Origin of the sequence: Leptothrix sp. (in: b-proteobacteria) (assembly GCF_965250675.1) — a bacterium.
In the GTDB taxonomy this organism is placed as follows: Bacteria; Pseudomonadota; Gammaproteobacteria; order Burkholderiales; family Burkholderiaceae_C; genus Sphaerotilus.
The window spans coordinates 171,350-226,785 of sequence record NZ_CBDFPH010000001.1; the positions used below are offsets into that span (position 1 = coordinate 171,350).

49 protein-coding genes (2 of these 49 running past the window's edge) are annotated in these 55,436 nt (G+C 68.1%); 23 read left to right on the plus strand and 26 right to left on the minus strand.

Features of this window, described 5'->3' with window-relative positions; genetic code table 11:
- Positions 1–4,886: the start of a VCBS domain-containing protein gene (locus tag AC5IG3_RS00565; protein WP_491896871.1), read on the minus strand. 8,428 nt of this gene lie to the left of the window's left edge; only the first 4,886 of its 13,314 coding nucleotides appear in the window; the start codon lies at positions 4,884–4,886; its stop codon lies beyond the left edge, outside the window.
- A 386-nt stretch (positions 4,887–5,272) separates the two neighbouring features.
- Between AC5IG3_RS00565 and AC5IG3_RS00570 the strand changes: the two genes are divergently transcribed.
- Positions 5,273–6,460: an acetyl-CoA C-acyltransferase family protein gene (locus tag AC5IG3_RS00570; RefSeq protein ID WP_491896872.1), complete on the plus strand. Its 1,188-nt coding sequence runs from the start codon at positions 5,273–5,275 to the stop codon at positions 6,458–6,460.
- Positions 6,461–6,536: 76 nt separating this feature from the next.
- Here the strand turns inward: AC5IG3_RS00570 and gap are convergent, their stop codons facing one another.
- Positions 6,537–7,535 (minus strand): type I glyceraldehyde-3-phosphate dehydrogenase, encoded by a 999-nt coding sequence (gene gap / locus AC5IG3_RS00575; RefSeq protein WP_491896873.1) that lies wholly within the window; start codon positions 7,533–7,535, stop codon positions 6,537–6,539.
- Between the two features lie 85 nt (positions 7,536–7,620).
- Positions 7,621–9,666 carry a transketolase gene (gene tkt / locus AC5IG3_RS00580; protein WP_491896874.1) on the minus strand — a complete coding sequence of 682 codons (2,046 nt, stop codon included), beginning with the start codon at positions 9,664–9,666 and terminating at the stop codon, positions 7,621–7,623.
- A 183-nt stretch (positions 9,667–9,849) separates the two neighbouring features.
- Here tkt and AC5IG3_RS00585 point away from each other — a divergent pair, with 183 nt between their 5' ends.
- The 8 genes from AC5IG3_RS00585 to AC5IG3_RS00620 all read left to right on the plus strand — a co-directional run bounded on the left by AC5IG3_RS00585 (position 9,850) and on the right by AC5IG3_RS00620 (position 17,646).
- Positions 9,850–10,425 carry a hemerythrin domain-containing protein gene (locus tag AC5IG3_RS00585; protein WP_491896875.1) on the plus strand — a complete coding sequence of 192 codons (576 nt, stop codon included), beginning with the start codon at positions 9,850–9,852 and terminating at the stop codon, positions 10,423–10,425.
- A gap of 39 nt (positions 10,426–10,464) precedes the next feature.
- Entirely contained in the window at positions 10,465–11,253 is a 789-nt protein-coding gene (locus AC5IG3_RS00590; RefSeq protein WP_491896876.1) for a sugar phosphate nucleotidyltransferase, read from the plus strand.
- Between the two features lie 53 nt (positions 11,254–11,306).
- Positions 11,307–12,188, plus strand: a complete 882-nt coding sequence (locus AC5IG3_RS00595; RefSeq protein ID WP_491896877.1) for a hypothetical protein — start codon at positions 11,307–11,309, stop codon at positions 12,186–12,188.
- A complete protein-coding gene (glyQ, locus tag AC5IG3_RS00600; protein ID WP_491905017.1) occupies positions 12,182–13,174 on the plus strand; it encodes a glycine--tRNA ligase subunit alpha in 993 nt (330 codons plus the stop codon). Before AC5IG3_RS00595 ends, glyQ begins: the two co-directional genes overlap by 7 nt.
- A 2-nt stretch (positions 13,175–13,176) precedes the next feature.
- A complete protein-coding gene (gene glyS, locus AC5IG3_RS00605; protein WP_491896878.1) occupies positions 13,177–15,345 on the plus strand; it encodes a glycine--tRNA ligase subunit beta in 2,169 nt (722 codons plus the stop codon).
- 20 nt (positions 15,346–15,365) lie between these two features.
- On the plus strand, positions 15,366–16,013 hold the full coding sequence (gmhB, locus tag AC5IG3_RS00610; protein ID WP_491896879.1) for a D-glycero-beta-D-manno-heptose 1,7-bisphosphate 7-phosphatase: 648 nt from the start codon (positions 15,366–15,368) through the stop codon (positions 16,011–16,013).
- Between the two features lie 95 nt (positions 16,014–16,108).
- Entirely contained in the window at positions 16,109–16,849 is a 741-nt protein-coding gene (locus tag AC5IG3_RS00615; RefSeq protein ID WP_491905018.1) for a lysophospholipid acyltransferase family protein, read from the plus strand.
- Between the two features lie 26 nt (positions 16,850–16,875).
- Positions 16,876–17,646 (plus strand): M48 family metallopeptidase, encoded by a 771-nt coding sequence (locus AC5IG3_RS00620; protein ID WP_491896880.1) that lies wholly within the window; start codon positions 16,876–16,878, stop codon positions 17,644–17,646.
- A 10-nt stretch (positions 17,647–17,656) separates the two neighbouring features.
- Here the strand turns inward: AC5IG3_RS00620 and AC5IG3_RS00625 are convergent, their stop codons facing one another.
- Positions 17,657–18,400 (minus strand): aspartate/glutamate racemase family protein, encoded by a 744-nt coding sequence (locus AC5IG3_RS00625; protein WP_491896881.1) that lies wholly within the window; start codon positions 18,398–18,400, stop codon positions 17,657–17,659.
- Positions 18,401–18,531: 131 nt separating this feature from the next.
- On the opposite strand from AC5IG3_RS00625, the gene AC5IG3_RS00630 reads away from it, so the two are divergent.
- The 5 genes from AC5IG3_RS00630 to AC5IG3_RS00650 all read left to right on the plus strand — a co-directional run bounded on the left by AC5IG3_RS00630 (position 18,532) and on the right by AC5IG3_RS00650 (position 23,577).
- On the plus strand, positions 18,532–19,554 hold the full coding sequence (locus AC5IG3_RS00630; protein WP_491896882.1) for an ABC transporter ATP-binding protein: 1,023 nt from the start codon (positions 18,532–18,534) through the stop codon (positions 19,552–19,554).
- A 73-nt stretch (positions 19,555–19,627) separates the two neighbouring features.
- Positions 19,628–20,950, plus strand: coding sequence for an ABC transporter substrate-binding protein (locus tag AC5IG3_RS00635; protein WP_491896883.1), 1,323 nt, complete (start codon positions 19,628–19,630; stop codon positions 20,948–20,950).
- A gap of 35 nt (positions 20,951–20,985) precedes the next feature.
- The gene (locus AC5IG3_RS00640) at positions 20,986–21,873 is read left to right on the plus strand and encodes an ABC transporter permease (RefSeq protein ID WP_491896884.1); all 888 of its coding nucleotides are present in this window, start codon (positions 20,986–20,988) and stop codon (positions 21,871–21,873) included.
- Positions 21,874–21,875: 2 nt separating this feature from the next.
- Positions 21,876–22,760 carry an ABC transporter permease gene (locus AC5IG3_RS00645; RefSeq protein WP_491896885.1) on the plus strand — a complete coding sequence of 295 codons (885 nt, stop codon included), beginning with the start codon at positions 21,876–21,878 and terminating at the stop codon, positions 22,758–22,760.
- Positions 22,761–22,806: 46 nt separating this feature from the next.
- The gene (locus AC5IG3_RS00650; RefSeq protein WP_491896886.1) at positions 22,807–23,577 is read left to right on the plus strand and encodes a GntR family transcriptional regulator; all 771 of its coding nucleotides are present in this window, start codon (positions 22,807–22,809) and stop codon (positions 23,575–23,577) included.
- On the opposite strand, the gene AC5IG3_RS00655 is transcribed toward AC5IG3_RS00650, so the two are convergent.
- Together AC5IG3_RS00655 and AC5IG3_RS00660 are read right to left on the minus strand one after the other, a co-directional pair.
- Positions 23,549–24,103 carry an outer membrane beta-barrel protein gene (locus tag AC5IG3_RS00655; RefSeq protein WP_491896887.1) on the minus strand — a complete coding sequence of 185 codons (555 nt, stop codon included), beginning with the start codon at positions 24,101–24,103 and terminating at the stop codon, positions 23,549–23,551. The genes AC5IG3_RS00650 and AC5IG3_RS00655 overlap by 29 nt on opposite strands.
- 46 nt (positions 24,104–24,149) lie before the next feature.
- Positions 24,150–24,344: a YgaP family membrane protein gene (locus AC5IG3_RS00660; RefSeq protein ID WP_491896888.1), complete on the minus strand. Its 195-nt coding sequence runs from the start codon at positions 24,342–24,344 to the stop codon at positions 24,150–24,152.
- Between the two features lie 148 nt (positions 24,345–24,492).
- Here AC5IG3_RS00660 and AC5IG3_RS00665 point away from each other — a divergent pair, with 148 nt between their 5' ends.
- Positions 24,493–25,914 carry an FAD-binding oxidoreductase gene (locus AC5IG3_RS00665; protein ID WP_491896889.1) on the plus strand — a complete coding sequence of 474 codons (1,422 nt, stop codon included), beginning with the start codon at positions 24,493–24,495 and terminating at the stop codon, positions 25,912–25,914.
- A gap of 28 nt (positions 25,915–25,942) precedes the next feature.
- On the opposite strand, the gene AC5IG3_RS00670 is transcribed toward AC5IG3_RS00665, so the two are convergent.
- The 5 genes from AC5IG3_RS00670 to AC5IG3_RS00690 all read right to left on the minus strand — a co-directional run bounded on the left by AC5IG3_RS00670 (position 25,943) and on the right by AC5IG3_RS00690 (position 32,627).
- Entirely contained in the window at positions 25,943–27,484 is a 1,542-nt protein-coding gene (locus AC5IG3_RS00670) for a SpoVR family protein (protein WP_491896890.1), read from the minus strand.
- A complete protein-coding gene (locus AC5IG3_RS00675; RefSeq protein ID WP_491896891.1) occupies positions 27,477–28,766 on the minus strand; it encodes a YeaH/YhbH family protein in 1,290 nt (429 codons plus the stop codon). Before AC5IG3_RS00675 ends, AC5IG3_RS00670 begins: the two co-directional genes overlap by 8 nt.
- Positions 28,767–28,871: 105 nt before the next feature.
- A complete protein-coding gene (locus tag AC5IG3_RS00680; protein WP_491896892.1) occupies positions 28,872–30,794 on the minus strand; it encodes a PrkA family serine protein kinase in 1,923 nt (640 codons plus the stop codon).
- 326 nt (positions 30,795–31,120) lie between these two features.
- Positions 31,121–32,029, minus strand: coding sequence for a ParB/RepB/Spo0J family partition protein (locus AC5IG3_RS00685; RefSeq protein ID WP_491896893.1), 909 nt, complete (start codon positions 32,027–32,029; stop codon positions 31,121–31,123).
- Between the two features lie 43 nt (positions 32,030–32,072).
- A complete protein-coding gene (locus AC5IG3_RS00690) occupies positions 32,073–32,627 on the minus strand; it encodes an RBBP9/YdeN family alpha/beta hydrolase (protein WP_491896894.1) in 555 nt (184 codons plus the stop codon).
- Between the two features lie 41 nt (positions 32,628–32,668).
- Here AC5IG3_RS00690 and argC point away from each other — a divergent pair, with 41 nt between their 5' ends.
- The gene (gene argC / locus AC5IG3_RS00695) at positions 32,669–33,610 is read left to right on the plus strand and encodes an N-acetyl-gamma-glutamyl-phosphate reductase (RefSeq protein ID WP_491896895.1); all 942 of its coding nucleotides are present in this window, start codon (positions 32,669–32,671) and stop codon (positions 33,608–33,610) included.
- 92 nt (positions 33,611–33,702) lie between these two features.
- Here the strand turns inward: argC and AC5IG3_RS00700 are convergent, their stop codons facing one another.
- Positions 33,703–34,059 carry an SWIB/MDM2 domain-containing protein gene (locus tag AC5IG3_RS00700; protein WP_491905019.1) on the minus strand — a complete coding sequence of 119 codons (357 nt, stop codon included), beginning with the start codon at positions 34,057–34,059 and terminating at the stop codon, positions 33,703–33,705.
- A 253-nt stretch (positions 34,060–34,312) separates the two neighbouring features.
- On the opposite strand from AC5IG3_RS00700, the gene AC5IG3_RS00705 reads away from it, so the two are divergent.
- From AC5IG3_RS00705 to AC5IG3_RS00725, 5 genes are read left to right on the plus strand one after another with little or no spacing between them, the layout of a single operon-like run.
- Entirely contained in the window at positions 34,313–35,023 is a 711-nt protein-coding gene (locus AC5IG3_RS00705; RefSeq protein WP_491896896.1) for a TerC family protein, read from the plus strand.
- A gap of 17 nt (positions 35,024–35,040) precedes the next feature.
- A complete protein-coding gene (locus AC5IG3_RS00710; protein WP_491896897.1) occupies positions 35,041–37,572 on the plus strand; it encodes a protein kinase domain-containing protein in 2,532 nt (843 codons plus the stop codon).
- A gap of 26 nt (positions 37,573–37,598) precedes the next feature.
- Positions 37,599–38,381, plus strand: a complete 783-nt coding sequence (locus AC5IG3_RS00715; RefSeq protein WP_491905020.1) for a Stp1/IreP family PP2C-type Ser/Thr phosphatase — start codon at positions 37,599–37,601, stop codon at positions 38,379–38,381.
- A gap of 45 nt (positions 38,382–38,426) precedes the next feature.
- The gene (locus tag AC5IG3_RS00720) at positions 38,427–39,116 is read left to right on the plus strand and encodes an FHA domain-containing protein (RefSeq protein WP_491896898.1); all 690 of its coding nucleotides are present in this window, start codon (positions 38,427–38,429) and stop codon (positions 39,114–39,116) included.
- A gap of 16 nt (positions 39,117–39,132) precedes the next feature.
- Positions 39,133–39,909 carry an MBL fold metallo-hydrolase gene (locus AC5IG3_RS00725; protein ID WP_491896899.1) on the plus strand — a complete coding sequence of 259 codons (777 nt, stop codon included), beginning with the start codon at positions 39,133–39,135 and terminating at the stop codon, positions 39,907–39,909.
- A 24-nt stretch (positions 39,910–39,933) separates the two neighbouring features.
- Here the strand turns inward: AC5IG3_RS00725 and AC5IG3_RS00730 are convergent, their stop codons facing one another.
- The 3 genes from AC5IG3_RS00730 to AC5IG3_RS00740 all read right to left on the minus strand — a co-directional run bounded on the left by AC5IG3_RS00730 (position 39,934) and on the right by AC5IG3_RS00740 (position 43,344).
- The gene (locus AC5IG3_RS00730) at positions 39,934–40,695 is read right to left on the minus strand and encodes a TSUP family transporter (RefSeq protein ID WP_491896900.1); all 762 of its coding nucleotides are present in this window, start codon (positions 40,693–40,695) and stop codon (positions 39,934–39,936) included.
- A gap of 303 nt (positions 40,696–40,998) precedes the next feature.
- A complete protein-coding gene (locus AC5IG3_RS00735) occupies positions 40,999–42,669 on the minus strand; it encodes a GMC family oxidoreductase (RefSeq protein WP_491896901.1) in 1,671 nt (556 codons plus the stop codon).
- Positions 42,670–42,705: 36 nt separating this feature from the next.
- The gene (locus tag AC5IG3_RS00740; RefSeq protein WP_491896902.1) at positions 42,706–43,344 is read right to left on the minus strand and encodes a MarC family protein; all 639 of its coding nucleotides are present in this window, start codon (positions 43,342–43,344) and stop codon (positions 42,706–42,708) included.
- Positions 43,345–43,654: 310 nt separating this feature from the next.
- On the opposite strand from AC5IG3_RS00740, the gene rbp reads away from it, so the two are divergent.
- The gene (gene rbp / locus AC5IG3_RS00745) at positions 43,655–44,149 is read left to right on the plus strand and encodes an RNA-binding regulator (RefSeq protein ID WP_491896903.1); all 495 of its coding nucleotides are present in this window, start codon (positions 43,655–43,657) and stop codon (positions 44,147–44,149) included.
- Between the two features lie 117 nt (positions 44,150–44,266).
- Here rbp and AC5IG3_RS00750 read toward each other — a convergent pair whose 3' ends face one another.
- The 4 genes from AC5IG3_RS00750 to AC5IG3_RS00765 are packed head-to-tail and all read right to left on the minus strand — an operon-like array spanning position 44,267 to position 47,335.
- Entirely contained in the window at positions 44,267–45,052 is a 786-nt protein-coding gene (locus tag AC5IG3_RS00750) for an SDR family oxidoreductase (RefSeq protein ID WP_491896904.1), read from the minus strand.
- Positions 45,052–45,741, minus strand: a complete 690-nt coding sequence (gene lptC / locus AC5IG3_RS00755; RefSeq protein ID WP_491896905.1) for an LPS export ABC transporter periplasmic protein LptC — start codon at positions 45,739–45,741, stop codon at positions 45,052–45,054. The genes AC5IG3_RS00750 and lptC overlap by 1 nt, the downstream gene beginning before the upstream one ends.
- A 14-nt stretch (positions 45,742–45,755) precedes the next feature.
- Positions 45,756–46,349: a KdsC family phosphatase gene (locus AC5IG3_RS00760; RefSeq protein ID WP_491896906.1), complete on the minus strand. Its 594-nt coding sequence runs from the start codon at positions 46,347–46,349 to the stop codon at positions 45,756–45,758.
- Between the two features lie 2 nt (positions 46,350–46,351).
- Positions 46,352–47,335, minus strand: coding sequence for a KpsF/GutQ family sugar-phosphate isomerase (locus tag AC5IG3_RS00765; RefSeq protein ID WP_491896907.1), 984 nt, complete (start codon positions 47,333–47,335; stop codon positions 46,352–46,354).
- A 52-nt stretch (positions 47,336–47,387) separates the two neighbouring features.
- Here AC5IG3_RS00765 and AC5IG3_RS00770 point away from each other — a divergent pair, with 52 nt between their 5' ends.
- Complete coding sequence (locus AC5IG3_RS00770; RefSeq protein WP_491896908.1) at positions 47,388–49,388, plus strand: monovalent cation:proton antiporter family protein; 2,001 nt, start codon at positions 47,388–47,390, stop codon at positions 49,386–49,388.
- 24 nt (positions 49,389–49,412) lie between these two features.
- Here the strand turns inward: AC5IG3_RS00770 and AC5IG3_RS00775 are convergent, their stop codons facing one another.
- The 7 genes from AC5IG3_RS00775 to AC5IG3_RS00805 form a co-directional block, all read right to left on the minus strand.
- Positions 49,413–49,793 carry a 4a-hydroxytetrahydrobiopterin dehydratase gene (locus AC5IG3_RS00775; RefSeq protein WP_491896909.1) on the minus strand — a complete coding sequence of 127 codons (381 nt, stop codon included), beginning with the start codon at positions 49,791–49,793 and terminating at the stop codon, positions 49,413–49,415.
- Positions 49,794–49,828: 35 nt separating this feature from the next.
- Entirely contained in the window at positions 49,829–50,296 is a 468-nt protein-coding gene (locus AC5IG3_RS00780; protein WP_491896910.1) for a cyclic nucleotide-binding domain-containing protein, read from the minus strand.
- Positions 50,297–50,414: 118 nt separating this feature from the next.
- Positions 50,415–51,908, minus strand: a complete 1,494-nt coding sequence (gene xylB, locus AC5IG3_RS00785) for a xylulokinase (protein WP_491896911.1) — start codon at positions 51,906–51,908, stop codon at positions 50,415–50,417.
- 13 nt (positions 51,909–51,921) lie between these two features.
- On the minus strand, positions 51,922–52,863 hold the full coding sequence (locus tag AC5IG3_RS00790; RefSeq protein ID WP_491896912.1) for an AraC family transcriptional regulator: 942 nt from the start codon (positions 52,861–52,863) through the stop codon (positions 51,922–51,924).
- 57 nt (positions 52,864–52,920) lie between these two features.
- Positions 52,921–54,333, minus strand: coding sequence for a D-arabinitol 4-dehydrogenase (dalD, locus tag AC5IG3_RS00795; protein ID WP_491896913.1), 1,413 nt, complete (start codon positions 54,331–54,333; stop codon positions 52,921–52,923).
- A 23-nt stretch (positions 54,334–54,356) separates the two neighbouring features.
- Complete coding sequence (locus AC5IG3_RS00800; protein WP_491896914.1) at positions 54,357–55,097, minus strand: SDR family oxidoreductase; 741 nt, start codon at positions 55,095–55,097, stop codon at positions 54,357–54,359.
- A gap of 17 nt (positions 55,098–55,114) precedes the next feature.
- Positions 55,115–55,436, minus strand: the final stretch of a protein-coding gene (locus AC5IG3_RS00805) for an ABC transporter ATP-binding protein (RefSeq protein ID WP_491896915.1). Its footprint extends 740 nt past the window's final position; 322 of the gene's 1,062 nt are visible here — the last part of the coding sequence; its start codon lies off the right edge, out of view; it ends in the stop codon at positions 55,115–55,117.

Here is a 55,436-nt window from a genome sequence, read left to right on the forward strand (position 1 = left end):
ACCGTGCCGCCCTGGCCATCGTCCACCGTGACGGTGTACGACTGCGTCACTTCCTGGCCCTGGGCCAGATAGTCCACCGCGCTGTCAGCCACCTCGAAGTTCCAGCTGACCGTCTTGGTGTCCGGGTCCAGCTTGACGCTGAAGGTGCCCAGCTCGGTCTCGTTGGCATCAGCAGCCACGAAGGCCACTTTGTGCAGGTCGCTCAGGTCCATGTCGGCGAACACGATTTCGCCGCTGTCGCTCAGCAGGCCACCTTCGGTGGGCTCGGCCTTCTCGGTCATCTCGCCCGTGTCAACGGCGGAGGTGATGGTTGGCGCATCGTTGGTGCCTTTGACCGTGACGGTCACTTCCTGGGTCGCCTTGGCGCCCTGGTCGTCGGTCACCGTGACGGTGAACTTCTCGGTGAACACGTCGTTGGTCGACAGCGTCTGGTCGTTGACCAGCGTGTAGCTCCATGCGCCCGTCTCAGCGTCGATGGCGAAGCGGCCGTAGGTGCCCGTGGCGCTGCCGCCGTAGGACAGCACGGCGTCGTGGTCGACGTCGCTGGCGGCGATCTGGCCGGTGACTTCGAGCGCGCCGTCTTCCTGGACGTCGCCCGTGGCGCTGGTCTTCACACCGATCACCGGCGCATCGTTGGTGCCCTTGACCGTGACGACCACGGTCTGCTCGGCCTTGGCGCCCTGGTCGTCGGTCACCGTGACGGTGAACTTCTCGGTGAACACGTCGTGGGCCGACAGCGTCTGGTCGTTGACCAGCGTGTAGCTCCACGCGCCCGTCGCGGCGTCGATGGCGAAGCTGCCGTAGGCACCCGTGGCGCTGCCGCCGTAGGACAGCACGGCGTCGTGGTCGACGTCGCTGGCGGTGATCTGGCCGGTGACTTCGAGCGCGCCGTCTTCCTGGACGTCGCCCGTGGCGCTGGTCTTCACACCGATCACCGGCGTGTCGTTGGTGCCCTTGACCGTGACGACCACTTCCTGGGTCGCCTTGGCGCCCTGGTCGTCGGTCACCGTGACGGTGAACTTCTCGGTGAACACGTCGCGGGCCGACAGCGTCTGGTCGTTGACCAGCGTGTAGCTCCACGCGCCCGTCGCGGCGTCGATGGCGAAGCGGCCGTAGGCACCCGTGGCGCTGCCGCCGTAGGACAGCACGGCGTCGTGGTCGACGTCGCTGGCGGCGATCTGGCCGCTGGCCGTCAGCGCGCCGTCTTCCTGGACGTCGCCCGTGGCGCTGGTCTTCACACCGATCACCGGCGCATCGTTGGTGCCCTTGACCGTGACGGTCACGGTCTGCTCGGCCTTGGCGCCCTGGTCGTCGGTCACCGTGACGGTGAACTTCTCGGTCAGGCTGTCGTTGGCCGACAGCGTCTGGTCGTTGACCAGCGTGTAGCTCCACGCGCCCGTCGCGGCGTCGATGGCGAAGCGGCCGTAGGCACCCGTGGCGCTGCCGCCGTAGGACAGCACGGCGTCGTGGTCGACGTCGCTGGCGGCGATCTGGCCGGTGACTTCGAGCGCGCCGTCTTCCTGGACGTCGCCCGTGGCGGTGGTCTTCACACCGATCACCGGCGTGTCGTTGGTGCCCGTGACCGTGACGGTCACGGTCTGCTCGGCCTTGGCGCCCTGGTCGTCGGTCACCGTGACGGTGAACTTCTCGGTGAACACGTCGTGGGCCGACAGCGTCTGGTCGTTGACCAGCGTGTAGCTCCACGCGCCCGTCGCGGCGTCGATGGCGAAGCGGCCGTAGGCACCCGTGGCGCTGCCGCCGTAGGACAGCACGGCATCGTGGTCGACGTCGCTGGCGGCGATCTGGCCGCTGGTCGTCAGCGCGCCGTCTTCCTGGACGTCGCCCGTGGCGGTGGTGGTGGCCGAGATCACTGGCGCATCGTTGGTGCCCTTGACCGTGACGGTCACGGTCTGCTCGGCCTTGGTGCCCTGGTCGTCGGTCACCGTGACGGTGAACTTCTCGGTGAACACGTCGTGGGCCGACAGCGTCTGGTCGTTGACCAGCGTGTAGCTCCACGCGCCCGTCGCGGCGTCGATGGCGAAGCGGCCGTAGGCACCCTGGGCGCTGCCGCCGTAGGACAGCACGGCGTCGTGGTCGACGTCGCTGGCGGCGATCTGGCCGGTGACTTCGAGCGCGCCGTCTTCCTGGACGTCGCCCGTGGCGGTGGTCTTCACACCGATCACCGGCGCATCGTTGGTGCCCTTGACCGTGACGGTCACTTCCTGGGTCGCCTTGGTGCCCTGGTCGTCGGTCACCGTGACGGTGAACTTCTCGGTGAACACGTCGTGGGCCGACAGCGTCTGGTCGTTGACCAGCGTGTAGCTCCATGCGCCCGTCGCGGCGTCGATGGCGAAGCGGCCGTAGGTGCCCTGGGCGCTGCCGCCGTAGGACAGCACGGCGTCGTGGTCGACGTCGCTGGCGGCGATCTGGCCGCTGGCCGTCAGCGCGCCGTCTTCCTGGACGTCGCCCGTGGCGGTGGTGGTGGCCGAGATCACCGGCGCATCGTTGGTGCCCTTGACCGTGACGACCACTTCCTGGGTCGCCTTGGCGCCCTGGTCGTCGGTCACCGTGACGGTGAACTTCTCGGTCAGGCTGTCGTGGGCCGACAGCGTCTGGTCGTTGACCAGCGTGTAGCTCCATGCGCCCGTCGCGGCGTCGATGGCGAAGCGGCCGTAGGTGCCCGTGGCGCTGCCGCCGTAGGACAGCACGGCGTCGTGGTCGACGTCGCTGGCGGCGATCTGGCCGGTGACTTCGAGCGCGCCGTCTTCCTGGACGTCGCCCGTGGCGGTGGTCTTCACACCGATCACCGGCGCATCGTTGGTGCCCTTGACCGTGACGGTCACGGTCTGCTCGGCCTTGGCGCCCTGGTCGTCGGTCACCGTGACGGTGAACTTCTCGGTGAACACGTCGTGGGCCGACAGCGTCTGGTCGTTGACCAGCGTGTAGCTCCACGCGCCCGTCTCAGCGTCGATGGCGAAGCGGCCGTAGGCACCCGTGGCGCTGCCGCCGTAGGACAGCACGGCGTCGTGGTCGACGTCGCTGGCGGCGATCTGGCCGGTGACTTCGAGCGCGCCGTCTTCCTGGACGTCGCCCGTGGCGGTGGTGGTAGCCGAGATCACTGGCGCATCGTTGGTGCCCTTGACCGTGACGGTCACGGTCTGCTCGGCCTTGGCGCCCTGGTCGTCGGTCACCGTGACGGTGAACTTCTCGGTGAACACGTCGTGGGCCGACAGCGTCTGGTCGTTGACCAGCGTGTAGCTCCACGCGCCCGTCTCAGCGTCGATGGCGAAGCGGCCGTAGGCACCCGTGGCGCTGCCGCCGTAGGACAGCACGGCGTCGTGGTCGACGTCGCTGGCGGCGATCTGGCCGGTGACTTCGAGCGCGCCGTCTTCCTGGACGTCGCCCGTGGCGGTGGTGGTGGCCGAGATCACCGGCGCGTCGTTGGTGCCGGTGACTGTGACGGTCAAGCGGGCATTGGCCGCGACGCCTTGCTCGTCCTTGACGATGTAATTGAACACGACGTCTTGCACTTGGCCAGCGGCCAGGCTTTGGTAGGCCGTGTTCGACGGGTCGAAGCTGTAGGTGCCGTCGGGATTGAAGGTGAGGCCGGCGACCGTGTCCTGGCCGGTGGCCGGGGCGTAGACCAGGAGGGCTTTGCTGTCGACGTCGATATCGTTGGCGGCGACCGAGCCGGTCACGAGGGCAGCGTCTTCAACGGCGGTGTTGGTGTCGGCCGTCGCAACCGGGGCGTCATTGGTCCCGGTGATGGTGAGGGTCACCATTTTTTCCGTGCCATCGACGGTGCGGACCGTAAAGGTGTCGGTCATCGTCGCGCCGGCCTTCAGGGCCTGAACCGCAGCGTTGTTGTTGTCAAGGACGTAGCTCCACGCGCCGCCGGTGGTCATGACGTAGGTGCCATAGCCCTGGGTGCTGGCGCTTGCCGGAGTCGACTGGAACTGGTTCGAGTTGTCGACGTCCATGGCCGACAGCACGCCTTGGGCGATCGGGGTGCCTGAGATCGCGTTCGCGAGGCCGCCCGCTTCAGTCACGGAACCGGTCGCATTGCCCGTGATCACGGCAGCCTCGTTGGTGCCGGTGATGGTGAAGGTGAGGTTGCGGTTGCTGGAGTTGGCGGTGCCGTCGTTGAGGCGGACCGTGTAGGTGACGGTCAGCGTCTGCCCCGCCAGGAGGAAGTCGAGGTTGGCCGCAGCGGGGTTCCAGGTGTAGTCGATGGACTGTTCGCCGCCGTTGGAGCGCACGCCAGCCTCGAAGGTGAGCTTGTTCGTGGCGAGCACGGGCCTCAGCGCGTCGACCTGAGCGGCTGTGAGCGTGCCGCCGCTCAGGCTCAGGCCCGGGGTGCCGCGGATGGAGATGTCCAGTTCATCGCCGACGTCGCGATCATTGACGACCAATGAGCCTGTCACGGGCGCAATGTCTTGAGCCGAGGCGTTCGCGGCCTCGTTCACTGCGGTGGGCTGTGAGGTGATGGCGTTCAGCGTCGGGGCATCGTTGCTGCCATTGACCGTGATGTTCAGCCGCTGGCTGGATGTGGTGGTGCTGCCGTCGGAGGCGGTGAAGTTGAACGATGGCTGGAAGGTCTCGCCGGCCTTCAGGCCCTCGATGGCGCTGCCGTTGGGCTCGAAGCGATACGCACCGCTGGTGGTGTTGAGGTACAGCGTGCCGTAGTCGTTGCTTGCCGACCGGTTGTAGTCGATGCCGCCCGCAGAGTAGGCGATGGTTTTCTGACCTGAGACCGAGTAGGAAATCGTCGCACCGCTCGTGTGTGACTGGGCATCGAGCGTGCCGGTGAAGGTGTCGAATTCGTTGTCTGCCGACGTGTCATTGAAAGTGCGAGCGCGGATGGTGCTGAACGATTTGATAGCCATGTTTACCCTGCCTGGTCATGAAAAAAGCGCTGCACTTCTTTTGCAGCGACGCTGTAACTTGAGGGGCAAGAGAAGACGCGGCGCACACAGGCGTCCACACGTCTTTTCTTGCCGTGAATCAGTTTCGGAGCGGGGGCTTTTTTCTGAAGGGTCGAACTGGAGGGGATTCAGGTTCATTTTTGCGTTTTTGGGACGGCTGCGAAAAGCGTCACGCTCGCCGTGCTCAAGTGCCGGGGCTTGATCGGCGACAAAGTACCAAACCAAGGGTCAGCCCTTGGTTTCTTTTCGCGTTGCCAATGCGGCGATCTGTCTTGTGTCAGACCACCGTATGAGCAGGCAGCTAAGCTTGTGGTCCCCACTTTCTCGAATACCTGCAGGAGACAAGCATGAGCACACGTGACGTCGTCGTTCTGGGCGCAGCCCGGTCGGCCATTGGTACTTTCGGCGGCTCGCTGGCCGACATCGAACCGGCGGAATTGGCCGGCAGCGTGATGAAGGAGGCGGTGCTGCGCTCGGGCGTCGACCCGAAGCAGATCAACTACGTGACGGTGGGCAACTGCATTCCCACCGACAGCCGCTTCGCCTACGTCGCCCGCGTGGCCGCCATCCAGGCGGGTCTGCCGATGGATTCGGTGGCGATGGCCGTGAACCGGCTGTGCTCGTCGGGGCTACAGGGCATCGTCACCACTTCGCAGAACATCCTGCTGGGGGACTGCGAGTACGGCATCGGTGGCGGCGTCGAGGTGATGAGCCGCGGCGCCTATCTGTCGACCGCGATGCGCAGCGGCGCGCGCATGGGCGACACCAAGATGATCGACGCCATGGTCGCCACGCTGACCGACCCGTTCGGTGTCGGCCACATGGGCATCACGGCCGAGAACCTGGTGACCAAGTGGGGCATCACGCGCGAGGAGCAGGACGCGCTCGCCGTCGAATCACACCGCCGCGCCTCGGTGGCGATTGCCGAAGGCCGCTTCAAGAGCCAGATCGTGCCGATCGTCAAGCAGACCCGCAAGGGCGAAGTCACCTTCGACACCGACGAGCACGTCAAGGCCAGCACCACGATGGAAACGCTGGCCAAGATGAAGCCGGCGTTCAAGAAGGAAGGCGGCTCGGTGACGGCGGGTAACGCCTCGGGCATCAACGACGGCGCGGCGTTCTTCGTGCTGGCCGACGCGGCGCGTGCCGCTGCCGACGGCCACAAGCCGATGGCGCGCCTGGTGTCCTACGCCGTGGCTGGCGTGCCCAACGAGATCATGGGCGAAGGCCCGATCCCCGCCACCAAGCTCGCGCTCAAGAAGGCCGGCCTGACGCTCGACCAGATCGACGTGATCGAGTCCAACGAGGCCTTTGCCGCCCAGGCGATTGCCGTGGCGCGCGGGCTGGAGTTCGACATGTCCAAGGTCAACGTCAATGGCGGTGCGATCGCACTCGGCCATCCGGTTGGCTGCTCGGGCGCCTTCCTGGCGACCAAGGCCATCTACGAACTGCACCGCAGCGGCGGCCGCTACGCGCTGGTGACGATGTGCATCGGCGGCGGGCAGGGCATCGCGACGGTGTTCGAGCGGCTCTGAGCCCTCGGTTTCAGACCCGGCATGAAAAAGCCCCCGGCAGGTGACTGCCGGGGGCTTTTTTGATGGCGCGAAGCGCTTACTTGGCGATCACGCGCACCATTTCGAGCACCTTGTTCGAGTAGCCCCACTCGTTGTCGTACCAGGCCACGACCTTGACGAAGGTCTTGTCGAGCGCGATGCCGGCTTCGGCGTCGAACACGCTGGTGCAGACTTCGCCGCGGAAGTCGGTGGCGACGACCTTGTCGTCGGTGTAGCCCAGCACGCCCTTCATGGCGCCTTCAGACGCGGCCTTCATGGCCGCGCAGATGTCGGCGTAGCTGGCTTCCTTGTCCAGCTCGACCGTCAGGTCGACCACCGACACGTCGGAGGTCGGCACGCGGAAGGCCATGCCCGTGATCTTCTTGTTCAGCTCGGGAATCACCACGCCCACGGCCTTGGCCGCGCCCGTCGACGACGGGATGATGTTCTCGAGGATGCCGCGGCCGCCGCGCCAGTCCTTGTTGCTCGGGCCGTCCACGGTCTTCTGCGTGGCGGTAGCGGCGTGCACCGTGGTCATCAGGCCGCGCTTGATGCCGAAGGTGTCGTTCAGCACCTTGGCCACCGGGGCCAGGCAGTTGGTCGTGCAGCTGGCGTTGCTGATGATGGTCTGGCCGGCGTAGGTCTTGTCGTTGACGCCGTAGACGAACATCGGCGTGTCGTCCTTGGACGGCGCGGACATGACGACCTTCTTGGCGCCGGCCTTGATGTGCATCTCGGCGGTTTCCTTGGTCAGGAACAGGCCGGTCGACTCGACCACGATGTCGGCGCCGACATCGCCCCAGGCCAGCTGGGTCGGGTCCTTGAGCGCGGTCAGGCGGATCGGCTTGCCGTTGACGACCAGGGTGTTGCCCTCGACCGACACGTCGCCCTTGAAGCGGCCGTGCACCGAGTCGTACTTGAGCATGTAGGCCAGGTAGTCAGGCTCCAGCAGGTCGTTGATGCCAACGACTTCGATGTCCTGATGGTTGGCGATGGCGGCACGGAACACCATGCGGCCGATGCGGCCGAAGCCGTTGATGCCAATCTTGATCGTCATGGAAACACTCCTTGGGGAACAAACAAAAATCTGTACCGGGCCCGGCCCGACCGCGCGTGGCGGCCTGAGTTTGGCCCGTGGCGGATTACTTCGCGAGAACTTTCCGCACCGTGGCGACCAGGTTCTCGGCGGTGAAGCCGAAGTGCTTGAACAGCACCGGCGCCGGGGCCGACTCGCCGTAGGTGTCGATGCCGATGACGGCGTCGCAGCCGTACTTCCACCAGAAGTCGGTCACGCCGGCTTCGATGGCGATGCGCGGCATGTCCTTGGGCAGGACGTCCTTCTTGTACTTGACGTCCTGGCGGTCGAACACGGTCGTGCTGGGCATCGAGACCACGCGCACCGGGATCTTCATCTCGGCCAGCGCCTTCTGCGCGGCCAGCGCCAGCTGCACCTCGGAGCCGGTGGCGATGATCACGGCCTTGGCCTTCTTGTTCAGGCCGACGGCGGCCGGCTCGGACAGGATGTAGGCGCCCTTGGTGATGACGTCGGCGTCGGTCTTGGGCGCGTAGGCCAGGTTCTGGCGGCTCAACAGCAGCGCGCTCGGGCGGTGCTTGTTGGCCAGTGCGAGGGTCCAGGCCACGGCCGTTTCGGTCGTGTCGGCCGGACGCCAGACGTCCAGGCCCGGGATCAGGCGCAGGCTGGCGGCGTGCTCGACCGACTGGTGGGTCGGGCCGTCTTCGCCCAGGCCGATCGAGTCGTGCGTGAACACGTGCACCACGCGCGTCTTCATCAGCGCGGCCATGCGGATGGCGTTGCGGCTGTAGTCGCTGAAGGTCAGGAAGGTGCCGCCGTAGGGGATGTAGCCGCCGTGCAGCGCCACGCCGTTCATGATGGCGGCCATGCCGAACTCGCGCACGCCGTAGTTGATGTGGCGACCGATCTGGCCGGCCTCGGTCTTGACCACGGCGCCGTTGGCATCGACGCGGAAGGCCGGCGTGCTGGAGGTGTTGGTCAGGTTGGAGCCGGTCAGGTCGGCGCTGCCGCCGAGCATTTCGGGCAGGCGGGCGGTGAAGTGCTCCAGCGCGATCTGGCTGGCCTTGCGGCTGGCGACGGTCTCGGCCTTGTCGTGCGCGGCGGCCACGGCTTCCACGGCCAGCTCGGCGAAGTTGGCAGGCAGCTCGCCGGCCATGCGGCGCACGAACTCGGCGGCCAGTTCGGGGAAGGCGGCGGCGTAGGCTTCGAAGGCCTGGTCCCAGGCGGCCTCAGCCGCAGCGCCGCGGGCCTTGGCGTCCCAGCCGGCGTAGACCTCGGCGGGGATCTCGAACGGTGCGTGCGTCCAGCCCAGCGCTTCGCGGGTCAGGGCGATCTCGGCGGCGCCGAGCGGCTCGCCGTGGGCCTTGGAGGTGTTGGCGCGGTTGGGCGAGCCCTTGCCGATGTGGGTCTTGCAGACGATCAGCGTCGGCTGGGTCGCGCTCTGCTTGGCCTGGCTGATGGCGGCGTCGACGGCGTTGGCGTCATGGCCGTCGATCGGGCCGATCACGCTCCAGCCGTAGGCCTTGAAGCGCGCCGGGGTGTCGTCGATGAACCAGGGCGTGACCTGGCCGTCGATGCTGATGCCGTTGTCGTCGTACAGGGCCACGAGCTTGTTGAGCTTCCAGGCGCCGGCCAGCGCGCAGGCTTCGTGGCTGATGCCCTCCATCAGGCAGCCGTCGCCCATGAAGGTGTAGGTGTGGTGGTCGACGATGTTGTGGCCGTCGCGGTTGAACTCGGCCGCGAGCAGCTTCTCGGCCAGCGCCAGGCCGACCGCGTTGGTGATGCCTTGGCCGAGTGGGCCGGTGGTGGTCTCGATGCCGGGGGTCACGCCCACTTCCGGGTGGCCCGGCGTCTTGCTGTGCATCTGGCGGAAGTTGCGCAGCTCGTCGATCGACAGCTCGTAGCCGGTCAGGTGCAGCAGCGCGTACAACAGCATCGAGCCGTGGCCGTTGGACAGCACGAAGCGGTCGCGGTCGGCCCACAGCGGGTTGGCCGGGTTGTGCTGCAGGTGGCGGTTCCACAGCGCCTCAGCCATGTCGGCCATGCCCATGGGCGCACCGGGGTGGCCGGAGTTGGCCTGTTGCACGGCGTCCATGGCGAGCGCGCGGATCGCGTTGGCCAGCAAGGTGGGGGAGGTGGGGGTAATGGCAGCCATGGGCGAGATCCGTGCAACAAGTTGCAGCAAAAATGGGCGAAGCCGCGATTTTAGGGTGCCCTCAAGGCCATTGCGGCCCGGTGCGCCCAAAGCTGTGCAAGCGTTGCTTGAGGGCGATCAACCGAGGCCGGCCACAAAGCTGCGACGCTGGGCGCATCTGCAACCGATGACGGAGACCTCCCCATGACCCACAGCGCCCTGCGCATCATCCGTGACGAACACCAGGCGCTGGCCGCGATGCTCAGTTCCATCTCGCTGCTGCTGGCCCAGCACCGCCGCGACGGCACGCTGCCGGAGTTCGACGTGCTGCGCGCCATGCTGTTCTACATCGACGAATTCCCCGAGCGCCTGCACCACCGCAAGGAAAGCGAACTGCTGTTTCCGCTGGTGCGCGCCCGCTCGCCCGAGACCGCCACCGTGCTGGACCGGCTCGACCGCGACCACGTCGCGGGCGAACGCGCCATCCGCGACCTGGAGCACGCGCTGCTGGCCTTCGAGATGATGGGCGACTCGCGCCGCCACGCCTTCGAGCAGGCGGTCGAGCACTACCTCGACTTCTACCGCGCCCACATGCGGCTCGAAGAAGAAGCGGTGCTGCCGGTGGCCCAGCGCGTGCTGACCGAGGCCGACTGGGAGACGCTCGACCGCGCCTTCGAGCAGAACCGCGACCCGCTCACCGGCTACGCGCCCAAGTCCGAATATGAAAAACTGTTCAGCCACATCGTCAACATCGCCCCGGCGCCGATCGGGCTAGGCTGATTCCCGCTGACTTCACGGCCGCTGGCACACTGCGCGGCCATGAAAACCGACTCCTCTGCGGCGCTGCCGCTGCGCGCCATCGTGCTGGCCGCCGGGCGCGGCGAGCGCATGCGCCCGCTCACCGACACCACCCCCAAGCCGCTGCTGCCGGTGTTCGGCCGGCCGCTGATCGAGTGGCATCTGCTCGCGCTGGCGCGCGATGGCGTGCGCGAGGCGGTCATCAACACCGCCTGGCTGGAAGACCAGTTTCCCGCCGCGCTGGGCGACGGCAGCCGCTACGGCCTGCGCCTGCGCTACTCGGCCGAAGGCGCCGATTTCGGCGCTGCGCTGGAGACCGCCGGCGGCATCGCCCGTGTGCTGCCGTGGCTGACCGAGGGTGGGCGCGAGGCCTTCTGGGTCATCTCCGCCGACATCTGGGCGCCCGATTTCCGCTTTGACGCCGCCGCTGCGCAGCGCTTCATCGCCAGCGGCCTGGCTGCGCAGCTGTGGATGGTGCCCAACCCGGCCTTCCACACCACCGGCGATTTCGCCTTCGGCACGCCGCTGCCGGCGCTGGGCACGGACGCCGCGCTGGCCTGCCGCGCCGATGCAGCGCATCCGGCCGCCACCTACGCCAACCTGGCGCTGATGCGCGCCGAGCTGTGTGCCGGCGTGGCGCCCGGCACCCGCGCGGCGCTCGGACCCCACCTGTTCAGGGGGGTGGATGGTGCTCGCGTGGCGCTTTCGCGTTATCAAGGCCGGTGGGAAAACGTCGGCACGCCGGCGCAGTGGTCGGCGCTGCAAGGCACGCCCGCATCCCTCACCCCGGAGAACCCACCCCCGCACTGAGTCGCGCCGGCCGCCGCCGCTCCCCAGTGCGCCAGCATGAGGAGCGAAAGCCCATGAACCTGTTGATCAACACCCTGACCTGGCTGGGCGCACTGGCCGGTGTCGTGCTCGTGGAGCAGACCCTGGCCGGCCTGCTGCGGCGCTGGCAACTGCAGCGCGAGCCGCTGGTGTCCGACCCGGACAGCGCCAGCTTCTACCAACGCTCGCTGTTCACGCCGGCCTCGGCCGAGGTGCGGCGCACCTGGCTGGGCCTCATCGCGTGTACTGCGCTGATCGGCTACAGCACGACGCTCGCGGCGCTGGGCGGCTGGGCCTGGGTGCTGACGTTGGCGCTGGCGGTGCTGACCCTGGGCCTGACGCTGGCCTGGGATCTGTCGGTGTGGGAATGCGTGGCCGTCAGTCCCTGGCAGGTGGCGTGGCGGCGCGGCTGGCGGCGCAGCGTGCGGCGGCTGCCGCTGGAGCAGGTGGCGCAGATCCATCTGGTGCAGCGCGGCCTGTGGCGCGGCCCGGGCCGGCTGGCCTTCCACGGCAACCAGTGGCTGGGCAGCGCCTACATCGCGCTGCAGTTGCACGACGGCCGCGCCGTCAAGCTGCCGCGCACCGGGCGCCTGCTGGGCCATGCGGCGGTGGACCGGGTTGCCCGCGAACTGCGCAAGCGCAAGCAGCGTCGTGACCGTGAACGCGCCCGGGCGATGCGCGCGGCGCACTACGCCCGCCTGAGCCGCCAGCAACCCGTCGCGCAGGAACTGGCCCTGCGGCACGAACTGGTGGCCCTGCGGCTGGCCACGCGCCGCAACCAGCAACAGGCCCAAACCCGTGCGCCGACAGAAACGATGCAGTTTGAGCCCACCGCCCCTGGCAGCCGCCTAGAATTCGCCGCTTCCTTGTGCCAACCCGCGAGCGGCCCATCGAGTGCCGCATGCCTGCCATGCTGACCTTCCAGCAAATCATCCTGCGACTGCAAGACTACTGGGCACAACAGGGCTGCGCCCTGATCCAGCCCTACGACATGGAAGTGGGGGCCGGCACCAGCCATACCGCCACTTTCCTGCGCGCCCTGGGGCCCGAGCCGTGGAAGGCCGCCTACGTGCAGCCCAGCCGCCGCCCCAAGGACGGCCGCTACGGCAACAACCCCAACCGCCTGCAGCACTACTACCAGTACCAGGTGGTGCTCAAGCCCGCGCCGGCCAACATCCTGGAGCTCTACCTCGGCTCGCTGGAAGCGCTCGGCTTCGACCTCAAGAAGAACGACATCCGCTTTGTCGAGGACGACTGGGAGAACCCGACGCTCGGCGCCTGGGGCCTGGGCTGGGAGGTCTGGCTGAACGGCATGGAGGTGACGCAGTTCACCTACTTCCAGCAGGTCGGCGGCATCGACTGCAAGCCCATCACCGGCGAGATCACCTACGGCCTGGAGCGGCTGGCGATGTACCTGCAAGGTGTGGACAACGTCTACAACCTGACCTGGACCGAGTCGCCCGACGGCACCAAGCTCAGCTACGGCGACGTCTACCACCAGAACGAGGTCGAGCAGAGCACCTACAACTTCGAGCACAGTGATGTCGACTTCCTGCTCGGGGCGTTTGGCGCCTACGAGCGCAAGGCCAGCGAGCTGATCGCCGCCGCCTTGCCGCTGCCCGGCTACGAGCAGGTGCTCAAGGCCGCGCACACCTTCAACCTGCTGGATGCGCGCGGCGCCATCAGCGTGACCGAGCGCGCCGCCTACATCGGCCGCATCCGCAACCTGGCGCGCAGCGTGGCCGCCGGCTACCTCGACAGCCGCGCCCGCCTGGGCTTCCCGATGGCGCCCAAGGCCTGGGCCGACGAGGTGCTGGCCAAGCTGACCGCCGAAGCTGAAAAAGCCGCGACCAAGAACGACGCTAAAAACGACGCCAAGAACGAATCGAAGAAGGCCGCCTGACCATGACTGCACAGAACCTTCTCGTCGAACTGTTTGTCGAAGAACTGCCGCCCAAGGCGCTCAAGAAGCTGGGCGACGCGTTCGCCGGCACGCTGGCTGCCAGCCTCAAGGCCCAGGGCCTGGCGGCGGCCGATGCAGTGGTGACGCCGTACGCGTCGCCGCGCCGCTTGGCCGTGCACGTGACCGGCGTTGCGCCTAAGGCACCCGATCAAGAGGTGCAGACCAAGCTGATGCCCGTGTCGATCGCGCTGGGCAAAGACGGCCTGCCGACCGACGCGCTGCGCAAGCGCCTGGCCAAGGACGGCCGCGAGGCGCTGGCCTTCAAGTGGCCCGACACGCCAGCCGGCCCGGACCAGCTATTCGTCGCGGCCGACGGCAAGGCGGAAGCGGTCTTCCTGCGCACGCTGGCCACCGGCAGCTCGCTGCAGGTCGGTCTGCAGAAGGCGCTCGACGAGGCGCTCGCCAAGCTGCCCATCCCCAAGGTCATGACCTACCAGCTGGCCGACGGCTGGAGCAGCGTCAACTTCGTGCGCCCGGCGCATGGCCTGGTTGCGCTGCACGGCGCCGATGTCGTGGCGCTGCACACGCTCGGCCTGCACGCCGGCCGCACCACCACCGGCCACCGCTTCGAGGCCGCCCAGCCGACCGTGACGCTGCGTGATGCCGACAGTTACGCCGAGCAGCTCGCCACCGAAGGTGCCGTGATCGCCAGCTTCGACGCCCGCCGCGCCGAGATCGTGCGCCAGCTCGACGCCGCAGCGGCCAAGGAAGGCCTGAAGCCGATCGAGGACGACGCACTGCTCGACGAGGTCACCGCGCTGGTCGAGCGCCCGAACGTGCTGACCTGCCAGTTCGAGACCGAGTTCCTGGCCGTGCCGCAGGAATGCCTGATCCTGACGATGAAGGCCAACCAGAAGTACTTCCCGCTGCTGAACGCGGCAGGCAAGCTGACCCACAAGTTCCTGCTCGTCAGCAACATCCGCCCGGCGGATGCCAGCGCGGTGATCGGCGGCAACGAGCGCGTGGTGCGCCCGCGCCTGGCCGACGCCAAGTTCTTCTTCGACCAGGACCGCAAGAAGACGCTGGAGTCGCGCGTCGGCGGGCTGGCCAAGGTCGTGTACCACGGCAAGCTGGGTACGCAGGGCGACCGCGCCGAGCGCGTGCGCGCCATTGGCCACGCCATCGTCAACCAGCTGCGCATGGCGACGCTGCCGTACACGGTCGAGGCGCAGGACGAGTTCGCCGTGCTCGACAGCAAGGTGCAACAGGCCTCGCTGCTGGCCAAGACCGACCTGCTGACCGACATGGTGGGCGAGTTCCCCGAGCTGCAAGGGATCATGGGCGGCTACTACGCCCGCCATGAAGGCCTGCGCGATGGCGTGGCGATCGCCATCGAGGACCACTACAAACCGCGCTTTGCCGGCGACAGCCTGCCGCGCAACCACACCGGCACGGTGGTGGCGCTGGCCGACAAGCTCGAAACCCTGGTCGGCCTGTTCGGCATCGGCCAGCTGCCTACCGGCGACAAGGACCCGTTCGCGCTGCGCCGCCACGCGCTGGGCGTGATCCGCATCCTGGTCGAGAAGAACCTGCCGCTGGAGCTGTCCGCGTTGGTGGCCGGCGCGCTGCCGGCCTTCGGCGAGCTGATCAGCGACCCGAGCGCCGCGCTGCTGTCCTTCTTCAGCGACCGCCTGGCGGTGAGCCTGCGCGATCAAGGTTACAGCGCGCAGGAAGTCGACGCCGTGCTGGCGCTGCAACCGCAGCGGCTGGGCGATGTGCCCAAGCGGCTGGCTGCGGTGCGCGCCTTTGCCGCGCTGCCGGAAGCCGCTGCGCTGGCTGCGGCCAACAAGCGCATCGGCAACATCCTGAAGAAAGCCGAGGGCGCGGTGCTGGCGCAGATCGACCCGGCCCTGCTGCAGGAGCCGGCCGAGCAGCAACTCGCCGCCGCGCTGACCGCCGTGCAGCCCGAGGCCGAGCGCAGCTTCGACCAGGGCGAATACGCCGCCAGCCTGCAGGCGCTCGCAGCGCTGCGCGGGCCGGTGGATGCGTTCTTCGACCACGTCATGGTCAATGCCGAGGACGCCGCGCTGCGCGCCAACCGCCTCGGCCTGCTGGCCACGCTGCATGCGGCGATGAACCGCGTCGCCGACCTGTCCAAGCTGGCCTCCTGAGCCGCTGAGAAAGAGCCTTCATGCCCGCCGAGCGCAGCGCCTCGATCAAGCTCGTCATCGTCGGCCGGGACGGCACGCTTAATGAGCGCCGCAACGGCTACGTCAAGTCCGCCGCCGAATGGGAGCCCATTCCCGGCGCGCTGGAGGCGCTGGCGCGGCTGCACCAGGCCGGCTGGCACGTGGTGGTGGCCACCAACCAGTCGGGCCTGGGGCGCGGGCAGTTCGACATGTCGGCGCTCAACGAGATGCACCTCAAGATGAACGAGCTGCTGGCGCGCTGCGGCGGCCGGGTCGACGCTGTGTTCTTCTGCCCGCACGGCGCCGAGGAAGGCTGCACCTGCCGCAAGCCGCTGCCCGGGCTGCTGCTGCAGATCGGCGCGCGCTACGGCGTCGACCTGGCGGGCGTGCCCATGATCGGCAGTGGCCTGAGCGACATGCGCGCCGCCAGCGCCGCCGGTGGCCTGCCCCACCTGGTGCGCACCGGCCACGCGGCGGCGCTCGATGACGCCGGCCTGGCCCGCATGGCCGAGCAGGTGCCGGGCCTGACCGTGCACGCCAGCCTGACCGACTGCGTCGAGGCGCTGCTGGGTGCCGAGCGCCGCAAGGCGCAGGAAGCCCGGCTGGAGGCGCGGCGCGGGAGTGACACACAGCAGGCGCCGCTGCGCTAGGTCCTGTGGTGCGCCGTGCCGGTCCTGTGCGTGACGCCCGGCCGCGTTCCTTTCGTTTTATCTCCTGATGCGCTGACCCGCCCGACACCGTGATCCTGATCTCCCTGCGCTCCGCCCTCTTCATCCTGTGGCTGGTCCTGACCGTCATGCCCTGGGCCATCATCTCGCTGGTGGCCAGCATCTTCCTGCGCGGCGCCCGGCTCTACTGGGTCACCACGGCCTGGCTGCGCGCGGCCATCTGGGGGGCGCGCTGGATCTGTGGCGTGCAGTACCGCGTCACCGGCATGGAGAACGTGCCCTCCGCGGCAGATGAGAAAGCCGCCGTGCTGCTGGCGCCCAAGCACCAGTCGACCTGGGAGACCTTCGCCTTCCCGGTGCTGATGCCGCACCCGCTGGCCTATGTCTTCAAGCGCGAGCTGCTGATGATTCCGTTCTTCGGCTGGGCCATCGGCCGGCTCGACATGGTCCACATTGACCGCAGCCGCAAGTCCGAGGCCTGGCGCAAGGTCGCCGAGCAGGGTCAGAAGTTCATGGCGCAGGGCTGCTGGGTCATCATGTTTCCCGAAGGCACCCGCACGCCGCGTGGCAGCCAGGGGCCCTACAAGACCGGCGCCTCGCGGCTGGCCCTGGCCACCGACACGCCCATCGTGCCGATTGCCGTGACCTCGGCCAAGTGCTGGCCGCGCAAGAGCTGGCTGCTGCGCCCGGGCGTGATCGACGTCTCCATCGGCCGCCCGATTCCGCCCGCGGGCCGCCGCGCCGACGAGCTGATGGCCGAGGTCGAGGCCTGGATCGAAGCCGAAATGCGCCGCCTCGACCCCGAGGCCTACCGCTAAGTCCACCGCCTTCACGCCCGCCCGCGATGTCGTCCTCCGGTCAAAGCCTGTTCCGGCACCTGCGCAGCAACCGCGAGGCGCAGCTGGGCGGCCATGTGATCGGCTATGAGCTGAAGCTGGCGCGCCGCCGCACCATCGGCTTTGCGGTCGGCGTCGAGGGGCTGGCCGTCAGCGCGCCACGCTGGGTGGCGCAGACCGAGATCGACCGCGCCCTGCAGGTCAAGGCCGCGTGGATCCTGCGCAAACTGGCCGAACAGGGCGAGCGCCTGCAGCGCCAGGACGCCGCCCGTGTGGTCTGGGGCGACGGCGCCCGCCTGCCGTTTCTGGGCGCGCCGCTGCAGTTGCGCCTCGATCCGGCGGTCAAAGGCTGCGTGCTGCAGGAGCCGGCGCCGGACGCTGCCACCATCCGCACCCTGCAACTCGGCCTGCCGACACATGCCGGGCCCGAGCAGATCCGTGAGGCCGTCAAGCGCTGGCTGCAGCACCAGGCCCGGCAGATCTTCGAGGCGCGCTGTCGCCATTACGCCGAGCGCATCGGCGTGAGCGTGGCCCGCCTGCGCCTGAGCGCTGCCCGCACCCGCTGGGGCAGCGCCAGCGCCGATGGCACCGTGCGCCTCAACTGGCGGCTGGTGCACTTCGGTCTGGAGGCGATCGACTACGTCGTCGCCCACGAACTGGCCCACCTGCGCGAGATGAACCACAGCCCCGCCTTCTGGGCCGTGGTGCGCGCCGTGATGCCGGATTACGAAGTGCGGCGCGGCTCGCTCAAGGATGGCCAGGTGCCGGTGTTCGATTGACCGGCCGGCCTCACCACCCCAGCGGCTTCGCCCAGCCCACGTAGTCCTTGGGCAGCGGCCGCGCGTAGTCGCCGCGTGAACTGGTCTGCAGGCCGAGGCCGACCAGCGCTTCGGCCAGCTTGACAGCGGCGCTCACGCCGTCGATCACCGGCACGCCCAGGCGCTGCGTCAACTCGGTGCACAGCGCGGCCATGCCGGCGCAGCCCAGCACGATGGCGCCGCTGCGGTCGCGTGACAGCGCCTCGCGCGCCACCGCCTCGATCTGGTCGACGCTGCCCGCGCCGCCGTCTTCCAGCGCCAGCACCGGGATGTCGGTGCCGTGCACGCCCCGGCAGCGGCGCTCGAAACCGTATTTGTGCAGCAGGTGCTCGGCGATCACGCAGGTGCGCGTCATGGTCGTCACGACCGAGAAGCCGGTGGCGACGAAGCTCGCGGCGTGAAACGCGGCCTCGGCCACGCCCAGTACGGGGGCGCCGCTGACCTCGCGTGCGGCATCCAGGCCGGGATCGCCAAAGCAGGCGATGACGATGGCGGCGGGCGCATCCAGGGCCTGCGGTCCGGCGTGCCGCATCACCTGTTCGGCCACGCCGGCGGTGGCGTAGGCCTCGTCGTAGAAGCCTTCGATCGACAGCGGCCCGAAGCTGGGCTGGCAGGCCGCGATCCGGGTGCCGGGCGCGGCCACGGCCTGGGCAGCGGCGGCGATGTTGCGCGTCATCGCGGCCGAGGTGTTGGGGTTGACGATGAGCAGCTTCATGATCGATCTCGGTGCGTTTTGCATACAAAAAGTGCAGAGGCCGGGTGCGCAGCAAGAGCTGAGCCTGCGTTGTTTCACAGCACACCGGGTGTTGGATGGGCTTGGCACACCCATTGCATACAAAGCTGTTCATGAACAAGCGCACCGACCTGGAACTGATCCACCTCGTCAAGGACTACGGCAACTCGCTTGCCGTGGCCGGCATCGACCTCAAGATCGCCGACGGCAGCTACTGCTGCCTGCTCGGGCCGTCGGGCTGCGGCAAGACCTCGACGCTGCGCATGATCGCGGGGCACGAGGAGCCAACCGAAGGCAGCATCGTGCTGGGCGGGCGCGAGGTCACGCACCTGAGTCCGGCCGAACGCGGCACCGCGATGATGTTCCAGAGCTACGCGCTGTTTCCGCACCTGAGCGTGCTGGAGAACGTCGCCTTCAGCGCTCGCATGAAAGGCGTGGCGCGCCCCGAACGCGAGGCCCGCGCGCACGAGTTGCTCAAGCTGGTGGCGATGGAGCCCTATGCCACCCGCCTGCCCGCCGCCCTGTCCGGCGGCCAGCAACAGCGCGTGGCGCTGGCGCGCGCGCTGATGACGCAGCCGAGCGTGCTGCTGCTGGACGAGCCGCTGTCGGCGCTCGACCCCTTTCTGCGCGTCAAGATGCGCGCCGAGTTGAAGCGCTGGCATCGCGAGCTGGGCATGAGCTTCGTGCACGTCACGCACAGCCAGGAAGAGGCCATGGCGCTGGCCGATCTGGTGGTGGTCATGAACCAGGGCCGCATCGAGCAGGCCGGCAGCGCGCGCGAGGTGTTCGAGCGCCCGCGCACCGAATTCGTCGCCCGCTTCATCGGCGCGCACAACATCATCGAGACGCCGGCCGGCAAGGTTGCGGTGCGCTGTGACCGTCTCAGCCTGGCGCTGCCCGACGCGGGCGAGCCGGTGGTGACGGTGGCGGCGGTCGAGTACCAGGGCGCGCAGGTGCTGGTGCATCTGGTGGCCGAAGGCGAGCCCGACGCCATCGACGCCGCTGATGACACCACGCCACCGGCCCGCTGGGTCGTCACGTTGAGCGACGCCAGCTATCACGCCGCGCCGGTCGACCCCGGCGCCCGCGTCGCCATGCGCTGGTGGGCGGCCGACGCCCATGCGCTGGCGGCCTGAGCCCGTCCCGCTGTTCACGCTTTTAAGTTCTTCCCTCCCTCGTTCCTCAACCTGTGCTCAAGGAGCCTTCGCCATGTCTGACGACGCATCCAGCCCCCAGTCTTCGCTCACTGCCACGGGCACCCCGGTCACGGAAACCAGCCGCCGCAGCTTCCTGAAATCCGCCGCGGGCGCGGGTGTTGCTGCCACCGGCGTGACCGCGATCACCGGCTTCCCCTACGTGCACGCGCAGGAAAAGATCGTGCTGCGCTACCTGGGCACGGCGGTGAACCAGGACAAGGCGATCGCCGACAAGTTCGAGGCCGACACCGGCATCAAGATCCAGTACATCCCGGTCACGACCGACGACGTGACCAAGCGCGCCGTCACCGCGCCCAACAGCTTCGACCTGATCGACACCGAGTACTTCTCGCTCAAGAAGATCGTGCCCACCGGCAACCTGCTGGGCATCGACGTCAAGCGCATCAAGAACGCCGACAAGATCACCAGCCTGTTCACCAAGGGTGAAGTGGCCGGCAAGAAGGTCGGCGACCAGGGCACGGCACCGAAGAAGGTGATGTACCTCGAAGGGGCGACGAGCAAGAAGTTCTCGGCCTCGCCCACGGGCTTCATGACGCTGATTCCCACGGTCTACAACGCCGACACGCTGGGCATCCGCCCCGACCTGATCAAGCGCCCGATCAACTCCTGGGCCGAACTGCTGAACCCGGAGTTCAAGGGCAAGGCCGCGATCCTGAACATCCCGTCGATCGGCATCATGGACGCGGCGATGGTGGTCGAGGCGATGGGCCTTTACAAGTACCCCGACAAGGGCAACATGACCAAGAAGGAAATCGACCTGACGATCAAGACGCTGATCGAGGCGAAGAAGGCCGGCCAGTTCCGCTCGCTGTGGAAGGACTTCAACGAGAGCGTCAACCTGATGGCGTCGGGCGAGGTGGTGATCCAGTCGATGTGGTCGCCGGCCGTCACCGCGGTGCGCACCAAGGGCATCGCCTGCACCTTCCAGCCGCTCAAGGAGGGATACCGTGCCTGGGCCGCCGGCTTCGGCGTGCCCAAGACGGTGACGGGCCGCAAGGCCGACGGCGTGTACGAGTTCATCAACTGGTTCCTCGACGGCTGGGCCGGTGCCTACCTGAACCGCCAGGGCTACTACAGCGCCGTGCTGGAGACCGCCAAGGCCAAGATGGAGGCCTACGAGTGGGCCTACTGGATGGAAGGCAAGCCGGCCACCCAGGACATCAAGTCGCCCAACGGCGACGTGCTGGCCAAGGCCGGCTCGGTGCGCGACGGCGGCAGCTACGAGGCCCGCATGGGCAGCATCGCCTGCTGGAACGCGGTGATGGACGAGAACGCCTACATGGTCCAGAAGTGGAACGAGTTCGTCGCGGCCTGAGGTCGCGCTGACTGCTGCAAGGAAAGTCTGACGCCATGACGAAGAACAGCCGCATCGCCCTTTACGCCTGGCTGCAAGCCGCGCCGCTGACGGCGGTGTTTGCGCTGTTCTTTGTCGTGCCGCTGCTGCTGATCGGCATGGTCAGCTTCTGGCAGGCGACCGAGTACGAGTTGATTCCGGCCTTCACGCTGCAGGCCTACGCCGACGTCTTCAACGGCTGCCCGGTCACGCCGGACGGCGACCTGTGCGTCACGTTCAAGACCTATCTGTCGACGCTGAAGTTCAGCGCGTTGACTTGGGCTGTGACGGCGCTGCTGGGCTTCTCGATCGCCTACTTTCTGGCCTTCCACGTCAAGAGCACGCTGTGGCAGACGGTGCTGTTCATCGTCTGCACCGTGCCGTTCTGGACCAGCAACGTCATCCGCATGATCTCGTGGGTGCCGCTGCTGGGGCGCAACGGGCTGGTGAACCAGGGCCTGCTCGGGCTCGGGCTGATCGACACGCCGGTCGAGTGGCTGCTGTTCTCGCAGTTCTCGGTCGTGCTGGCCTTCGTGCACCTGTACACCATGTTCATGATCGTGCCGATCTTCAACACCATGATGCGCATCGACCGCAGCCTGCTGGAGGCCGCGCGCGACAACGGCGCCACGCCCTGGCAGACGGTCTGGCACGTGGTGCTGCCGCTGAGCCGCACCGGGCTGATCATCGGCTCGATCTTCGTGGTCGCCCTCGTCATGGGTGACTTCGTCACGGTCGGCGTGATGGGTGGCCAGCAGATCGCCTCGGTCGGCAAGGTGATTCAGGTGCAGGCGAGCTACCTGCAGTTCCCGCTGGCGGCGGCCAACGCCGTGATCCTGCTGGCGGTGGTGCTGATGATGATTGCCGCGCTGATGCGGCTGGTGAACCTGCGCAAGGAACTCTGACCATGGCCAAACCGCTGCGCAAGTCGCGCCCCCTGAGCTTCTGGCTGCTGGGCGCGGTGTTCTCGGCCTTCGTGCTGTTTCTGTACGGGCCGATGCTGGCGATCTTCGTGCTCAGCTTCCAGGGCCCTGAGGGCGGGCTGACGTTTCCGATGCGCGGCGTGTCGACGCACTGGTTCCAGGTGCTGTGGCAGGGCATCGGCGTGATCGACATCGGCGCGGCGTTCCGGCGCTCGCTGGCGCTGGGCGCGGTGGTGATGGCGCTGACGGTGGGCTTTGCGCTGCTGGCCGGCCTGGCCTATCGCAAGAAGCTGCCGGGCGGCACGCCGCTGTTCTATGTGGTGGTGGCGAGCCTGATCATGCCGTCGATCATCGTGTCGCTGGGCATCGGGCTGATGTTCCGGCTGCTCGACGCTGGCCTGAAGATTTGGCTCGACGCCCACTGGCCCGCGCTGGGCGAGGCCTTCACGACCACGCTCGGCCTGTTCAGCTCGGGCCTGGGCGCGCAGCTGACGTGGACGCTGCCGTTCGGCCTGCTGATCATGTTCGCGGTCTTCAACCGTTTCAACCCGGCCTACGAAGAAGCCGCGCGCGACCTGGGCGCCTCGCCGTGGCAGAGCTTCTGGCACGTGGTGCTGCCGCTGATCGGCCCGAGCCTGGTCGGCGTGGGCATGTTCGGCTTCACGCTGAGCTGGGACGAGATCGCGCGCAGCTCGCAGGCGATGGGCGACCTCAACACCCTGCCGCTGGAACTGCAGGGGCTGACCACCACCGTGACCACGCCGGTGATCTACGCGCTGGGCACCGTCACGACCGTGATCTCGTTCGCGGTGATGGGCCTGACGTTGGGCGTGATGGTGCTGCTGCAGAGGCGCCGGCAAAGTCGCTAGCCGGGTTGAGATCGACAATCGGCCGCCTCGCCCGACCGGTCCCTGCATGCGCCTGCCTTCCTCCCTGTCCCAGCCTGCCCTTGGCGCGCCGCCCGCCACCTCGACCCAGCGCGTCTACGACGGCATCTACGCCGCCATCGTCGAGCACCGCCTGAGCCCCGGCACGCGCCTGCGCGAAGAAGAGCTCGCCGCCAGCTTTGCCGTGTCGCGCACCGTGGTGCGCCAGGCGCTGCAGCGCCTGGCGCAGGACCAGGTGATTGAGCTCAACCACAACCGTGGCGCCCAGGTGCCGCAGCCCAGCCGCGACGACGCCGCGCATGTGTTCGACGCCCGCCGCGTGGTCGAGTGCGAGATCGCCCGCCGCCTGGGCGGCCGGCTCGATGCCGAGCAATGCGCCGAGCTGCGCCGGCTGGTCGAGGCCGAGGGCGCTGCGGCGGCGCGCGGCGACCGGCCGACCGAAGTGCGCATGTCCGGCCTGTTCCACCGCGCGCTGGCGCAGATGTGTGGCAACCCGGTGTTCGTGCGCCTGCTGGATGAGTTGCTGCCCAGCACGTCGATGCTGATGGCGCTGTATCAGCCGGTGGGCCGGCCGGTGTGCGTGGCGCATCGGCACGTGGAGCTGATCACCGCGCTGCAGGCCGGCCCGGGCGCCAGCGCGGCAGCCGAGATGCGCAAGCACCTGCAGGAGCTGGAACGCTCGCTGGCCATCACGCCCGCGCCCACCGCGCCGCTGCGCGATGTGTTTGCCGCCTACCGCGATGCGCCAGCGCCGGCCGCGCCCGCCCCGGTCAAAACCAGAGCGTCAGGCCGGCGCTGACCATCTGCACGTTGAAGGTCTGGCCGTTGAAGTGGTGGCCGCCGAAGTCCACGCCCACATCGGCCGAGAAGTTGCGGTTGAGAAAGCGGCTCACGCTCAGGCCGGCCAGCACGCGGGTGTTGGTCTCGTTTTCGCTGCTGCTCAGGCCCGCGAACGAAGCGCTCACGCGCGTCTTGATGCTGCCGAGCGCAATGCGGCCCTGCAGACGCCAGTCGGGCGCCAGGTGCGCAAAGGCCATCACGCCCAGGCTGGGGCCGGCCGAGCGCATCTCGCCCGCCACGCCGCTGATGCCCAGCTTGATGCGGCCGAGGTTGTTGTAGCCCACCTCCACGCCCAGGCCGGGCGCGACGAGGTAGCCCAGCAGCAGCTTGCCGGCCGCGCCGGTCTTGTCGCATGACGAGGCGCCGCTGCAGTCGCCCTCGCTGCTGGCCCAGCCGACCGAGCCGACCCCATAGGGCTGTGCCATGGCGGCACCGGAGGCCAGCAGCGCAGTGGCGGCCAGCAGACGAAGGGTGGAGGTGCGCATGGTGTTGTCTCCTTGTTGGGCGCTGGTGTTGTGCTCAGTGGCTGGTTTAGTGGCTCTGGGTCGGGCAACTGGAGAAGCCGAAGAGCGAATAGATCGGGCAGAACCGGAGCAGGCCAGTGACCAGCAGCACCACGCCGATCCATGCCCAGGCACCCAGCGTGCCGGTGGCCGCCAGAATGACCAGCAGCAGGCCGATCACGATGCGGGCGATGCGGTCGACGCTGCCAATGTTGATGTTCATGAGAAGTCCTTTCGGGGTGGTGCCGCGGTGCGGAAATGCACCGGAAGCGGCTTTCAGTCTGGCGCAGCTCCTGCCACTCAAACGTGATGTGCGTCACAGCTTCGCTTCATAGAATCACGCTCCCGCCTGGACTTGCCGGAGACGCGCCATGAATGCCACCGATCTGCCCGTATCGCTGCCCACCCTGGCGCCACGCCCCGTGCCGCCGGAATTGCTGGCGGCGCTGCAGGCGCGTTTTGGCGCGGCGTGCTCGGTGGCGCGTGCGGTGCGCGAACAGCATGGCCGCGATGAATCGCCCTTCGACGTGCCACCGCCCGACGTGGTGGTCTACGCCGAAAGCGACCAGGACGTGGCCGACGCGGTGGCGCTGGCCGCGCAGCACGCCGTGCCGGTGATCGCGTTCGGCACGGGCTCGTCGCTGGAAGGCCAGTTGCTGGCGGTGCAGGGCGGCATCAGCCTGGACACCTCGCGCATGAACCGGGTGCTGCAACTGCACGCCGAAGATCTGACCGTGACCGTGCAGGCCGGCGTGACGCGCAGCCAACTCAACAACGAGATTCGCCACAGCGGCCTGTTCTTCCCGATCGACCCGGGCGCCGATGCCTCGCTGGGCGGCATGACCGCCACGCGCGCCAGCGGCACCAACGCCGTGCGCTACGGCACCATGCGCGAGAACGTGCTGGCGCTGACGGTGGTGACCGCACGCGGCGAGGTCATCCGCACCGGTACCCGCGCACGCAAGTCCAGCGCCGGCTACGACCTGACCCGGCTGTTCGTGGGCAGCGAGGGCACGCTGGGTGTCATCACCGAAGTCACGCTGCGCCTCTATCCGCAGCCCGAGGCCGTGTCGGCGGCGATCTGCCATTTCCCGAGCGTGGATGCGGCGGTGCAGGCCACCATCGCCATCATCCAGATGGGCGTGCCGATCGCGCGCTGCGAGTTGCTGGATGCGCACGCCGTGCGCATGGTCAACCGCCACGACAGGCTGAACCTGCGCGAGCAGCCGATGCTGCTGATGGAGTTCCACGGCAGCCCCGCCGGCGTGGCCGAACAGGCGCAGACGGTGCAGGCGCTGGCGGCCGATCACGGCGGCGAGGCTTTCGAGTGGGCCACCACGCCCGAAGCGCGCACGCGGCTGTGGACCGCCCGCCACCACGCCTACTTTGCCGCGCTGCAGAGCCGGCCCGGCTGCCGCTGCGTCACCACCGACACCTGCGTGCCGATCTCGCGCCTGGCGGAATGCGTGGCCGCCACGGTGGCCGAGGCCGACGCGGCGGGCTTGCCCTACTTCGTGGTTGGCCATGTGGGCGATGGCAACTTCCACATCGGCTACCTGATCGATCCAGACCAGCCGGCCGAGCGCGTGCTGGCCGAGCAGCTCAACAGCCAGCTGGTGGCGCGGGCGTTGAGCCTGCAAGGCACCTGCAGCGGCGAGCACGGCATCGGCCTGCACAAGATGGCTTTCCTGGTCGACGAGGCCGGCCCGGCGGCGGTGGCCATGATGCGCAGCGTCAAGCAGGCGCTCGACCCGGACAACATCATGAACCCGGGCAAGATCTTCGCGTGGTGACCGCCTGATCCGAGCGGGTTGGCTCGGGTCAGTGAATCGGCGCCGGCACCGACCAGCGTTTGGTGATGTCGTTGCGGGCATTGGCGCTTTCCAGGTGCACCGCAAAGCCCCACAGCCGCGCCACATGCTTGAGAACCTCTTGCGCGCCCTCGGCCAGCGGCCGGTCGTTGTGCTGGAAGTGGCGCAGCGTCAGTGAGCGGTCGCCGCGCAGGTTGACGTTCCAGACCTGGATGTTGGGTTCGCGCTGACCCAGGTCGTACTGGTGCGACAGCGCCTCGCGCACCTGGCGATAGCCGGTGTCGTCGTGGATGGCGGCAACCTCGATCTCGGATTTCTTCTCGTCGTCCACCACGGCGAACAGCCGCATGTCGCGCATCAGCTTGGGGCTGAGGAACTGGCCGACAAAGCTCTCGTCCTTGAAGTTGCGCATGGCGTGGTCGAGCGTGGCCAGCCAGGGTGCGCCGGCAATGTCGGGAAACCAGGCGCGGTCTTCGGGCGTGGGGGCCTCGCAGATACGCTTGATGTCGGTGTACATCGCAAAGCCCAGCGCATACGGGTTGATGCCGTTGTAGCCGCGATCGCCGACCTTGGGCTGGTAGACCACGTTGGTGTGGCTCTTGAGCCATTCGATCATCACGCCGTCGGTCAGGTGGCCGTCGTCGTACATGGTGTTGAGCAGCTTGTGGTGCCAGAAGGTGGCCCAGCCCTCGTTCATGACCTGGCTCTGGCGCTGTGGGTAGAAGTACTGCGCCACCTTGCGCACGATGCGCACGATCTCGCGCTGCCAGGGTTCGAGCAGCGGTGCGTTCTTTTCGATGAAGTACAGCAGGTTCTCCTGCGGCTCGTCGGGGAAGCGGCGTGCCTCGGGGGCATCCTCGGGCTTGTCGGCGCGGCGGGGCAGGGTGCGCCACAGGTCATTGATCTGTTGCTGGGCATGGGCTTCGCGGTCGCGGGCCTCGCTCAGTTCCTGAGCCAGTGACTTCTTGCTCGGGCGGCGATAGCGGTCGACGCCGTGGTTCATCAGCGCGTGGCAGCTGTCCAGAAAGGTCTCGACCGCCGCCAGCCCGTGGCGCTCTTCGCACTCGGTGACGTAGTTGCGGGCGTAGACCAGGTAATCGATGATGGACGACGCATCGGTCCACATCCGGAACAGGTAGTTGCCCTTGAAGAAGCTGTTGTGGCCGTAGGCGGCGTGGGCAATCACCAGTGCCTGCATCGCCATGGTGTTTTCCTCCATCAGGTAGCTGATGCAGGGGTTGGAGTTGATGACGATCTCATACGCCAGACCCATGTGACCGCGGCGGTAGTTCTTCTCGGTGCTGATGAACTCCTTGCCGTAGCTCCAGTGGCGGTAGTTGACCGGCATGCCGACCGACGCGTAGGCGTCCATCATCTGCTCGGCGGTGATGATCTCCAGCTGGTTCGGGTAGGTGTCCAGCCCGAACCGCTCGGCCGTCTGGCGGATGACGGTGTGATAGCGCTCGATCAGCTCGAAGGTCCAGTCGCTCGGGCCGGGCAGGGGCGCACTGGGACGACTGATGCGGCTGGCAGGGTGGGTGATGTCAAGCATGCGCGCCCTCCTTCTTGAACAGGTCGCGGAAGACCGGGTAGATCTGGCTGGCCTCGGTGACCTTGCGCATCGCGAAGTGCGGCCCGGAGGCCTCGGCCAGGCGGGTGTATTCCTCCCACAGGTTCTGCTCGGGCTCAGCCACCTGGACGTAGGCGTAATAGCGGCACAGCGGCAGGATCTTCTGTTCGAGCAGTTCGCGGCAGCGGCCGCTGTCGTGGTGCCAGTTGTCGCCGTCGCTGGCCTGGGCGCCGTAGATGTTCCACTGGTCGCTCGGGTAGCGGGCACGGATGATCTCTTCCATCAGCACCAGCGCGCTGGAGACCACCGTGCCGCCGGTTTCGGTCGAGTGGAAGAAACCCTGTTCATCGACTTCCTGCGCCTGGGTGTGGTGGCGGATGAAGACGATGTCGATCTTCTCGTAGTGCCGTGTCAGGAACAGGTAGAGCAGGATGAAGAAGCGCTTGGAGAGTTCCTTGCGGCCCTCGTCCATCGAGCCTGATACGTCCATCAGGCAGAACATCACCGCCTTGGCAGTGGGCACCGGCACCTTGACGCGGCTGCGGAAACGCAGGTCGATCGGGTCGAGGAAGGGAATCGCCTTGATGCGGCGGCGTAACTCGGTGATCGCCTGCTCGGTGGCCTCGATCTCCTGCGCCATCAGGGCCGTGGCGGCGCCCGGGTGGCTCTGAAGATGAGCCAGGTGGGCTTCGAGCCGCTGCAGCTCATGGCGCTTGTCGGTGCCCAGCGCGATGCGCCGGCTCAAGGCCCCGCGCATGGACCGCACCACATGCAGATTGTTCGGCGTGCCCTCGCTGGTGTGGCCGGCGCGGTGGCTTTTCCATTCGGGCGTTTCGGCCAGCTGGGTACGTATCAGGTGCGGCAGGGCCAGATCCTCGAAGAAGACCTGCATGAACTCTTCCTTGCTCAGGCTGAAGACGAAGTCGTCATCACCTTCGCCCGAGTCGCTTGCCTGGCCGCTGCCCGAGCCCTGGCCGCCACCACTGGGCGGGCGCTTGATGCGGTCGCCGGTGATGTACTCCTTGTTGCCGGGGTGCACCATCTCGCGCTTGCCGCCGCTGCCGTGGTGGAACACCGGCTCGCTGACGTCCTTCTTGGGGATGCGCACCTCTTCACCGCGCTGCAGATCCTGGATGCCGCGGCCATCGACCGCGCGGCGCACGGCATCGCGGATCTGGTCCTTGTAGCGACGCAGAAAGCGCTCGCGGTTGCCGATGGACTTGTTCTTGCCGGCCAGCCGTCGATCAATGATCTGTTGAAACATGGACAACCTTTATCGAAGGACGCGGGGCGAGCGCCGGGCCGCCCCAAGCCGACCCGCGACCCCCTTGGGGGGTGGGCTGGCGTACGCGCCAGCCCGGGGGCACCATTAACTCGACTTTCTGACGCGCAGGTACCACTCGCACAGCAAGCGAACCTGCTTGGAGGTGTAGCCCTTGTCGACCATGCGCTGGACGAAGTTCTCGTGCTTCTTGGCCTCGTCGGCGCTGGCCTTGGCGTTGAAGCTGATGACCGGCAGCAACTCCTCGGTGTTGCTGAACATCTTCTTCTCGATCACCGTGCGCAGCTTCTCGTAGCTGGTCCAGACCGGGTTGTTGCCGGCGTTGTTGGCGCGGGCGCGCAGCACGAAGTTGACGATCTCGTTGCGGAAGTCCTTCGGGTTGGCGATGCCGGCGGGCTTCTCGATCTTCTCGAGTTCGCCGTTCAGGCTGACGCGGTCGAAGACCTCGCCGGTGTCGGTGTCGCGGTATTCCTGGTCCTGGATCCAGTAGTCGGCATAGGTCACGTAGCGGTCGAAGATGTTCTGGCCGTACTCGCTGTAGCTCTCCAGATAAGCGGTCTGGATCTCCTTGCCGATGAACTCGGCGTAGCGCGGCGCCAGCAGTTCCTTGATGTAGCCGATGTACTTCTGCTCGGTCTCGGGCGGGAACTGCTCGCGCTCGATCTGCTGCTCCAGCACGTACATCAGGTGCACCGGGTTGGCCGCGACCTCGGCGCTGTCGAAGTTGAAGACCTTGCTGATGATCTTGTAGGCGAAGCGGGTGCTGATGCCGCTCATGCCTTCATCGACACCGGCGTAGTCGCGGTATTCCTGGTAGCTCTTGGCGCGCGGGTCGGTGTCCTTGAGGCTCTCGCCGTCGTAGACCTGCATCTTGCTGAACAGGCTGGAGTTCTCGGGCTCCTTGAGCCGCGTGAGGATGGCGAACTGGCTCATCATCTTGAGCGTGCCCGGGGCGCACTTGGCGGCGGCCAGCGAGCTGCCCTTGATCAGCTTCTCGTAGATCTTGACCTCTTCGCTGACGCGCAGGCAGTAAGGCACCTTGACGATGTAGATGCGGTCGAGGAAGGCCTCGTTGTTCTTGTTGTTGCGGAAGGTCTTCCACTCGCTCTCGTTGCTGTGCGCCAGCACGATGCCGTCGAACGGAATGGCGCCAAAGCCCTCGGTGCCCTTGAAGTTGGCCTCCTGCGTGGCGGTCAGCAGCGGGTGCAGCACCTTGATGGGCGCCTTGAACATCTCGACGAATTCCAGCAGGCCCTGGTTGGCCAGGCACAGGCCGCCGGAGTAGCTGTAGGCGTCCGGGTCGTCCTGCGCAAAGGTTTCGAGCTTGCGGATGTCGACCTTGCCGACCAGCGAGCTGATGTCCTGGTTGTTCTCGTCGCCCGGCTCGGTCTTGGCGATGCCGACCTGCTTCAGGATGCTCGGGTGGCGCTTGACGACACGGAACTTGCGGATGTCTCCGCCGTATTCCTCCAGCCGCTTGACCGCCCACGGGCTCATGATGCGGTTGAGGTAGCGGCGCGGAATGCCATATTCCTGCTCCAGCACGGCGCCGTCCTCGACGGTGTCGAACAGGCCCAGCGGCGACTCGTTCACCGGCGAGCCCTTGACGGCATAGAACGGCACATCCTGCATCAGCTGCTTGAGGCGCTCGGCGATCGAGCTCTTGCCGCCGCCCACCGGGCCCAGCAGGTAGAGGATCTGCTTCTTTTCTTCCAGGCCCTGCGCGGCATGGCGGAAGTAGCTCACCACCTGTTCGATGGCGTCTTCCATGCCGTAGAACTCGGCAAACGCCGGGTAGATCTTGATGAGCTTGTTGGCGAACAGCCGGGACAGGCGCGGGTCGTTGCGCGTGTCGATCATCTGCGGCTCGCCGATGGCCTTGAGCATGCGCTCGGGCGCCGTGGCGTAGGCCAGAGGGTTGCGCTTGCACTCGGCAAGGTAGTCCTCCAGCGACATCTCTTCTTCACGGGTGCGCTCGTATCGCGCGGCGAAGTTGCTGATCACGTCCATTTGCAGGCCTCCTGAAGTTCAGGCGATGCAAGGGCATACGTTCCGTGCCCTTGCACCAGGGAAGATCTGATGGAGTCCGTGCCCGTTTTCACCTTGAGCGGTGCCAGGCTCCATCAGAGCTTTCCGTGACTCTGCCGACGTTGATCTTAGAACCGGTGCAATTCAGTGTCTTGCAACTGCAGCTTAGCCAGCCCCGGAAAAGCATGCTGTAAGCCCGGCAATTCCCTGCAAACTGCGGTGTCACTGAGGTGCGACAAGTCTTGTGACGTTGCAGCACCCGTTTGCGTTGACAACGCAAACGGCATGCCCGCGTGCAGCGCAGTGCGTCAGGCGTCTCGGATGCCGAGCTTCTCGAGCAGGCCGTTGAGCTCTTCCAGCGAGCCGAACGCAATCGCGATCTCGCCCTGTTCGCCCTTGCGGGTGCGTTTGCGCACGCGGATTTCCACTGCTGCGGTCAGCGTGTCGGCCAGCTGCTCTTCCAGCCGCGCGATGTCGCGCGACTTCTGCGCCTTGACGCGCAGCAGCGGTGTCTGCCGGGCGTGTTCGTGGCGCGAGACGAGCTTCTCGGCCTCGCGCACCGACAGCTTGCGACCGATGATCTCGTTGGCGTGCGTGATCTGCTGCGCGCGCTCCAGCGGCAGCAGGGCGCGGGCGTGGCCCATGTCGATGTCGCCGGCCATCAGCATCTGCTGCACCGGCTCGGCCAGGTTGATCAGGCGCAGCAGGTTGCTGGTGGCGCTGCGGCTGCGGCCGATGGCCTGCGCAGCTTCCTCGTGCGTCAGGCCGAATTCGGCGATCAGGCGGTGCACGCCCTGGGCTTCTTCGAGCGGGTTGAGGTCTTCGCGCTGGATGTTTTCGATCAGCGCCATCACGGCCGCCGCCTGGTCGGGCACGGAGCGCACCAGCACCGGCACCTCGTCGAGGCCGGCCAGCCGCGCGGCACGGCTGCGGCGCTCGCCAGCGATGATTTCGTACATCGGCAGGCCCTCTTGCGGGGCAAGCGGACGCACCAGAATGGGCTGCATCACGCCCTGCGTGCGGATGCTCTCGGCCAGTTCGAACAGCGAGCCCTCATCCATGCGCGTGCGCGGCTGGTACTTGCCGGGCTGCAGCTGCGCCAGCTTGACGGCATGCGGCTGCTCATGCACGCCCGCCGTTTCGGGCGAGGTGCCCACTTGCGGCCCGAGCAATGCTTCGAGACCGCGTCCGAGACCTTTGGGCTTCTTGGTGACCATCCGGCGATTGTCGGCGATCCTTGCCGGTGATCCGCCCACCGCTTCAGGAACGGGAGCTGTCAGCGATCAAGTCGAGCAGCAGCGCATGGCCCTCGGCCCAGTCGCCCAGGCCGGAGGCGGCGTTGAGGTGGCCGCGCGCGCCAGCCTCCACCACCCGGGCGCCCCAGTCGGCGCAAAAGTCGCGGGCGCGCTCGGGCGCGCAGAACGGGTCATCGCTGGAGATCACCGCGCAGGCCGCGAACGGCAGGCGCGTGCGGCGTATCGGCCGCCAGTTGTGCAGCTGCGGCGGCATGTCGGCGCGCTCGTTGTCGGGCGGCGCCACCAGCAGCGCGGCCTGTACGCGGTCGGTGTGGCGGCTGTGCTCTGCCCAGGCTGCCACCAGCTGGCAGCCCAGGCTGTGGGCGACCAGCACCAGCGGGCCGGTGGTGGCGAGCGCGGCCTGTTCGAGCTGCGCCATCCAGTCGCCCCGGCGCGGCCAGAGCCAGTCGTCCTGGTCCAGCCGGGCGTAGCCGTGCTGCGCGGCCCAGCGGCTCTGCCAGTGGTCGGGGCCGGAGTTCTGCCAGCCGGGCAGCAGCAGGATGTTGGGTGTCACTTTCATGCCGTATTCTTTCTGACCAATTTCCATTGCAAGAGGATCCCATGAAGCATGCTGTGTTTGTCGACGGCCAGGAGGGCACGACCGGCCTGCGCATCCACGAATATCTGGCGCAGCGCGCCGACATCGAGGTGTTGCGCATCGACGCGGACAAGCGCAAGGACACCGCCGAGCGCGCGCGCCTGCTCAACGCCGCCGACGTCGCCTTCCTGTGCCTGCCCGACGCGGCCGCCAAGGAAGCGGTCGCGCTGGTCACCAACCCGAACACTTGCCTGATCGATGCCAGCACCGCGCACCGCATCGAGCCGGGCTGGGCCTTCGGCCTGCCGGAACTGGCGCCGGGCCAGCGCGAGCGCCTGCGCACGGCCAAGCGCATCGCCAACCCGGGCTGCCACGCCTCGGGCTTTCTGCTGCTGCTGCGCCCGCTGGTCGATGCCGGTCTGGTGCCGGCCGATGCGGGCCTGAGCGCGACTTCGCTGACGGGCTATTCCGGCGGCGGCAAGAAGATGATCGAGCAGTACGAGGCCGGTGGCGACCCGCAACTGCTGGCGCCGCGCCCCTACGCGCTCGGCCTGGCGCACAAGCACATTCCTGAAATGATGGCGCACACCGGCCTGCGCACCGCGCCGGTCTTCATGCCGGTGGTCGGCGGCTTCTACAAGGGCCTGACGGTGACCGTGCCGCTGCATCTGGCGCAGCTGCCGGCCGGCACGACCGCGGCGCACCTGCACGCCGCCTACGAGCGCCACTACGCTGGCGAGCGCTTCGTGCGCGTCATGCCGCTCAACGACGCGGCCACGCTGGCCGACGGTTTCTTCGACGTGCAGGCCTGCAACGACACCAACCGCGTCGACCTGTTCGTGTTCACCCACGGTGACCAGGCGCTGCTGATGGCGCGGCTCGACAACCTCGGCAAGGGCGCCAGCGGCGCGGCGGTGCAGTGCATGAACCTGCACCTGGGCCTGGACGAAGGTCTGGGCCTCTGAGCGACGGCGCGCGGTTTTCCTGGCGCGCCAGACGCAAAAAAGCCGCTCATCGAGCGGCTTTTTCATGGGCAGAAGGTGTCCGCCGGGACGGCTCAGGACAGCTGGTCGCTGATGAGCTTGGTCATCTCGAACATCGAGACCTGTTCTTTCTTGAAGATCACCTTCAGCTTGGCGTCGGCATTGATCATGCGCTTGTTCGCCGGGTCCTGCAGGTTGTGCTTCTTGATGTATTCCCAGACTTTCTTGGTCACTTCGGTGCGCGGTGCGGGCGCTTTGCCGATCACGGCAGCCAGCGCGGCCGAAGGCGTCATGGCCTTCATGAAAGCGGCATTCGGGGCGCGCTTGGGGGTCGCCGTTTCAGCTGCAGCGGCCTTGGGTGCCGTTGCGGTAACAGCCGGCGTTGTCTTCGCGGCGGCTTTTTTTGCAGTTGCCATGTCAATACTCTCCATCAGTAACCGTTGATGTGTCCATTTCGGGCGCCCGGGTGGTTTCGGGCACTTTCTGAAGACACTGTGCAGATGAATGGTAATGCCTGTCCCTGGGCTTGAGAAGCGAATCGCCCAGGCCCCTTCCTCCCTCAGGCCTGGTGCGGGTGGCTTGCGTAGTTCCACGCAGAGCCACGGGCCTGCGCCCACCTACACTTCCGGCCTGCGCCCGCGTCGACTCCAAGTGGCCCGGAGCCTCCCCCTCAAGGAACATTGCATGGAACTGCTTCTCACCTCTTCCTTCTGGCTCGCCGTAGGCCAGATCATCCTGATCGACATCCTGCTCGGCGGCGACAACGCGGTCGTGATTGCGCTGGCCTGCCGCAAGCTGCCCGACGCGCAGCGCCGTGCCGGCATCCTGTGGGGAACGGCCGGTGCGATCGTTCTGCGTGTGGTGCTGATCTTCTTTGCGCTCACGCTGCTGGCCGTGCCTTATTTGAAGCTCGTCGGCGCGATCCTGCTGTTCTGGATCGGCGTCAAGCTGCTGATGCCTGAAGACGAGGACGAGCACGGCAACATCCAGGCGAGCGACAAGCTCTGGGCGGCGGTCAAGACGGTCATCGTGGCCGACTTCGTCATGAGCCTGGACAACGTCATCGCCATTGCCGGCGCGGCTGGCAACGCAGGTGCCGATCACCAGATGCCGCTGGTGATCTTCGGCCTGCTGGTGAGCATTCCCATCATCGTCTGGGGCAGCCAGGTGGTCATCACGCTGATGGACCGCTTCCCGCTCGTCATCACGCTCGGCGGCATGCTGCTGGGCTGGATTGCCGGCGGCATGGCCGTGAGCGATCCGGCCGTGGTGGGCTGGCTCGGGGGCGCCGTCAGCAGTGCCGTGCATTACGCCGCTGGCGTGGCCGGTGCGCTGTTCGTGCTGGCGCTGGGCAAGTGGCTGGCCTCGCGCAAGCCTGAGGCCCACGCCGCCTGAGCGCGCGGGTCGACCTCATGTCGATCCGTGGGCGCCGCCCGACCTACAGCCTGCACTGGCTCTGGCCGCTGGCGTTGGCGTTGCTGGCCGGCTGGGGCAGTGAGCGTGCCGGAATGTGGCGTGCGGCCGATCGCTGGAGCCGCGATCACGCCGTCACGGCAGCGGCCCGGGCGGCGCCCGAGTCGGTGCTGATCGTCGCCATCGACGACGCCAGCCTGCAGCGCCTCGGGCCGTGGCCGTGGTCGCGTTCCTGGCTGGCGCGCGCAACCGACCGGCTGACGGCGGCGGGCGCGCACACCATCGTGCTGAGCGAGCCGCTGCCGGGACGCGAGAACGACCTCGCGCTGCGCGAGTTGCAGCAACTCGCGGCGGTGGTGGCCACCGATCCGAATCTGGCGCGCCACCCGGAACTGCCCGCTGCGCTGTCGCGCAGCTACAGCCTGCTTGACACCGATACCGACCTGGCCCGCAGTCTGGCCACGCACCGGCGCAGCCTGCTGGCGCAAGGCGGCGGTGTCCCGATGGCACCGCAGACCTCGCAGACCCTGCGCGGCGCCGTCTGGGCGCAAGACGCGCTCGCGGTGGTGCCCGATGCCGATGGCGTGCTGCGCCGGCATGCGCTGGCGTCAGCGGGATCAGCCCCGAACGTGGCACCGTCGCTCGTCTGGTTGACGGCGTTGGCGCAGAGCGATGCCGACGCGCTTTCGGCCTCCAACCCGGTGCGGGTCCGCGAGCCGCTCACGCTGGCAGGTCGCCCGATTGCGCTGGATGCCGCACTGCAGTTCGAGCCTCTGTTTGCGCGCAACGGCGCGTCGGCCTCGGCCTTCATGGTGCTGCCTGCGCACGAGCTGCTCAACCCGGCGCGGGTGGTGCCGCGGCTGGACGGCAAGCTGGTGCTGATCGGGCGCACGGACGCCGCAGCCGGCCTCGTCGCCCGCACACCGGGCGGCGCGCCGCTCACGCGGGTCGAGGCGCTGGCGCACCTGAGTTCGGCGCTGCTGACCGATCAGGTCCTGCGCCAGCCGCGCGCCGCCGCCGTGCTGCCGTGGGGGTTGCTCGGACTGGTCGGCCTGTATCTGGCGCTGGTCCTGCCGCGCCTGGTGGGCGCGACCGCGCTGGCGCTCAGCAGCCTGCTGGCCGTGGCGCTGCTGCTGGGCAGCCATGTGCTGGTGCGCGTGATTCACCTCTGGTGGCCGGTGGCGATGCCGGTGGGGGTGCTGCTGCTGGGCACGGCGCTGATGCTGGCCCTGCGCTGGCGACAACAGTCATGGGCCGCGCGGTCGACCCTGCCGCCCAGCACGCTGCTGCAGACGGCGGACGAAAGTCTGAGCGAGCCACCCACCGAGGTTCTGAATCCCTTGCAACTGGTGCCCGGGGTCGATCCCGAACCGATGGCAGGCAGCGCAGTGACTTCGTCCGACATGATGCGTTTTGCGGTCGAGACGGCACCGACCTCGCGCTGGTCGCGTGGCACTGATCACAAGTCGACCAGCGCCCACGCGGGCGACCCGCAGACGCTGCCGATGGAGTACGTCCCATCGGTCATGCCTGAGCCCGAGACCGTGCGCCCCGATGCGCGCCTGCCCCGGCTGGCGCATTTCCATCTGCTGCGCGAACTCGGTCGCGGCACGATGGGACGGGTCTATCTGGCGCGTGACGTCAACACCGGGCGCGAGGTCGCGCTCAAGACGCTGGCGCTGACGCAGGAGTTCGAGGGCTACGCGCTGCAAGAAGCGCGTGAGCGCTTCCAGCGCGAGGCCCAGGCCGCCGCCCGGCTGCACCACCCCGATATCGTCAGCCTGCTGGAATCGGGCGAGGAGGGTGGGCTGGCCTACATCGCCATGGAGCGACTGAGCGGCCCCGACCTGTCCGGCCACGTGCATCCCGGCAACCTGCTGCCGGCGGCCGAGGTGGTGCATATCGGCGCCCGCGTGGCCGACGCGCTGGCGCATGCGCACGCGCAGGGCGTGATCCACCGCGACATCAAGCCCGCCAACGTGATGATCGATCCCGCGCTCGATCAGGTGAAGGTGACCGATTTCGGCGTGGCGCGCCTGCATGACGCCAGCCGCACCCGCACGGGGCTGGTGCTGGGCTCGCCGGCCTATATGTCGCCCGAGCAGCTGGTGGGTCGGGTGGTCGACGGTCGCAGCGACCTGTACTCGCTGGGCGTGCTGCTGTTTCAGATGCTGACCGGCGAGTTGCCGGTGGCGGGCCAGTCCATGGGTGAGCTGATGCAGGCGGTGGCCCATCAACCGGCGCCCAATCTGCGCAGCCTGCGGCCCGACTTGCCCGAGGCGTTGGCCGACGTGCTGAGCATCCTGCTGGAGAAGCGCCCCGAACTGCGCTACCGCGACGGCGCCGAACTCGCCGCCGACCTGCGTCTGATCGGCGCCATGCTCGAGCCCCCCAAACCCGACGAGCGCGCCGCCGATTTCCAGCCGACGGTGATCCAGGGCACATCGGTGCAGGAAGTCGCGGCCTTCGCCGCTGCGCCGGCTCCGCAGGCCCCGAATGCGGTGACGATGCGGGCACAATCCTCGACGTGAATATGGACCGACCCAGCGCCCCGCTCATGAGCTTCGAGTTCTACGCCGTAACCGATTGCGGCCGCACCCGCACCAACAACGAGGACTCGGTGGCTGTCGACGAGCGCGCCTCCCTGGCGGTGCTCGCCGATGGCATGGGCGGCTACAACGCCGGCGAAGTCGCCAGCGGCATGGCCACCGCCTTCATCCGCTCCGAGCTGGGTCGCTGGTTGACCGAGGCGTCTGCCGAGGTCAGCGACCACGACGTGCGCCGCGCGATGGACATCTGCGTCGACAACGCCAACCGCGCCATCTTCAACGCCGCCAACTCCAACCCGCAATACGCCGGCATGGGCACGACGCTGGTGGTGGCCGCGTTTCGCGGCGGGCGCCTGATGCTCGGCCATGTGGGCGACTCGCGTGCCTACCGCTGGCGCGAAGGCCGGCTGATGCAGCTCACGCGCGATCACTCGCTGCTGCAGGAGCAGATCGACGCCGGCCTGATCTCGCCCGAGCAGGCCGCAGTCAGCCTGCACAAGAATCTGGTCACCCGCGCCGTGGGCGTCGAGGACATGGTCCTGCTGGAAACCCACCTGCACCCGGTGGCGCCCGACGACTGGTTCCTGCTGTGCTCGGACGGTCTGTCGGACATGCTCGACGACGAAAGCATCGCCGACGTGCTGCTCAACCACACCGACATCGTCGATGCAGGCCACGCGCTGATCGAGGCTGCCAATGAAGCCGGCGGACGGGATAACATTGCTGTGATCCTGGTGGCTGCGCGCATGGACGCTTCTGCGGCGCGAACCTGGTGGCCGTTCCGGCGCTGAGGACAGACCGCGACTGTGCGGACGGAAAAAATACTGAGGTCACGCATGCCAAAACTGGTTGTTTCGCTGGACGGAGTCGTCATCAAGGAAGTCCAGCTCACGAAGGACAAGACCAGCCTGGGTCGCCGTCCCTACAACGATATCGTGATCGATAACCTGGCCGTCAGCGGCGAGCACGCTGTCTTGCAGATGATGGGCCAGGACGTCTACATCGAAGATCAGAACAGCACCAACGGGACCTACATCAACGGTCGCGCGGTCAAGAAGCAACTGCTGCAGCACAACGATACGGTCGAGATCGGCAAGTACAAGATCAAGTACCTGGTCGAGGAAAGCTCCGACTACGAGAAGACCATGATCCTCAAGCCCGGCCAGATGCCGCCTGGCCTGATGGCGCGACCCATGCCGTCCACCGTGCCGGCCGGCCTGCCTCCCTCCGCAGGCAGCTACACCCGGCCGCTGACCACGCCGGTGAACCAGGCGTCCATCCGCGTGCTCTCGGGCGCGGCAGCCGGGCGTGAGGTGGCGCTCACCAAGGTCGTGACCACGGTGGGCAAGCCCGGCGTGCAGGTCGCCTCCCTCACCAAGCGTCCGGGCGGTTATGTGATTGCCCACGTCGAGGGCGCCGGTCGTCCCATGGTCAACGGCGTGCCGGTTCAGGCCGATCCGGTGCACCTGAAGGATGGCGACGTGATCGAGCTGGCGGGCACCCAGATGCAGTTCGTCCAGCCCTGACGGCTGATCGCCCGCCATGAAGCTGCGCGTCCTGGGTTGCTCGGGTTCCATTGCGCGCGATTGCCGCACCACATCCTTCCTGCTGGATGATCACCTGCTGATCGATGCCGGCACCGGCGTGGGCGACCTGACGCTCGATGAGCTGGCGCGCGTCGACCACATCCTGCTGTCGCACTCGCACCTCGACCACGTGCTCGGCATTGCCCTGCTGGCCGACAGCGTGATGCAGCGCCGCCTGGCCGCACCCGACTTCCAGCCGATTCGCGTCTACGGCCTGCCCGCAACGCTCGATGCGCTGCGCCAGCACGTCTTCAACAACGTCATCTGGCCCGATTTCACCGCGCTGCCCCGGCCTGACCGGGCGATCCTGGAACTCGTGCCGGTCGAGGTGGGCGAGCACCTGCGTCTGGCCGGGCTGCACCTTGAAGTGCTGCCGGCCGCGCACAGCGTGCCGGCCTGCGGCTACGGCGTCGAGACCGATGCGGGCTGGTGGATCTACACCGGCGACACCGGGCCGAACCCGGCGCTCTGGGCCACGCTGAGCGGCCGCCCGCTGGCGCAGCTGGTGATCGAGACCGCGTTCAGCGACGACGAACTCGCGCTGGCGCAGATCAGCCGCCACCTCTCGCCCAGCATGCTGGCGGCCGAGCTGAGCCGGCTGGAGGTGCACACCTCGGTCGCCATCACCCACATCAAGCCGGGCGAGCGGGCGGCGGTCACCGGGCAGATTGCCGCGCTCGGCATTGGCCTGCCGGTGTTTGCGCTCTCGCGCGGCGACACGTTCGAGTTTTGACCTGATGGGCTGAGGCGCGGCGCTTCAGAGCCGCAGTGCGTCGTAGCCGGTGCGCAGGATCAGCGCTCCCACCACCACGATGAAGACGCCGCGCACGAAGCCGGCGCCGTGCCGCAGCGCCAGCCGCGTGCCGATCAGGCTGCCCAGCACGTTGGCGACCGCCATGGTGCCGGCCACTGCCCACCAGATGTGCCCCTTGACAATGAACAGCGCCAGCGCCGCCACGTTGGTGGCGATGTTGAGCAGCTTGGCGCTGGCCGAGGCGTGCAGGAAGTCGTAGCCCAGCGCGCGCACGAACAGGAACACGAAGAAGCTGCCGGTGCCAGGGCCGAAGAAGCCGTCATAGAAGCCGATGCCGCCGCCGATCAGCATGGCGATGCGTCGCTCGGCCTGCGCGCTCCGGTGCGGCGCATGCACGCGGCCCAGGTCCTTGCGTGCCAGCGTGTAGATCAACACCGCCAGCAGCACCAGCGGCAGCGCGCGGCGCAGGCCGCTGGCGCTGACCTGCGTCACCAGCCAGGCGCCGCTGGCGGCGCCCAGCAGCGCCATGGCCATGGCCGGCAGCAGCGTGGTCCAGTTCAGCGTCACCCGGCGCGCGTAGAGATTGGCCGCCCAGGCCGTGCCCCAGACGGCGGCTCCCTTGTTGGTGCCGAACAGCGTGGCCGGCGGCGCGCCCGGGTAGACCGCAAACAGCGCCGGCAGCAGCACCAGTCCGCCGCCGCCGACGATGGCATCGACAAATCCCGCCAGGCCCGAGGCCGCAGTCACCAGAAGAAGATCGAGCATGGATCCGAGCGAGAAGTGCCGCAGCCAAAAACGGGCCGCCAAAGAAAAAGGCGCCGGTGGTGGCCGGCGCCTTCAATTGTCACCTCTGCGCTTGTAGCGCTGAATTTGTTCAGGGGCGGTGCCCGCGACCGTCTTGGTTTTTGAATGGTCGGTGCGGACTTGTTATGCGCCTGTCTGTCGATGTCTCCTCGGCCCCTCGCTCTTGCTGAACGCCAGCTGGGGCGTCGTCTGCGAGTGCCGAGAATGTAGTGTCTCCCCGTGTCGTCCGGCATCGGGGCTTTCCCGCAGGCCGGCGGGCATCGGTCACGCTGCTTGCGTGGCGTCAGCCAGGATCCATTGCGCCGCGCGCTCGGCAATCATCAGTGTGGGCGAGTTGGTGTTGCCGCTGGTGATGCTGGGCATCACGCTGGCGTCCACCACCCGCAGGCCCGCCACGCCGCGCACGCGCAGCTGCGGGTCGACCACGGCCAGCGGGTCGTTCTCGGCGCCCATGCGGCAGGTGCCGACCGGGTGGAAGATGGTGGTGCCGATGTCGCCGGCCAGGCGCATCAGGTCTTCATCGCTCTGGAACTGCACGCCGGGCTTGTATTCCTGCGGCTTGTAGGGCGCCAGGGCCGGCTGGGCGACGATGCGCCGCGTCACGCGCAACGAATCGGCCGCGACTTGCCGGTCCTCGGCCGTGGCGAGGTAGTTGGTCTGGATGGCCGGCGCCTGTGTGTGCTCGGGCGAGGTGATGCGCACCTGGCCGCGCGAGGTCGGGTTGAGGTTGCAGACGCTGGCCGTGAAGGCGTTGAAGCGGTGCAGCGGCTCGCCGAAGGCGTCCAGCGACAGCGGTTGCACGTGGTACTGGAGGTTGGCGTGCGGCTGATCGGACGACGAGCGCGTGAATGCGCCCAGCTGCGACGGCGCCATGCTCATCGGCCCGCTGCGCTTGAAGGCGTATTCCAGCCCGATGCGCGCCTTGCCCCACCAGGACTGCGTCATGGTGTTGAGCGTGCGCGTGTTGTCGACCTGGTAGACCGAGCGGATCTGCAGGTGGTCCTGCAGGTTGGCGCCCACGCCGGGCAGGTCGGCCTGCACGGTGACGCCCACGTCGTTGAGCAGCTGGCCCGGCCCGATGCCCGAGAGCTGCAGGATCTGCACGCTGCCGATGCTGCCGGCGCTCAGGATCACCTCGCCGGTGGCCTGCACGATCTCGACGCCGTGCGGCGTCACCACCTCGACGCCGGTGCAGCGCAGCCGGCCGTCGGCCGAGGGCGCCAGGATCAGGCGCTTGGCCTGCACGCCGGTCCACAGCGCGAAGTTGGGGCGGCCGAAGCAGGTGGGCCGCAGGAAGGCCTTGGCGGTGTTCCAGCGCAAGCCGCTGCGCTGGTTGACCTCGAAGTAGGACACGCCTTCGTTGTCACCGCGGTTGAAGTCCTCGGTGGCGGGCACGCCGGCCTGCTGCGCGGCCTGGGCGAAGGCGTCCAGGATGTCCCAGCGCAGGCGCTGGCGCTCCACGCGCCATTCGCCGCCATGGCCGTGGGCCGAATTCCAGTCCGAGCCGACAGCGTTCTTGGCCGCCTGCTCCGCATCGAGCCGCCAGTGGTTCTCGTGCTTCTTGAAATAGGGCAGGCAGTGTTCCCAGCGCCAGCTGGCGTCGCCGGTCTGGGCGGCCCAGCGGTCGTAGTCGCGGGCCTGGCCGCGCATGTAGATCATGCCGTTGATGCTGGAGCTGCCGCCCAGCACCTTGCCGCGCGGATAGCGCAGGCGGCGGCCGTTGAGGCCGGGGTCCGGCTCGGTCTGGTACAGCCAGTCGGTGCGCGGGTTGCCGATGCAGTGCAGGTAGCCGACCGGAATGTGGATCCAGTGGTAGTCGTCATGGCCGCCGGCTTCCAGCAGCAGCACGCGCTTGCGCGGATTGGCGCTCAGGCGGTTGGCCAGCAGGCTGCCGGCGGTGCCGGCGCCGACGATGATGTAGTCGAAGGTTTCCATCTCGATGTCTCGTGTGTGTTGTTGTTATGCAGGGGCTCAGTGCAGCGGGGTGGCCAGCACCGGAAACAGCTTGAGCAGGCCCTCGGCCATGATCTCCACTGCCAATGCGGCCAGGATCAGCCCCATCAGCCGCGTCATGATGTTGATGCCGGTCTTGCCCAGCAGGCGCGCAATGCGCCCGGCGGCCGAGAAGGTGATGAACGTGGCGCAACCCACCACCACGCCGTAGCCGACCAGCGCGGCCAGCTGCCACCAGTGGCGGGTCTGGTCGGCGTAGATCACCATGGTCGAGATCGTGGCCGGCCCGGTCAGCAGCGGAATGGTCAGCGGCACCACCGCGATGCTGGCGCCGGCGCTGGCCTTCTGCTCGCCTTCGTTGACGTCGTCCTTGCGCGCCTCGGCCGGCTGGGCGTTGAGCATCTGCAGCGCGCTGATCAGCAGCAGCGTGCCACCGCCGACCTGGAACGATGCCAGCGAGATGCCGAAGAACTCGATCACCTTCAGCCCGGCGAGCGCGCTGATGGCGATCACCAGAAACGCCGTCGTCGACGACACGCGGATGGTCTGGCGGCGCTGCGCCGCGTTCAGGTGGCTCGTGAAGTGGATGAAGAACGGCACCACGCCGATCGGGTTGACGATGACCAGCAGTGCGATCAGGGGTTTGAGCAGATCCATGGCGGCCGATTGTGGCTGCAAGCTCGCTTGCCCCCAGGCCGGTTCGGCCTGCTTCGGCGGTCTTCTTCGCTGTTTTTACTCCATGAAAACCCGTAAAAAACCGGGGCGGTGCACCGTAGAAACAAAAATCTGGCTCGTTTACAACAGTTGTGATTCACGTGTCGCGCTACGTGCTTGACTCTCACGCATAATCATTCTCCGTGTCTGGATGCATGCGCCTTCTCTGTTCTTTTGGAATGAGTAGCTGGCTGTAGCTCCGCCACTTGTCTCTTCAGTACTGCGGTACTTGTTTCTTGAAAGGCGCTCTCCCATGGGCAACAAACTCTACGTAGGCAACCTTGCTTACAGCGTTCGCGACGAAGATCTCAACGACGCGTTTTCTCAGTTCGGCGCGGTCAGCTCGGCCAAGGTCATGATGGACCGCGAAACCGGTCGCTCCAAGGGCTTCGGCTTCGTGGAGATGGCAACCGATCCCGAAGCACAAGCTGCGATCAACGGCCTCAACGGCCAGTCGATCGGTGGCCGTGCCATCGTGGTGAACGAAGCCCGTCCTCGTGAAGAGCGCCCGGGTGGCTTCCGTAGCCCCTACGGTGGCGGCGGTGCTGGCGGCGGCGGTGGCCGCAGCGGTGGCGGCGGCTTCGGCGGCGGTGGTGGTGCAGGCGGCGGTGGCGGCGGCGGTTTCCGCAGCCCCTACGGCGGCGGCGGTGCTGGCGGCGGCGGTGGCCGTAGCGGCGGCGGTGGTCGCAGCGGTGGCGGCGGTGGCTACGGCGGTGGTGGCGGCGGCTACGGTGGCGGCGGTTACTGATCGTTGTCAGCGGTCTGCGCTCTAACCGGCGCAGGCACTGCTAAAAGAAGCGTCAAATCGCAAGGTTCGGCGCTTTTTTCATGGGCGCGTCACTTCGTGAGTGTCATGTCACCCGACTCACTCGCCACGCCGTTTCTTGCGGCTGCGGCCGGCAAACACCGCATCGAACAGCGCGTTCGGCAGCACACGCAGCAGCTTGGCCACCCAGCCCATGGGCCACGGGATGACGCGGTAGCGGCTGCCGGCGGCAATGGCCGCCACGGCGCGTGCGGCGAAAGCCTCCGGCGTCATCAGGAAGGGCATGGCGTAGGTGTTGTGCCGGGTCAGCGGCGTGGCGACAAAACCGGGCAGCAGCGTGACCACCTTGACCCGGTCGGCGCGCAACTCGACCCGCAGGCTTTCGCAGTAGCTCACCACCGCCGCCTTGCTGGCGCAGTAGCCGCCATGCCCCGGCATGCCGCGAATGGCGCCGACGCTGGCGATGCCCACCAGCGTGCCGCAGCGTGCCAGCCGCATCGCGCCGATGAAGGGGTGAAACGTGGCCGCCATGCCGACGTTGTTGGTGGCGTAGATCTCGCTCAGCACGTCCAGGTCGTCGCGCTCGCCGGTGTCGATACCCACGCTGATGCCGGCGTTGGCGATCACCACGGCGGGCAGGCCCTGCTCGATCAGGCAGCGCCTGCCGGCGGCGACGATGCTGTCGATGTCACGCACATCGGCGCCGTACACCGCCACCCGATCCGGCCCCAGGCCGTGGGCACGCGCCCAGGCTTCGATCTGTTCAGTGCGTCGCGCCACCAGCGCCAGCCGCCAGCCGCGCTGCGCGTAGGCCGCTGCCAGCGCCTGGCCGATGCCGCTGGAGGCGCCGGTGATGAAGACCAGCGGTGGATGGCTGGTCTTCATCACCGGCGCACCCCTGGCTTGGCCGGGTTCTGCACGACACCCTGCACGCCGCTGCCGAGCACAGTGGTCTGCTGGGCGTTGTCGTGGTCGAGCGAGCCGGCGTCGATCACGCTGGCGCCCTGGCGCAACTGCACCGGTTTGTCGCTGTGGACGTGTCCCGTGGCCAGATCGAAATCGATCTGCTCGCCGAGGAATTCCAGGGCTGCGGGTTCGGTCGTACCGGGCTCGCGCCGCACTTGTGCGCCGCCTTCGAGTCGCACCCGCTGGCCTGGCGCATGCGCTACGGCGTGGTCGGCGTGGGCGTGCAGCGTGCGGCCGTCGGTGGCGGTCCAGCGCACGCGCACGCCGTCGATTTCCAGCCGGTCATCGGTGGCGTAGTGGCGCGCCAGTTCGCCCTCGATCACACCTTGTGCCGGCCCGGTGCTGGCGTAGCGTTGCACCGAGAAGCCGCGCATCTGGTAGTCGGGCTCCTGGCTGGGCGCTGCGGCGGCGCGATCGGGTTCAGGCACCGGCGTGCTGCGCACCAGCCAGGCCGTGGCGGCGGCCAGCAGCGCCATCAGCAGCACCGGCAGGTAGTGGGGCAGGTTGTGGCGCAGGCGGGTGCGCCAGGGCAGGCGCGGCTGCGGCGTGATGCCGAAGGTGCGGCTCAGCAGCGGCGGCAGCGGGACGGGGCCTGAATCGGGATCCATGCGGGCGCCTTGCCTCAGCCCGCCGCGCTGTCGAGCGTGATCAGGTGGCCGTGCAGCAACTCGGCGTAGCGGCCCGACGCCACCAGCAGCACATCGCAGAACTCGCGCGCCGCGCCGTGACCGCCGCTGCGGGCGGTCACGTGGTGGGCCGCAGCGCAGACCTCGATGTGCGCGTTGGCTGGCGCCACCGCGAAGGCGCAGCGCGTCATCAGCGGCAGGTCGGGCCAGTCGTCGCCCAGCACCGCCAGTTGATCCCAGCCGGCGTCGTGCTCGGCCAGCAGCTCGGTGGCGGCGGCCAGCTTGTCGTGCACGCCGAAGCGGGCGTGGACGATGCCCAGATCGGCGCAACGGCGCCGCACGGCGGGTGAATCGCGCCCGGTGATCACCAGCGGCGTGATGCCCGCCGGCGGCAGTAGCTTGATGCCCTGGCCGTCGAGCGTGTTGAAGGCCTTGAAGTCCTCGCCGTGCGCGCCGACGTAGATGCGGCCGTCGGTCAGGCAGCCGTCGATGTCGAAGATCGCCAGCTTCACGCCCTGCGCGAGCAGCAGCAGGGCCGGATCGAACTGGATCTGCGGCTGCAGGACACGCGGTGGGGGTGAGGTGCGCATGCTCAGATCACCTTGGCGCGCATCAGGTCGTTGGTGTTGAGGGCGCCGACCAGCACGCCCTCGGCGTTGCGCACCAGCAGCGTGGTGACGCGGGCCTCTTCCATCAGCGTGGCGGCGTCCACGGCCAGCGCGTCGTCGCGCACGGTGCGCGGCTGCGGGCGCATCACGGTGGCGGCGTCGAGGCCGAGCAGGTTGCGGCCGGCCTCGATGGCGCGGCGCAGGTCGCCGTCGGTGAAGATGCCGATGGCGCAGCCGGTGGCATCGACGATGGCGGTGGCGCCCAGGCCCTTGGCGCTCATCTCGCGCATCACGTCGAGGAAGGGTGTCTGCGGCGTCACGCGCGGCACGGCGTCGCCGTTGCGCATGATGTCGCGCACGTGGGTCAGCAGCTTGCGGCCGAGTGCGCCGCCGGGGTGCGAGCGGGCGAAGTCTTCCTCGCGGAAGCCGCGCGCGTCGAGCAGCGCCACCGCCAGCGCGTCGCCCAGCGCCAGCTGCGCGGTGGTGCTGGCCGTGGGGGCCAGGTTGAGCGGGCAGGCCTCCTGGCTGACGCGGTTGGACATGACGATGTCGGCGTGCGCCGCCAGCGTCGACTCGGCCCGGCCGGTCATGGCCACCAGCGTGATGCTCATGCGCTTGAGCGCGGGCAGGATGGCGGCCAGTTCGTCGCTCTCGCCTGAGTTGGAGATCGCCAGCACCACGTCGCCGGCGGTGACCATGCCGAGGTCGCCGTGGCTGGCCTCGGCCGGGTGCACGAACATGGCCGGCGTGCCGGTTGACGCGAGCGTGGCGGCAATCTTGCGGCCCACATGGCCGCTCTTGCCCATGCCCATCACCACCACCCGGCCTTGGCAGCCCAGCACGGCCTGCACGGCCTGCGCGAAGCTGTCGCCCTGCTGCGCTTGCAGGTCGAGCAAGGCCTGGGCCTCGATCCGGAGGGTTTTTTGCGCGATCTGGATGGCGCGCTGCGCGTCGAAGGGGGCAGGCATCACGGCGGCTGGCCATCAGGCTGAATTAGGATGCAACGATTTTAGTTGCCGCATGGCCACCAACCTCGAAGTCGCTCTGCTCTACCTGATCGCCGCCGTGCTGGGCGTGGTGGGCTGCCGCCTGCTCAAGCTGCCGGCCATGCTGGGCTATCTGCTGGTGGGCGTGGTGATCGGGCCGAACGCGCTGGCGCTGGCACGCGACTCGGCTGGTGTGCGCTACCTGGCCGAGTTCGGTGTGGTGTTCCTGATGTTCGTGATCGGGCTGGAGTTCAACCTGCCCAAGCTGCGCAGCATGCGCCGGCTGGTGTTTGGCCTGGGCCTGGGCCAGGTGGCGCTGACCATGGCGGGCGCCATGCTCGGCAACCTGATGCTGACGGTGCTGTTCAGCTACACCGCCCGCGCCTGGGAATTGAGCTGGCCGGGCGCGCTGACGCTGGGCGCGGCGCTGGCGATGTCGAGCACCGCCATCGTCGCCAAGATGATGGCCGAGCGGCTGGAGCTCGAAAGCGAGCACGGCCGCCGCGTCATGGGCGTGCTGCTGTTCCAGGATCTGGCCGTCGTGCCGCTGCTGGTGCTGATTCCGGCGCTGTCGCAGGACGGCGGCGACCTGCTGCGCACCATGGGGCTGGCGCTGGCCAAGGCCGCCGCGCTGCTGGCGCTGCTGCTGTGGGGCGGCCCCAAGCTGATGCGCTGGTGGCTGACCGAGGTGGCGCGGCGCAAGAGCGAGGAGCTGTTCGTCCTCAACATCCTGCTCATCACGCTCGGCCTGTCCTGGCTGACCGAGCACGCCGGCCTGTCGCTGGCACTCGGCGCCTTCGTCGCCGGCATGCTGATCGCCGAGACGCAGTTCAAGCACCAGGTCGAGACCGACATCCGCCCCTTCCACGACGTGCTGCTGGGCCTGTTCTTCATCACCATCGGCATGAAGCTCGACTGGCGTCCGGTGCTGGCCGAATGGCCGCTGGTGCTGATGCTGAGCGTAGTGCCGGTGCTGGCCAAGGCGCTGCTGGTGACGCTGCTGGCGCGCGCCTTCCGGGCCCCGCCCGGCGTGGCGATCCGCACCGGGCTGTACCTGGCGCAGGCCGGCGAGTTCGGTTTCGTGCTGCTGAGCCTGGCGGCCGAACAGGGCCTGGTCGCGCAGCAGTGGATGAGCCCGGTGCTGGCGAGCATGGTGCTGTCGATGCTGGCCACGCCCTTCATCATCATGCACAGCAACGCCATCGTGATGCGCGTCTCGGCCAATGACTGGCTGATGCAGTCGGTGCAGCTCACCAGCATCGCCAAGAAGGCCATCCGCACCGAGGCCCACGTCATCATCTGCGGCTACGGCCGCAGCGGCCAGAACCTGGCGCGGCTGCTGGAGCAGGAAGGCATCCCGTACATGGCGCTCGACCTTGACCCCGACCGCGTCCGCCAGGCCGCCGCCGCCGGCCAGAGCGTGGTCTTCGGTGACGCCGCGCGCCTGCCGGCGCTGATGGCTGCCGGCCTGGCGCGCGCCAGCGCGGTGGTGGTCAGCTACTACGACACCCCCTCGGCGCTCAAGGTGCTGCAGCATGTGCACGACCACGCCGCGCACGTGCCGGTGGTGGTGCGCACCATCGACGACACCGACCTCGAAAAACTGCGCGCCGCCGGCGCCACCGAGGTCGTGCCCGAGGCCATCGAAGGCTCGCTGATGCTGGCCAGCCACGCGCTGGCGCTGGTCGGCGTGCCGGTGCGGCGCGTCATCCGTCTGACCCGCGACGCCCGCGATGCGCGCTACGGCCTGCTGCGCGGCTACTTCCACGGCGCTGACGACGACACCGCCGAAGACCGCCTGCAGGAGCGCCTGCATACCGTCAGCCTGCCGTTCGGCTCGCCCAGCGTGGGTGCGCTGTTGGGCGACCTGGCGCTGCCAGCGCTGGGCGTGTCGGTGGTCTCGGTGCGGCGCAACAGCGGCCGCGTGCAGAACGGCGACGACGAACTGCAACTCGCCGGCGGTGACGTGCTCGTCATCAGCGGCCTGCCCGAGCGGCTGGCGCTGGCCGAGGCGCGCTTGCTGAAAGGCGATTGATGCGTGCCGTTCAGCCTGGCCGGCTCAGGTGTCGTACTTGATGTAGAGCACGCGCGGGTCATCCTGCGGCGTGCCCTCCAGCGCCGAGCCGGCCTCCAGCGCGGGTTGCCAGCACACCACCTGTTCGATTTTGGCGGCCAGCGCGAAGTCTTTTGCGGTGATGCCCCCCGCCGAATGCGTCACCAGCTTGACCACCACCGCAGCGTAGGACACCGACAGATCCGGGTGATGCCAGGCTGCCTCGGCCAGGTGGCCGATGGTGTTGACCACCATCATCGTGGCCTTCCAGCCGCTGGTGCGATAGCGGCGTTGCAGCTGTCCGGCCTCCAGAGACCAGTGCGGCAGATCGTGCGCGATGCGTTCCTGCACCTGTGCTTCGGACAAGACGGGGTCGACTGTTTTCATGGCAACTCCTGGCTGTCTGGTTGACGTGCTGTCTGTCAGGCGACGGCGGACTGGTGCGCCAGGTTGGCGCGCATGCGCGCGGCCATCACGGCACCGGCGGCGCGCAGCAATTCGATGGCGATGGCCGGCGCGCGCGAGGCCAGCTCCTCGAAACGCGGCAGGTGCATGCCCCAGACCAGCGCGGGCGTCATGGCCTCGACGTTGGCGCTGTGCGGCTGATCGCTGAACAGCCCTGTTTCGCCCACCAGCGCGCCCGGGCGCAGCAGCGCGATGCGGCTGCTGCCGGGTGCGCCGCCGCTGCGGTAGACCTGCAGCGAGCCACGGCCCAGAAAGTAGGCGGTGCGGTCGGTGTCGCCCTGCCGGATCAGCAGGTCGCCGGCCCGCACCTCGTAGGCCGCCAGGTAGCCGCCCAGCGTGCGCCACTGCAGCGCGTCCAGGCGTGCGTGGAAGGCGTCGTCGGTGTTGAGCGACTGCACGACCTGAACCAGTTCTTCGATACCCATCACGCTCTCCGCTCGATATGTAACAAATTCTACAAGTCTTCAACCTTTCACGACCTGCGGAACATGCCCGAGGGTAGGTGCATCGGCGGCTTCATGAAGTAACCGATTGGCGGTCCGATCAACCAGCCAGGCCCGTGCGGGTGAACTCGTCCTTCAGCGCCCGGTACAGCGCGCCGAAGCGGGCGTAGCGCGGCTGCAGCAGGGCGGCCTGGGCTGCATCGGGCTCGAAGCGCGCGGCCACCGGCGGGGCGATGCAGACGGCGTCCACCGTGCCGCCGTCCTGCCCCCGATCCGCCAGCCACGCCAGCCGCGCCGCGCCCAGCGCACCACCCGCTTCGCCGCCGTGGTGCGTGACCATCGGCACGCCGATGGCGCTGGCCAGCAACTGCGCCCACAGCGCGCTGCGGGCGCCGCCGCCGACCAGGCTGAGCTGCGCCACCTCGCCCGGCTGGGTGCCTAGGCTGTGCCAGCCGTCGAGCAGGCCGAAGGTCACGCCCTCGATCACCGCATAGCCCAGCGCGGCAGCGTCGTGCGCGTTGCCCAGGCCGAAGAACACGCCCTGCGCGTGCGGGTCGTTGTGCGGCGTGCGCTCGCCGTTGAGGTAGGGCAGGAACAGCGGCGCGGCAGCCTGCTGCGCGGGTGTCAGGCGGGCGACCTGCTCCAGCAGCGCGGCCTCGCTCGGCAGGCCCAGCAGTTGCGTGACCCAGCGCAGGCCGTTGGCCGCGCTCAGCATCACGCTCATCTGGTGCCAGCGATTCGGCAGTGCGTGGCAGAAGGCGTGCATCGCGTGGGCGGGGTTGGGCCGGTAGCGGTCGCTGCTCAGGAAGATCACGCCGCTGGTGCCGAGCGATACAAAGCCCTCGCCCGGCCGCACCGCACCGATGCCGACCGCGCTCGCCGCGTTGTCACCGCCGCCACCGGCGACGATCACACCGGCCTCCATGCCCCAGCGCGCCGCGAGTTTGGCGCCCAGCGTGCCGGATGGCGCGCTGCCTTCGACCAGCCGTGGCATCTGCGCTTCGGTCATGCCGCAGGCGGCCAGCACCTCGGCCGACCAGCGGCGCTGCGCCACGTCGAGCCAGAGCGTGCCGGCGGCGTCGCTCATCTCGCTGACGCGCTCGCCGGTCAGCTGCAGGCGCAGCCAGTCCTTGGGCAGCAGCACGCAGGCGGTGCGGTTGAACAGTTCCGGCTCGTGCTTGCGGACCCACAGCAGCTTGGGTGCGGTGAAGCCGGGCATGGCGAGGTTGCCGGTGATGGCGTGCAGCGTCGGCAGCGCCGCTTCCAGCTCGGCGCACTCGGCGCCGCTGCGGCCGTCGTTCCACAGAATCGCTGGGCGGAGGACTTCACCTGCCGCGTCCAGCAGCACGGCCCCATGCATCTGACCCGACAGGCCGATGGCGCGCACCGCCCGCATCGCGTCAGCGTGCGATGCGGCCAGCCGCTGCAGCGCCCGGTCGGTGGCGGTCCACCAGTCGGCGGGGTGCTGCTCGCTCCAGAGCGGCTGCGGGCGCTGCACCGTGAGGGCTTCGCCCAGGCTGGCGATGATCTGGTGCTGGTCGTCCAGCAGCAGGCACTTCACTTCCGAGGTGCCGAGGTCGATGCCGAGGTACATGGGGTGTCTTTCTCTAGGCCGCCGCCGCGCCGCCGAAGCGGCTGTCGGCCTGCTTGCGGAACTCGCTCGGCGTCATGCCTTTGATCTCGAGGAATCGCCGGTTGAAGTTGGCGACGTTGTTGAAGCCGACGTCGTAGCAGATGTTGGTGATGTAGCAATCACTGTCCATCAGCAGCTGGCAGGCGCGGTTGATGCGCACGCGGTTGACGAAATCGGTGAAGGTGTTGCCGGTGGCGCGGCGGAAGAAGCGGCTGAAGCGGCTCTCGCTCATGCCCAGCTCGGCGGCCATGTCGGCGGCGGAAATGGGCTCGGCCAGGTGTTCGGTCAGGCGCATCACCACCGCGTCGATCTGGTCGAGCGAGTGGTCGTCGTCGTCGCTCTGCAGCTGCACGTTCGACAGCAGGCGGTAGTCGGTGCAGCTGGCCAGGTCGGCCATCAGGTCGCAGAAGGCGGCAAAGCGCCGCAGGCCGCGGCTGGCCTTGATGTGCCGCCACTGCGCCTGGGTGCGCTCGCCCAGGCCGAAGAACTCGATGCCGTGGCGCGCCCGCTCCAGCATCGGCAGCACCTCCTGCAGTTCCGAGATGGATTCGGCGGCCTTCATCAGCGGCTCGTGCGGGAACTGGATCACCAGATCGCGCTCGGTCGTGCCGCCCTCGGGCATGTCCATCGACACCCAGTTGTGCGGCAGGCGCGGGCCGGTCAGCACCAGGTGGCCGGGCTGGAACGGGCCGATCCAGTCGCCCACGAAGACCTTGCCGCTGGTGGCGGTGATCAGGTGCAGCTCGTATTCGTCGTGGTAGTGCCAGCGCGCCAGCGGCGTCGGGAAGCCGTGCGACAGGCAGCGGATGAAGCCGACGTCGGACGGCTGCTCGTAGCCCAGCTCCGGCAGGCGGGCGTAGTCGTGCTCCAGCTCGGGCTTGATCTGGCGCGGCACGGAACGGGGGGCGGCAGGCATGGACAACTCCGGAGTCAGGTTGGCCGGCACGCGGGTCGCGCCGGCCCAGCCCCGAGCTTAGGGCTGATGCGTCTGTACAAACTGCGTCACGCGTGCGCTGGCCTCGCGCACGGCCGCCACCAGCCGCGTGTCCCCGGCCAGATCGCCCCACAGCGGCACGTCGGCGCAGAAGGCCGCCACCGGGTCGGCCGACTCGCACATCGCATGCGCCACGGCCGGGTCCATCGCCTGATCCTGGTAGGTGTAGGCGATGCCGCCACGGTGCCAGACCTGCAGATAGGCCAGGAACAGCGCCGGCAGCATCGCCACGCTGGCGATGCTTTCGTTGCGCGCCAGCCGCTCGCGGAAGGTCGGTGCGATGAAGCCCGGGATCTTGCTGAAACCGTCCATCGCCACGCGCTGGTTGGTGTCGGCAATGGCCGGGTTGCCGAAGCGGTCCAGCACCACGTCGCGGTAGGCGGCCAGGTCGATCGGGCAGGGCTTCTCGGGCGTGTCCAGCACCGGGATGACGTCGTTGGTGACGTAGTCGAACGCGAACTGGCGGATCACCGGGTCGAGCGTGCCCTCGTGGATGTAGGTGTAGCCCACCAGCGTGCCGGCCCAGGCGATGCAGCTGTGCGGGGCGTTGAGCAGGCGGATCTTGGCCTCCTCGTAGGCGTCGACCGATTGCACCATCTCGCCGCCGACGTCTTCCCAGGCCGGGCGGCCGGCGACGAAGTGGTCCTCGATCACCCACTGGATGAAGCTCTCGCCCATCAGCGCGGCGGGGTCGTCCACGCCGGTGGCGGCCAGCACGCGCTCGCGCACGGCCGGCGTCGGGCGCGGCGTGATGCGGTCGACCATCGCGTTGGGGCTCGCGGTGTGAGCCAGCACCCAGGCCAGCAGGTCGATCTCGCCGGTCATCTCGATGAACTGCAGCAGGCCGGCGCGTGAGCGCTCGCCGTTGTGACGCAGGTTGTCGCAGTTCATCAGCGTGACCGGGCCGGCGTCGCGGTTCATGCGCCGGCGCAGGATGGCGGTCAGCGCGCCGTAGATCGTCCACGGCGTGGTGTCGCGGCCGTGGCCGGTCTTGCTGGCCTGCAGGTCGGCGCGCAGTTCGGGGAAGGTCTCCAGGTCGAGCCGGTTCTGGGCGTCGAGGTAGTAACCCGCCTCGGTGACGGTGAAGCTGATGATCCTGGTGGCCGGGTCGCTGCCGCGCTCGATCAGCCCGCTCAGGTGGCCGTCCCAGCCGATCACTTCACGGATCGACGTGATGCGCGTGTAGGTGGCCTGGCCCTGCGGCGTGACGGTTTCGAGCGTGTAGGCGCCGCCTTGCGCCTGCAGCGCGGCCATGGTCTCGGCCATGTCCGGGCGCAGGTTGCCGCCCGCCAGGCTCCAGCGGGTGTCGCCGCGCTGGTGCAACTCATGCAGATAGACGGCCTGGTGGGCGCGGTGGAACGAGCCCAGTCCCAGATGGAGGATGACGTTCATGGTGTGATCCCTGGAAGTTCAGCTTAAAGATCGAAGTTGGTGGGCAGCATCACCACGTCGCGGATGGTCATGCCGCGCGGCCGGGTCAGCATGAAGAGGATGACCTCGGCCACTTCGCTGGCCTCGATCAGGCTGCCGCTGGCGCGGGCCTCGGCCAGCTTTTCGGCCGGCCAGTCGGCCAGCAGCGCGGTCACGACCGGGCCGGGCGAGATCGAGCCGACGCGGATGCCGTGCTTGAAGACCTGGCGCCGCGTGGTCTGCACGAAGCAGTCGATCGCCCACTTGGACGAGGCGTAGACCGGCTCCCACGGCGTGGGGAAATGCGCCGCCAGCGAGCTGGTGACGATGATGTCGCCCCGACCGTTGCCGATCATGTGCGGCAGCACATCGCGTACGTTTTTCATCACGACGTTGATGTTGAGGTTCAACATCCGGTCGATGGCGTCGTGGTCGGCATCGATCAGGTCGCCGCCGACATACAGCCCGGCATTGGCGTGGAAGACGTCGAGCCGGCCGGTCAATGCCAGCACCTCGGGCAGCATGGCGGCGCAGCGGGCGCGGTCGAGCAGGTCGAGCTGCAGCGGCAGCACGGCACTGCCGTGTTTCTCGCGCAGCGCGTCGAGCGCACGCTGGTCGCGGTCGATCAGCACGACCTGGGCGCCGGCGGCCAGCAGCGCCTCGGCGCTGGCCAGGCCGATGCCGGAGGCCGCGCCGGTGACGGCGGCGATCTGGCCTTGCAGGGGTTGGGACAGGGCGAGTGACATGGTCGGAGTCCTCCGGTTCAGGCCTGGTGCGAGGCTTGATGCGAGGCCTGGTGCGTGACCCGCCCTTGCGCGTCAAACAGATGCGCGGCGCTGGCGTCGATCGCCACACCGACCTTGTCGCCGGCATGCAGGTGCGTGCGCTCGGTCTGGCGCGACACCAGCTGCGCGCCCTGGTCGGTGCTCAGGTAGATCAGCGTCTCGGCGCCCAAGGCCTCGACCAGCTCGACCGTGCCCTGCACGGCGCCCTGGCCGACTGGCTGCAGCGTCACGTTCTCGGGTCGCAGGCCGATGAAGCCGCCGGTGGGCAGCGGCAGGCCGTAGGTGTCCTTCAGTTGCGGC

Excerpts from the sequence above, each read along its gene's own strand:
- AC5IG3_RS00765 (WP_491896907.1), bottom strand. The coding sequence starts at position 47,335 with ATGCCTGCCCCCTTCGACGCGCAGCGCGCCATCCAGATCGCGCAAAAA.
- AC5IG3_RS00780 (WP_491896910.1), bottom strand. The coding sequence starts at position 50,296 with ATGGGTATCGAAGAACTGGTTCAGGTCGTGCAGTCGCTCAACACCGAC.
- AC5IG3_RS00730 (WP_491896900.1), bottom strand. The coding sequence starts at position 40,695 with ATGCTCGATCTTCTTCTGGTGACTGCGGCCTCGGGCCTGGCGGGATTT.
- gap (WP_491896873.1), bottom strand. The coding sequence starts at position 7,535 with ATGACGATCAAGATTGGCATCAACGGCTTCGGCCGCATCGGCCGCATG.
- AC5IG3_RS00625 (WP_491896881.1), bottom strand. The coding sequence starts at position 18,400 with ATGAAGCTGCTCATCGTCAACCCCAACACCTCGGCCGCGATGACGCGC.
- xylB (WP_491896911.1), bottom strand. The coding sequence starts at position 51,908 with ATGTACCTCGGCATCGACCTCGGCACCTCGGAAGTGAAGTGCCTGCTG.
- AC5IG3_RS00760 (WP_491896906.1), bottom strand. The coding sequence starts at position 46,349 with ATGCGCACCTCACCCCCACCGCGTGTCCTGCAGCCGCAGATCCAGTTC.
- AC5IG3_RS00585 (WP_491896875.1), top strand. The coding sequence starts at position 9,850 with ATGACCCACAGCGCCCTGCGCATCATCCGTGACGAACACCAGGCGCTG.
- AC5IG3_RS00650 (WP_491896886.1), top strand. The coding sequence starts at position 22,807 with ATGCGCCTGCCTTCCTCCCTGTCCCAGCCTGCCCTTGGCGCGCCGCCC.
- rbp (WP_491896903.1), top strand. The coding sequence starts at position 43,655 with ATGGGCAACAAACTCTACGTAGGCAACCTTGCTTACAGCGTTCGCGAC.
- tkt (WP_491896874.1), bottom strand. The coding sequence starts at position 9,666 with ATGGCTGCCATTACCCCCACCTCCCCCACCTTGCTGGCCAACGCGATC.
- glyS (WP_491896878.1), top strand. The coding sequence starts at position 13,177 with ATGACTGCACAGAACCTTCTCGTCGAACTGTTTGTCGAAGAACTGCCG.
- AC5IG3_RS00665 (WP_491896889.1), top strand. The coding sequence starts at position 24,493 with ATGAATGCCACCGATCTGCCCGTATCGCTGCCCACCCTGGCGCCACGC.
- AC5IG3_RS00705 (WP_491896896.1), top strand. The coding sequence starts at position 34,313 with ATGGAACTGCTTCTCACCTCTTCCTTCTGGCTCGCCGTAGGCCAGATC.
- AC5IG3_RS00635 (WP_491896883.1), top strand. The coding sequence starts at position 19,628 with ATGTCTGACGACGCATCCAGCCCCCAGTCTTCGCTCACTGCCACGGGC.
- AC5IG3_RS00735 (WP_491896901.1), bottom strand. The coding sequence starts at position 42,669 with ATGGAAACCTTCGACTACATCATCGTCGGCGCCGGCACCGCCGGCAGC.
- AC5IG3_RS00715 (WP_491905020.1), top strand. The coding sequence starts at position 37,599 with ATGAGCTTCGAGTTCTACGCCGTAACCGATTGCGGCCGCACCCGCACC.
- AC5IG3_RS00595 (WP_491896877.1), top strand. The coding sequence starts at position 11,307 with ATGAACCTGTTGATCAACACCCTGACCTGGCTGGGCGCACTGGCCGGT.
- AC5IG3_RS00700 (WP_491905019.1), bottom strand. The coding sequence starts at position 34,059 with ATGGAGAGTATTGACATGGCAACTGCAAAAAAAGCCGCCGCGAAGACA.
- AC5IG3_RS00640 (WP_491896884.1), top strand. The coding sequence starts at position 20,986 with ATGACGAAGAACAGCCGCATCGCCCTTTACGCCTGGCTGCAAGCCGCG.
- AC5IG3_RS00725 (WP_491896899.1), top strand. The coding sequence starts at position 39,133 with ATGAAGCTGCGCGTCCTGGGTTGCTCGGGTTCCATTGCGCGCGATTGC.
- AC5IG3_RS00675 (WP_491896891.1), bottom strand. The coding sequence starts at position 28,766 with ATGTTTCAACAGATCATTGATCGACGGCTGGCCGGCAAGAACAAGTCC.
- AC5IG3_RS00750 (WP_491896904.1), bottom strand. The coding sequence starts at position 45,052 with ATGAAGACCAGCCATCCACCGCTGGTCTTCATCACCGGCGCCTCCAGC.
- AC5IG3_RS00710 (WP_491896897.1), top strand. The coding sequence starts at position 35,041 with ATGTCGATCCGTGGGCGCCGCCCGACCTACAGCCTGCACTGGCTCTGG.
- AC5IG3_RS00770 (WP_491896908.1), top strand. The coding sequence starts at position 47,388 with ATGGCCACCAACCTCGAAGTCGCTCTGCTCTACCTGATCGCCGCCGTG.
- AC5IG3_RS00660 (WP_491896888.1), bottom strand. The coding sequence starts at position 24,344 with ATGAACATCAACATTGGCAGCGTCGACCGCATCGCCCGCATCGTGATC.
- AC5IG3_RS00790 (WP_491896912.1), bottom strand. The coding sequence starts at position 52,863 with ATGCCTGCCGCCCCCCGTTCCGTGCCGCGCCAGATCAAGCCCGAGCTG.
- AC5IG3_RS00690 (WP_491896894.1), bottom strand. The coding sequence starts at position 32,627 with ATGAAAGTGACACCCAACATCCTGCTGCTGCCCGGCTGGCAGAACTCC.
- AC5IG3_RS00800 (WP_491896914.1), bottom strand. The coding sequence starts at position 55,097 with ATGTCACTCGCCCTGTCCCAACCCCTGCAAGGCCAGATCGCCGCCGTC.
- AC5IG3_RS00620 (WP_491896880.1), top strand. The coding sequence starts at position 16,876 with ATGTCGTCCTCCGGTCAAAGCCTGTTCCGGCACCTGCGCAGCAACCGC.
- AC5IG3_RS00680 (WP_491896892.1), bottom strand. The coding sequence starts at position 30,794 with ATGGACGTGATCAGCAACTTCGCCGCGCGATACGAGCGCACCCGTGAA.
- AC5IG3_RS00590 (WP_491896876.1), top strand. The coding sequence starts at position 10,465 with ATGAAAACCGACTCCTCTGCGGCGCTGCCGCTGCGCGCCATCGTGCTG.
- AC5IG3_RS00645 (WP_491896885.1), top strand. The coding sequence starts at position 21,876 with ATGGCCAAACCGCTGCGCAAGTCGCGCCCCCTGAGCTTCTGGCTGCTG.
- AC5IG3_RS00740 (WP_491896902.1), bottom strand. The coding sequence starts at position 43,344 with ATGGATCTGCTCAAACCCCTGATCGCACTGCTGGTCATCGTCAACCCG.
- AC5IG3_RS00775 (WP_491896909.1), bottom strand. The coding sequence starts at position 49,793 with ATGAAAACAGTCGACCCCGTCTTGTCCGAAGCACAGGTGCAGGAACGC.
- gmhB (WP_491896879.1), top strand. The coding sequence starts at position 15,366 with ATGCCCGCCGAGCGCAGCGCCTCGATCAAGCTCGTCATCGTCGGCCGG.
- argC (WP_491896895.1), top strand. The coding sequence starts at position 32,669 with ATGAAGCATGCTGTGTTTGTCGACGGCCAGGAGGGCACGACCGGCCTG.
- AC5IG3_RS00720 (WP_491896898.1), top strand. The coding sequence starts at position 38,427 with ATGCCAAAACTGGTTGTTTCGCTGGACGGAGTCGTCATCAAGGAAGTC.
- AC5IG3_RS00570 (WP_491896872.1), top strand. The coding sequence starts at position 5,273 with ATGAGCACACGTGACGTCGTCGTTCTGGGCGCAGCCCGGTCGGCCATT.
- AC5IG3_RS00670 (WP_491896890.1), bottom strand. The coding sequence starts at position 27,484 with ATGCTTGACATCACCCACCCTGCCAGCCGCATCAGTCGTCCCAGTGCG.
- lptC (WP_491896905.1), bottom strand. The coding sequence starts at position 45,741 with ATGGATCCCGATTCAGGCCCCGTCCCGCTGCCGCCGCTGCTGAGCCGC.
- AC5IG3_RS00655 (WP_491896887.1), bottom strand. The coding sequence starts at position 24,103 with ATGCGCACCTCCACCCTTCGTCTGCTGGCCGCCACTGCGCTGCTGGCC.
- AC5IG3_RS00630 (WP_491896882.1), top strand. The coding sequence starts at position 18,532 with ATGAACAAGCGCACCGACCTGGAACTGATCCACCTCGTCAAGGACTAC.
- glyQ (WP_491905017.1), top strand. The coding sequence starts at position 12,182 with ATGCTGACCTTCCAGCAAATCATCCTGCGACTGCAAGACTACTGGGCA.
- dalD (WP_491896913.1), bottom strand. The coding sequence starts at position 54,333 with ATGAACGTCATCCTCCATCTGGGACTGGGCTCGTTCCACCGCGCCCAC.
- AC5IG3_RS00685 (WP_491896893.1), bottom strand. The coding sequence starts at position 32,029 with ATGGTCACCAAGAAGCCCAAAGGTCTCGGACGCGGTCTCGAAGCATTG.